This window comes from Xylanibacillus composti (assembly GCF_018403685.1).
GTDB classification, from domain to species: Bacteria; Bacillota; Bacilli; order Paenibacillales; family K13; genus Xylanibacillus; species Xylanibacillus composti.
The window spans coordinates 1-40,955 of record NZ_BOVK01000055.1; the positions used below are offsets into that span (position 1 = coordinate 1).

Here is a 40,955-nt window from a genome sequence, read left to right on the forward strand (position 1 = left end):
AGCACAACGGCTATTTCGAGGCCTCTTTTTAGACGGCCTCGATCCACACTGAAAGTGACATTTTCTTAGAAAAGTTAAGGTGACATTTTCACAGACTATTGACATTGCTTCACAGTCTTCCGCGAATGGAAACATGCAATTCGACGTATCCTAATGGCTGCAATCATGGAAACAGGTCAGGAGGCATGCCATAATGGTCGAATATCAACAACATCAAAGCCGGCTTATTCGCGCTTGGGAAGAAGCGAATCAGCGAATCACAGAAGCCCATGAAGCCGTTAGCGAATGGGAATTCGCCAAGCAAAGCGCCGATCCCGAGCAGATGCGCCAAGCGGCAGCGCGCATGCGCCATCTGCGCCAATCCATTGAGGATAATATGCATGCTGTGGAAGCCGAGTCCAATGAATCGCAAGTCCAGCAAGTGAAGCAAACCGTGCATCAGCTGGAGCAATCCATTCAGTCGATCGAGCAGGCCCTGGATGAGACTGAACAGCCGAGTCAAATCCGTTAATCCGGTGTCATCATAAAGGGAGGATCAAATGAGACAAGACGAGAAGCCAACGGCCGCACCGAAGGCAACGAAAGATGGAAGACCGCTTAACCCCCGTGAGTCTGAACGGGCGGCAAGCGAGTTCGCCGAAGAAATCACCGCGCATAACGTCCAGCACACCGCTCAAAATTCACTTGATCATCAGGCGGAGCCGCATAACTATAAAAATTAAAATCGATTGAAGGAAGCAAACGTCGTCCAAATACGGGGAATCGAGCTGTTCTTTCTACGCTAATCAGCATGGAAAGAACAGCTTTTTCATCATGGCTGCAGGGAAAGGGTTGACGCTTGCCAGTACGGATGAGTACGATAAACACAAATAATGGATAAGGTTGGTGAACGCATGAAGAAAATATTGCCTGTAGGCCATCCCCTTGTCATGACCTACAAAAATTACGGGATTCCCTTGGCCATTATGGCCAATGCGCCGGAGAGCCGTATCTGGATAATCAACCGCTTCTTGCAGCTGTATACGCGAAGCGAGATCAACAACGATTACCACTGGTTGCAATTTTACCTGATACACGACAGTTTAACCGATAATTACTCGCATAATCCGTGGTTGAAGATTCAAAAATTCGACCTGTCCTGGCTAACCGATGATCAATCCGCCGCCGCCTTCATCCGAGCTCGTATTGACGACGGCTGCTACATTGAATTGAATGGCGACCAGTATTATTTGTCTCATACTTTTGCATACGAGAAAAGGCACCGCTTCAGCAACCTGCTGATCCATGGCTACGATCATGAGGAGCAGGTCTACCACGTACTGGACTTCACGTTCACCACCACGAGGCAATTCCAATCCATGACGATTCCTTACAGCAATCTCGTCCTACATATTGAAGGCATGCCGACAAAGCCTCTCAAGATTATACAGCTCTGTGAAGACGCCGCTGCCGAACTGAATGTATCCCTGATTCACCAGCTGCTTGGCGACTATTTGCATAGCCGAAGCACGCCCGCCAGATTGGAAATGCTGCCGAAGTCCAATGACAAGGCTGTATATGGGCTGGGCGTATACGCGAAGTTTGAGGAATACCTCCATGCCCTTATTGCCCATACATCCTATGCGAGCATCTTGCCTTTTCAACTGCTGTATGAGCACAAGAGGTGCGTCAAAGAACTCGTCCACTACCTGCATCAAACAAATCGCTTTCAGAATCGCGCCGCCGGAGACAACATGACGAAAGACGCCGAGTCCTTGCTGAACACAACGCTAGCTTTCCGCAATGCCAAGCTGAAGTTCCTCAGGAGGCAAGACAAAGCTATTTTCAACGAAATGCTGAACATGATTCCGCAGATGAAGGAGCGGGACAAGCAGCTTTGTGAAGCGATATTGTCCGAGCTTCGCCAGGAAACATAAGACCAGTTTTTTTCTGCTGATGAGACAAGCTGATGCCTGTGAGCGTGTGTTTCACAGGTTCGGCTTGGGGCTATAGTACGATTTTCATCTCAATCACATCGTCCAATGTAATCCATTCATATGTATGCTCAAAGCCAATCTTCAGCTGCCTGGAGTCAGTGGCGACCTTATCGATCAAGCCGATCAATTCCACATCCTCTTCATTGCGGAAAAGCTTGATCTTCACTGGCTTCTCCGTGAACATGGACACCCCGATAACCCTCACAAATTCCGCCAGTCTTTTCTCATCCAACACTGGCTTCTCTCGGTTTCTAACCCCCTCATGCTGTCCGGAAAACCCGGGCCTATTACTGGCTCTATGGTGATGCTGTCTGTCTGCCATTCTTCTCACTATCATGTCATCAACCCCACTTCGATGATTTGGATAGTACTATTATATACGAACATACGTTTGTGTTCAAGCTGATAATGATATAAAAAAATGGTTGCTGCTACTTTGCTCCCTACTAGCCTCGGATTGACGCCCAGTCACTGGCGATCCGACCTTGCCGGATCATAAAGCTGCTGCTCACTCAGCCATTTGAAAGTGCAACTCTTACAGACATAGATGACCGTTACAGGCGCATGGGGGCATTTTTTGACTTTGTAACGGATACGGATGACCGTAAGCGCGGAATTGACCAGGTAAAACAACGATTTGGGACTTCTAATGGACATTGGCGACTGTTAGAAAATCGAATCAACGTTTTTTTCTCTCTAACGGACATCGATGACTGTTACAGATCCAAGCTGGTATGGTCATCCCTTTCGTCCGCTTCCGCTCTCTTTCTGCCCAAGCCCCCCCTGCCATATTACCGACCCGACGGGATTTTCCTCGCAAGCTTTCGACCAGTACAGTACAACATAAAATCGTCCAGCTGAAATTCAAAAAAAAATACCACTCCCTCATTGAGTTTGGCAACCCAATAAAGCAGCGGTATTTATTCGAGTGGCTAAGGGAAATTTATCGCCTTAATTTAGCTGCTATGAAAAAGACATTTTCGCTAATTGGCCCGGCTTTCATAACCCCCCTTATGTTATGGTTCTCAGCTCACCTTGTGCTCAATCCGCAGCTTATCCGCCACCATCGCGATGAACTCGCTGTTGGTTGGCTTGGATTTGCTGATATTGATCGTATAGCCGAACAATTGCGAAATCGAGTCGATGTTGCCGCGCGTCCAGGCTACTTCAATGGCATGGCGAATGGCCCGCTCGACGCGCGAAGGCGTCGTTTTGAACTTTTCGGCAATAGCCGGATACAGCGTCTTCGTGATTGCGCCGAGAATTTCAATATTGCCGTACACCATTGAGATAGCCTCTCGCAAATACTGATATCCCTTGATATGCGCCGGGACGCCGATCTCGTGAATAATATTCGTAATGCTGGCGTCCAAGTTTTTCCCTTTATTAATCGGAACGACGTTTACCTTGGCCGGGGCTGTTGGGGCCACCGCAGCGGTATTGCTGACGAGTTGACGAATCCGATTAATCAAAACCTCCATATCGAACGGCTTCAGTATATAATATGAGGCACCTAATTGCACGGCCTTCTGTGTAATGTTCTCCTGGCCAAATGCGGTTAACATGATGATCTTGGGCTGAGGCTGCAAATCCATCTGACGCAGCTTCTCCAGCACGCCCAAGCCGTCCAGATGCGGCATAATGATATCCAGGATCAAGACATCCGGCACGCGGCCATTCTGAATGTGATGAAGGACTTCTTCTCCGTTGTAAGCTGCACCGATTACCGACATATCCTCCTGCTCCTCAATGTATTCCGAGAGAAGAGAAGTGAATTCTCTATTGTCATCTGCCAAGAGTACCTCAATGTTCTGCAACGTAAAAATCCTCCTTCAATGATATATGTAGTTTTTTTTCCTCTTTGCATACTATTCGACATGGACGATCTTTTTCCTTCTGTCGAATAATTTTTTTTGCGATTTTTTCTTTATTTTTTTTGCCGCATCTATTATAATAAATAGTTTATTCCATTTTCCTACATAATGCTTCAAAGTTCGACGCCCGCTCGACATAATCTCCGTTCCGGCATCAAGCACAGCATGGCGAATAAAAAAAAGAACTACGGCTAACCAGCCTGTAGTTCTTCTTCCTGTGGTTTGATCATAACGCCGGCATCCTGCAGCATCCATTCAATAAAGCAGCCATAGCCGGACGACGGATCGTTAACAAATACATGGGTAACCGCTCCGATCAACTTTCCGTCTTGAAGGATGGGGCTCCCGCTCATGCCTTGGACGATTCCCCCAGTCTTGTCCAACAGGCGCTGGTCGGTTATCTTGATAACCAGTCCCTTGGTCGCAGGAGCCGATTGGGGAGCCGTATGCACGACTTCAATGTCAAACGCCTCTACCTTGTGGCCTTCCACTACGGTCAAAATCTTCGCCGGCCCTTTTTTTACTTCCTCAGCGAAGGCGACCGGCACCGGTTCTTGCGTATAGCCGTAATGCGGCTGCTCCGCCATTTTTCCAAATATGCCGAAATCGGTATTGCGTTCAATATTGCCCAAAATTTTATTTTCCTTGAAGAAGTGTGCTCGTTTTTCGCCCGGCACGCCGTTGTGGCTCTTGGAGATTGACGTGACATTGGAATGGACGATCTTACCTTCTCCGACCGGAATCGGCGTCTGCGTGTCCATATCGGTGATCACATGTCCGAGCGCGCCATAAACGCCTTGATCGGGGGCATAAAAGGTTAGGGTACCGACGCCCGCGGCAGAATCACGAATGTACAAGCCGAGCCGATAAGCCTGATCTTCTGCATCCAATGCCGGAGTCAGCTGCTTGACCAGCTCTTTGCCATTGCGAACAATCGTTAACTTGATAGGCTTTCCAGCCTTTCCAGCCTCCTCCACGATGGCGCCCACTTCCGACACACCGTTTAACGGCTTGTTATTGATTTTGGTAATAATATCGCCAAGCATGATTTGCGCTTCTTCACCTGGCGATACCTTCGTGTTGCTGTCCACGGTAACCAGGTGATGGCCCACTACGAGGATACCGTCGGATTTGATCTTCACGCCGATGGTCTGGCCGCCAGGAATGACCTGCAGGTCTGGAACAACATTAACCTTCCACTTCTTGACCGGAATTGAACCGAACAGCTTGAGCTCCATCTCTGTCTGACCGATAGAGGCAGACTCGAAGGAAATCGGCTCATTCAGCTCCAGCTTGAAGCTGTCGTCGACCTTCCCGTTCACCTTGACTACACCGGGATCATTCACAGTGACTTTGCCGCTTACTGGCAAGGCGAAATTCCATTGCTTGTCTTGGCCACTGAACATTCGCCATTCATCGGGGAGTGTTGCAAAAGACTGAAACGGGGCGGATAAACTCATAAGGTACATGAAGAAAACGAGGACAAGACCGAGGCCTTTCCGCTTGCGGTTGAACAAATTCACCACGCTCCCTTTTCTTCGTTATGCGACGAGAAAGGTGTTCGTCACTGATGTACTTTTAAGTTAACCTCCCCTGTTTTGATTTATTTACTGCAAATGATGCCACCCTCGCTTTTTTTGTGCCGCCAATTCCAGCATTTCATGCGCATGACTGCGTGTTGTCTCTGTTATGGTAACGCCCCCCAGCATGCGGGCCAGTTCGTCTGTCCGATCCCATCCGTCCAGACTGCGGACTTCTGTGTATGTACGGTCCTTGCTCACCGATTTCTGTATTAGGAAATGGCTGTCCGCCATACAAGCGACCTGGGGCAAATGCGTGATAGCGAACACTTGGCAGTTCTCTGCGAGCCGAGCCATCTTTTCGGCAATGGCTTGCGCGGCGCGGCCGCTCACGCCGGTATCGACCTCGTCAAAAATAAGGACAGGGATATGGTCCATTCCCGCAAATATCGATTTGAGCGCCAGCATGATGCGGGACAATTCGCCGCCCGATGCAATTTTGCTCAGCGGCTTGAGCGGTTCGCCCGGGTTCGGGGAAATCATGAACTCGATCAAATCTGCGCCGTCCTTCGCTGGCTCGTCCAGCGGTTTTACACTGACTTCAAACCGGGTGCGTTCCATCTGCAAGTCGTGCAAATGCGCTGTGACGCCCTTGGCCAGACGGTCGGCCTGCTTCCTCCGAACAGCGCTTAATGCCGCCCCCTGCTGATGAAGCTCTGCCTTGACTTGCTCCAACTGGGCGCGCAGTTCCTCAAGATGCTGGTCACGGTTCTCGATTTTTTCCACATCCTGCTTGATCGTCTGCAAATACTGCAACATTTTCTCAACAGAATCCCCATATTTGCGTTTCAGCGACTGGATCATGGCCAGACGGTCTTCCAGCGCATCAAGCCTTTCCGGATTGAACTCGATGCCTTCCCGATAATCCCGAAGCTGGAAGGAGGCGTCCTCCACCTGATAGTACGCAGAACGAAGCTGATCAAGCAGCGGTCCCAATGCCGCAGGGTCCACCTTGGCTGCATCCTCCAGCTCCTCAACCGCCTTGCCGAGCTGCTCCAGCGCCATGTTAGAGCCATAAATCGCTTCATATCCCTCTGTAACAGCTTGGGCCAGCTTCTCCGCATGTGCCAGCTTGCGGCGCTCTTCCTCCAGCTCCTTCTCTTCGCCTGGCTTCAGAGCGGCTTTTTCGATTTCTTCAATCTGATACTTATACAAATCGAGCATTTGCAGATTTTGCATCCCGGCCTGTTCCAGCTCGCTCCACTGTTTGCGAAGGGCTGTATAGGCGGAATACGTTGCCCGATACTTCTTGAGCAGCGGCGCAATGTCCCGTTCGCCAAAGCTGTCCAACAGGGACAAATGTCGTTCTACCTTCAACAAGGATTGATGGTCATGCTGGCCGTGCAGGTTGATCAAGGTGTCGCCCAACGCCTTCAGCATGGACAAATTCAGCAGTTGTCCATTCACCCTTGCCGAGCTCTTCCCCTGTGCGCTGATATCCCGCCGTATCAGCAGCGCCTCATCGGGTGATGCGGTTATGCCCCAGTCCTCCAGCTGACGCCAGGCAGGATGGTCAGGCTCAAGTTCAAATACACATTCAATCTCGCATGCTTTGGCCCCGTGCCGGACGAAATCAGCCGAGCCGCGAGCGCCCGCAATCAAGCTCAGCGCGTCAATCAAGATTGATTTCCCTGCCCCTGTCTCCCCTGTCATAACGAGAAACCCAGGGGAGAACCGAACATGCGCGGATTCAATCACTGCCAAGTTGCGAATTGTGCATTCCACCAGCATGAAATGCCCCTCCTTTATTGAAGCATACCCAAAATTTGCGATACTACTCGCTCGCTTTGCTCCCTTGACCGGCAAATGAGCAATAGCGTGTCATCCCCGGAGATCGTTCCCATAATTTCCGGCCATTCGAGGTTATCGATCAAGGCGCCAATTGCATTGGCGGTGCCCGGCAGCGATTTGAGTACAACCATCTGCTCCGCAAAATCGATCTGAACAAAATTGTCGGCTAACGATCGCTTCAGCTTATGGATCGGATTGAACCGCTGATCCGACGGCATGGAATACTTATAACGGCCGTCATCCAGCGGCACCTTGATAAGATGCAGCTCTTTCATATCCCTGGATACGGTTGCCTGCGTTACATTGTATCCGGCCTCCCGCAATGCATTAACCAATTCGTCTTGTGTTTCGATCTCACGGCTGTTAATGATCTCTCTGATCTTGATATGCCGTTGCCCCTTCATCCCGATGCGCCTCCTAGTCCCATTCAACCTTTATTTTTTTTGCCGTCTTCAATTCTGTATCCACATAAATAAGTCCGTCAATTCCCTGGTAAATGCCGATGTAAGGCAATAGCCGATCGCGAATGGCGCTGCCCGTCCATTCCATGGGCAGCTTCGGCTTCGATGCTTTGACCACGTACACGCCCTCACGATCTGCAGCAAAGCCGTCAACATAATAACGACTCTGGTACACGCTGTCGCCTGCTTCGATGCGCAAGGGCTGACGGTATTTCCCGCCGACTACCTTGTAGCCGTGCTCCTCCAGAATTCGCCGAACGGCCGCCGTCGGCTTGTCCGCCAACGCTTCCTTGGGTATCGGCGGCTTGCGGGATGCATTGCCCAGCCAACGCCTGGCACGCCATAGCAGCCACCCGCCGCAGAGTGCGACTAGCAGCAGAAGGATCAGCAGATCGCTCATTCCGTTCATAACAAATTCACCCCGAATATGTATTCGAGGTGAGGACAATCAATCCTTTTTTTCTTTGCGTTTTAATTCGGCAGATTGTGCAGCCACTTCATCTACAAGACGCATCCGTTCTTCTGGAGATGATGGTGCCTGGGCCGATTCCGGCGACTCTGCATCCGCAACCTGCCAGCATGCCAAAAATTCGATATTTCCCTCGCCGCCTGTTATGGGAGAATAGGTCAAGCCTTTTAGATGCAAGCCGAGCTCATCGGCAAAATTCAATACGTCGAGCAGCACTGCGCGATGCACAGCTGGATCGCGTACAACCCCCGATTTGCCAACCTGATCTCTCCCCGCTTCAAACTGCGGCTTGATCAGGGCGACTGCCTCCCCGCCGCGGACAAGCAGCGCCTTCATCGGAGGCAGGATCAGCTTCAACGATATAAAGGATACGTCCGTTGCCGCGAAATCAGGCAAAGGGCCATTCAGGTCTTCAGGCTGCATGTAGCGAAAATTGGTACGCTCCATGACGCGAACCTGCGGATGATTGCGCAGCGACCAATCCAGTTGGTTGTAGCCGACATCAATCGCGTAGACCAGACCGACTCCGTGCTGAAGCGCGCAATCGGTAAACCCCCCCGTAGAAGCACCGATATCCATCATGGTTCTTCCGGCAAGCGCGAGGCCGAAATGACGAATGGCCTTCTCCAGCTTCAATCCGCCGCGGCTCACATAAGGATGGACAGCTCCCTTCACCGCGAGCGGGGAAGCAATGCTAATCTTCATGCCTGCCTTCTCCAGCCGTTCTGTCCCGGAGTAAACCAGGCCGGCCATAATCGCGGCTTTCGCTTTTTCCCGGCTTTCGATCAAGCCGCGTTCCACCAATAGCACGTCAACCCGTTCTTTCTCTTCCTTCATCCCTACGCCCTTTTCTGCTTGAGCGGTACGATTGCCTGCACCTGCTCTACCACGTTCTCCAAGGTCAGTCCGACTTCCTTCCGCTGCTCAGAAATGCTGCCGTGCTCGATGAAGCAATCCGGAACACCCATCATCCGGAGCGACGGCACAGGCAGTTGATGCTTCACGAAAAATTCCAGGACGGCACTGCCGAACCCTCCGTCCAAGGCGCTTTCCTCCAAGGTCAGGACAGGTCTTCCATCCTTGGCTATTTTCCGCAGCATCACGTCGTCCAGCGGCTTGATGAAGCGGGCATTGACGACGCGCACATTCATGTCTTGATTCTGGAGCAGATCCGCAGCTTGCATGGCAAGCTGCACCATGGGGCCGACTGCCAGAATAACCGCATCCGAGCCGTCCCGCAGCACTTCCCATTCGCCGATCGGAATCGCCTTGAGCTCCTGATCGAGCGTCACGCCGGTGCCGTTGATTCGCGGGTACCGGTAGGCAATCGGTCCGTCATCGTAATCGAGCGCCGTCTTCATCATATGACGAAGCTCGTTCTCGTCCTTCGGCATCATGATTACGATGTTCGGTACGTGCCGCAAGAAAGGAATATCGTATACCCCTTGATGCGTTTCGCCGTCCGCTCCAACAAAGCCAGCACGGTCAATCGCAAAGGCCACGTTCAAATTTTGCCTGCATATATCGTGCACGACCTGGTCGTAGGCACGCTGCAGAAAGGTGGAATAGACGGCAAAGACCGGTTTCATGCCCTCGATGGCGAGGGCTCCGCTCATCGTGGCGGCATGCTGCTCAGCGATGCCGACATCGATCATTCTGCCCGGGAACCGCTCAGCGAACTCCAGCAGCCCCGATCCGCCCGGCATTGCCGGCGTCACCGCAATAATGCGGTCGTCCTGCTCGGCCAGCTCGATGAGCGTCTTGCCGAACACCTCGGTGTACATCGGCGGAGCGCCGACCGATTTCAAGACTTTGCCCGATTCAATCTTATAAGGACTGATCCCGTGCCACTTGAAGGAATCCGCTTCGGCCGGGGTATAGCCCTTTCCCTTGGTCGTCAGGACGTGAACCAGCACCGGTCCCTGCACATTGTCCGCTTGCTTCAGCACTTCCAACAGATTCGGCAGGCTGTGACCATCTACAGGACCGAGATAAGTCAGCCCGAGTTCCTCGAACAACACGCCCTGCACGAGCATATACTTCAGACTGTCCTTCAGTTTCTCTGCTGTCTTGGCGAGCGTCCCTCCGATAGCCGGGATTTTCTTCAATAGATGCTCCACGTCTTCCTTCGCCTTCACGTAGTGGCGGTCGGAGCGAATCTTGCCGAGATAATTGTGCAAAGCGCCGACGTTCGGCGCGATCGACATTTCATTGTCGTTCAGGACAACCATCAGGTTCTTCTTCTCGTGGCCGATATGGTTCAGCGCTTCCAGGGCCATGCCGCCTGTAAGTGCGCCATCGCCTACTATAGCGATCACCCGATTGCGCTCGCCCTTGGCATCCCGGGCCAGCGCCATCCCCATCGCTGCCGAAAGCGACGTGCTGCTGTGCCCGGCTTCCCAGACGTCGTGCTCGCTCTCCGAGCGCTTGATGAAGCCGCATAGCCCTCTGTACTTGCGGAGCGTATCGAAGCGGTCCTTCCTGCCGGTCAAAATCTTATGCACATAGGCCTGGTGGCCCACATCGAAAATCATCTTGTCAACCGGACTGTCGAACAAATAATGAAGCGCCAGCGTCAGTTCCACAACACCAAGGTTCGGTGCCAGATGACCGCCCGTTGCGGCCAGCTTCTCAATCAGGAATTGCCGAATTTCCGCAGCCAGCATATCTAGTTGTTCGATGGACAGCCCTTTCAAGTCAGCGGGTTGATTCACGTTTTCCAGCAGCATGCGTTTTCCCTCGCCTTCCGTTGCCCGATTTGGCCTTTCTCACTTGAAAGATGCGGATTTTCAGCCGCTCCTCGAGAAAGTAGAAACATTTGCCGACGATCAATACGATTCGATTGCTGTAGTGAATCGCCATCGACTTGCCCATCGCTTTGCCGCCAACAGTCAGCGCGGAGACAAATGCCGTAAAACCGACCGTGACCACTGTAGTAACGACAGCGCCATTCTGGTCGATCGACGCCAAAAATTTAATCACGACAAGCGTACTGGCGGCCCCGCTAATAATGCCGGCGACGTCACCGACGACATCATTGCAAATGCTGGAGAAACGGTCTGCATTCCGCACGATGTGTATCGCATGCCGCGCGCCCTTGACCCGTTCCGCCGCCATGGCATGATAAGGTTTTTCCTGCGCAGCAGCCGAGGCGATCCCCATCATATCGAATAGGATGCCAACCAGCACCAAAAAGAATACGATCAAGACCCCGATTCCCCAGCCCACACCTTCCAGAACAGTTGTAGATGAAACTGAGAATACGCAAGCTAGAATAAAGGTGAAAATAAATATAAAAACACTCCATCGAATGGAGTTGCGCAAGGAAAATTTCATGTAATTGGCAGTTCCCTTTCCCATGTAATAATGAAAGAGTGGCAGCATCCCGAGTAAACACTGTGGCTTAGGTCCAGTAGGTTTTCCCAAGCGGACGCCATCCCGTCACCAGCATGGCGGTTTCCCATTATGCCCGCCTTGACGCCGTCTCCGAACGTCAGACTGAATTACCACTTAGTCCACACTATAATCCTCGGGAGGCCACACGTACGTGAACAGTCTAGGAGTTTTCCTCAACAGCCTTTAACCGAATCTTAGCCTCTTTTGCAGGACAGATTTCATATAGCATCCAGCAATCGGTTCTTTGGCCTAAGAACGCGAACGCCTACCATCTATAATCCCCTCTGCCCCGCTCAAGGCAGGCTACGCTGCATACAGACCGTTTTAGCATAGGCGCGAACCCGTGCAAGTGAGGCCTGCTACTGCAGGTTCATACCCCAAGCCGTAATGCGGAGCTCGGTGACTCCGTACCACGCACTTGGGCCTCCGCGGAAGGAGGGTCTACGCCCGCATGCCATTGCGGATCGCCCTCCAACCTTAACTCCCAGCATCAACCCCCGACTGGGCGTCGAAAGCCAACACCAGGAACTTCATCGATGTGCCCTTTGGCGAATTTTTAGGCCCGCCTTCAGAAACGGTAGACTGACTAGAATACTGCGCCACTCTCCATTGTTGATTGTATTATATCACAAGAGAAGCATACTGCTCAATGGAATCGATGTTTTCGATTTTACCGATCCCGCTGCATCAAATAATCCGCAAGCTGCAAAAGCCGCTGCGGATCGGGAAGACCCGCCTGCTGCACGGCCTGCTTCGCCGATTCTGTCAATTCATGCATTTTCCTCCGGCTTTCGTCCATTCCCAGAAAGTAGGGGTACGTCACTTTCCCGGCCCGCTCATCGCTGTTCGCGGCCTTGCCCGTCTTCGCCGGATCGCCGGTGATGTCCAATATATCATCTTGAATCTGAAAGGCTAGTCCAATGCCGTAGCCGTAGCTTTCCAACGCCTTAAGCTGTGCCTCCGATGCGCCGGACAACCGCCCTCCCGCACGCAGCGCGAATACGATCAGATCCCCCGTCTTGCGAAGATGAATCGACTCCAGCTGTTCCAGGCTTGTGATGCCCTGCTCTCCTTCCATGTCGGCCGCTTGTCCGGCTACCATGCCGGCAATGCCTGCCAAAGCGGCCATCTCCCGAATGACCAGCATAAGACGTTGCAGGGATACAGCGTCTGAACCGGCGGCAAGAGTGGCCATATAGAACGCATGAGTCAGCAGCCCGTCTCCCGCCAATATCGCCATCGCTTCTCCGTATACCTTATGGTTGGTCAGCTTTCCGCGCCGATAATCGTCATCGTCCATTGCCGGCAAGTCGTCATGAACCAGCGAATACGAATGGATCATCTCCACAGCGCAGGCAACCGGCATTATGCGCTCCAGTTCCGCGCCAAGCGATTCCGCAGCGGCAATCATGAGGATCGGCCGCAGCCGTTTGCCGCCGGCCATGAGCGAATACTCCATCGCCTCGAGCAGCTTCGGATGCGCGTTGGAGCTTGCGAGAGCCTGCTTCAGAGAAATGTCTATACACTGCGCGTAATGCCGGATGTACGATTCAATAGATGCGTCTGGCGCGCAAGCGCTGATTGCATGATTCGCCATCAAGTCGATTCACCTTTCATTTCGTCTGGATTAAAAGCTTGGTGCTCCAAGCCGCTTTCCGTCTCCATAACCATTTCGATTTTACGCTCCACCTGTTCCAGCTTGCCGGCGCAAAGCTGAGACAGACGAGTGCCTTCCTGGTAAAGGCCGATCGCCTGCTCCAGCGGCAGTTCGCCGGACTCCAGCTTGGCCACGATCCTCTCAAGCTTCTCCATAGCCTGCTCGAAGGTAAGCGTTTCCTGCAATTGCTCCTGCTCTCCCACCATTCTTTCCTCCTTCTCGCTACATACCGCTGTCGATCTCTCTTATCGTCTTGACCTCGCACTGCAGCTCCCCGTCATGCAGCCGAATGCGGACATCGTCGCCAGACGCTGCCTGCCGCACCGATTTCATAAGAGCTCCGTCCGACACCCTGTAGGCAAGGCTGTAGCCGCGCGCCATCACTTTCAGCGGACTGAGTGCATCCAGTTGGCGAATCGTTCCGACAAATCGCAGCTTCTGCTGATGAAGCAGCCCCTGCATCGCGCCCGCTAGCTGCTTAGAATGACTCTCCAGCCGTTGGCGCAGGCTCCGCACCTGCTCGCTCGGCTGAAACGCTGACAGCCTGCGCTCTGCGCGCTGATAGCGCACCTCAGCCTGCCGCAATCGCTGCGCCATGCCGTAGCGCAAACGCTGGGCCAGCCGATCCAGACGCTGGGCCGGCTCATAATAATGAGCGGTCAAGGCCCGATCCAGCCTGCTTGAGAGATGATGAAGACTCTGACGCAGCTCTTCCAAGTGCGGGACGGCCAGTTCAGCTGCGGCTGTAGGCGTAGCGGCACGAATGTCTGCAACGAAATCCGCAATCGTATAGTCTGTCTCATGACCGACTGCCGAAATAACCGGAATAGCTGACGCGGCAATGCTGCGGGCAACAGGCTCCTCATTGAACGCCCACAGCTCCTCGAGCGATCCCCCGCCTCGGCCTACAATGAGAAGATCCGCCTTCCCGTGCGCATTAACGGCCTCAATTGCCCTCGCGATTGAGCGGGCAGCCTGCTTCCCCTGGACTTGTACGGGAAAGAGCAAAATAGCGGCCAGAGGATAGCGCCGCTGCAAGGTCGTAATCATGTCGCGCACCGCCGCCCCCGTCGGCGATGTAACGAGGCCGACCGTTTGCGGAAACTTCGGCAGCCGGCGTTTCCGCTCCTCTGCGAACAACCCTTCTGCTTCCAGCTTGCGCTTTAGCGCCTCAAAGGCCAGATACAGGCTGCCGATGCCGTCCGGCTGCATCTTTGTGACATAAAACTGATATTGGCCGTCTCGTTCATAGACTGAAATCGAACCTCGCGCAAGTACATGATCGCCGTTCTTCGGGATGAACCCCAAGGATGCATTATAAGAGCTGAACATGACACACTTCACGCGGCTGTCCTTATCCTTCAAGGTAAAATACATATGGCCGCTGGAATGATGCGTAAAATTAGAAATTTCCCCCTGTACCCAGATTTGCTGAAGACGTTCATCCCCTTCCAGCCTCATCTTGATATAGCGGGTCAGTGCCTTGACACTGAGGATGTTCTTGTCCATGTCCCTATCCGCCGTTATTTCGCCTGAGCTTGGGCTGCAATCTGCTTGGCGGCTTTCACCGTATTGCTCATCAGCATCGCAATCGTCATCGGACCGACTCCGCCCGGTACCGGAGTAATGGCGCTGGCCGTTTGCGAAGCGTCTTCGAACTGCACATCGCCGACTGGCGTGCCTACGTCGATGACAATCGCTCCCGGCTTGATGTAATCGCCTGGAATAAGGCCTGGGCGGCCTGCTGCAACAACAAGGATATCCGCTTGGCGCGTCATTTCCTTCATATCGGCCGTCTTGGAATGGCAGATCGAGACCGTCGCATTTTCTCTCAGCAATAGCAGCGCTACCGGCTTGCCTACAATGTTGCTGCGGCCCACGACAACTGCGTGTTTGCCGGCGATTGCCGTTCCGGTCCGCTTAATCAGCTCGATGATGCCGGCTGGCGTACAGGGCAGCAGACAGTCGTCTCCGATCACCATATTGCCCACGCTTACAGGATGGAAGCCGTCCACATCCTTCTCCACGCGAATCGCATCAATAACCGCCTTTTCGTCGATATGCGGCGGCAGCGGCAGCTGTACCAGAATGCCGTGAATCTTATCCGACTCATTCAACTGGCCAATAAGTGTCAGCAATTCCTCCTGGCTTGTCGTTGAAGGCAGAGCATGGACTTCCGAATACATGCCGATCTCCTTGCTCTTCTTCGCCTTCATGCCGACATACTGCTTGGATGCCGGATCATCTCCAACCAGAACGACCGCCAATCCAGGCTGGACGCCCTGCTGTTTAAGCGTTTCGATATCCTGCTGCAATCCCGCCAATATTTCGTCGCGCACGGCTCTGCCGTTAATGATTTGTGCTGTCATTTGCCTGCCCCTCTCCCATTTTCTGTTTGACTTGCTCATATTCCCTCGCTACTTTGCCCAATACACCGTTCACGAATTTGCCAGACTCTTCTGTGCCGAAATGCTTGGCCAGCTCAATCGCCTCGTTGATAATAACTTTAACCGGTGCGGCCTGTGCCGCAAACATCTCGTACATCGCCAACCGCAGCACCTGTCGGTCCACCTTGGACAAGCGCTCCAGCGTCCAGCCCGTCAAATAGTCTGACAGCACGCGATCAATGCTATCCTTGCGCGCGTACGTGCCTTCAACCATGCCCGCAATGTAAGCCATGGTCTCCAAATCTCTGCCGGCACGCACGGCTTCGTCTTCTCCGTCGTCCAGCCCTGCACGGACCGCTTCCTCGACGGTAACTTGATTCATATCCATATGGTATAAACTCTTAACTGCGATTTCTCGCGCTTCTCTTCGCTTCATGCCTGTTCGCTTGCCTCCGATACCGTAGTTCATCACTTATCGCATTTATATATTTAAGGGTTCCCGTAAAAAAGCGCCGCAAACCAACAAGCGGCACTTGGACTAGCATTGTTCACTTGAACGGTCTCCAGCGTTCATTCAGCCATGCCAGCAACGGCTCCCAGTTCACAATCGGCTGCCCGCTGTCGACCCGCCTGCCGACGGTATACCCGATCAGAAGCAGCAGGCCAAAAAACAGCATGTCCCAAAATCCGACGATCAAATAAAGGAATCCATGCAAAAGCCCTGCGCATACGCCGATCAGCTTGCCTCTGTGACCTGTCCAAAGTTCCCGCCACATGGTTCGCATCTCCTATTCCACCCGGCTTTTGAAGGTTTGGGATTGGATAATGTTCGCCACATACACCGAGACGAACGAGACCGGGATGCCCGTAATTTCCTCCAGATGGCCCTTGACTTCGCGCTGAACCTCTTCCGTGAGCTGCGGAATCGATGTGTCGCCGTCAACCACCGCGCGGATTTCGATTTGCAAGCCGGCGTCGTCAACGGATACGCGGGCTTTCAGGTCCTTGACGCCCTTGATTCGCGAAGCCGCTTTCAGCGTCAAATTCTCCACCGTTTCCATGGAGATACGAATATCTCCGAAATCCGTTCGCTGATCGATAGAAGGCGGCGCTCCTGTTCCAACGCGGAGCGTTATGTAGAGGAGCCTGAGACTAATCAGAATGATGGCAATACCGAGGGTCCAGATCGTTGCCTGCCCGGTTACGGAATCCGCCATTTCTTCGAACCATTCCGCAGCGACGGGCACGGCTCCTGTGCTCAACAGGAGTCCGATAACCGTGAACGCCAGCACGATCAGACTGAATACAAAAAGCAGCAGCTTGTCCAAGACACGTGTCATCATGCTTGTCCCCTTTCCTTCTAAAGGAAATCCCCCTGCCTGAAGGGAGGGGGTTGTGTTTGCAATTGTCGCCCGCAGCACCGCGTTGCGAAGGAAGGGTGCCTTCCGGCGACAGCTTTATTTAACGCGGGTTGTAACCGCTGTTTCCTCTTCTTCCACTTCTGCCGTACGGAAATGCACATCATGGATATGAACGTTCACTTCTACGACATGAAGTCCCGTCATCGAGTGAATGGCGTGCTTCACATTGCGCTGAATCTCACTGGCGATCTCCGGAATCTTATTGCCATATTCAATCACGATGGAAACATCAATGGCCGCTTCCCGCTCGCCCACTTCCACCTTAACGCCCTTGGACAAGTTCTTGCGTCCAAGAAATTCTGCAATACCATTGGCCAAGCCGCCGCTCATCCCGGCTACACCAGGCACTTCCACCGTTGCCAGTCCTGCGATCACTTCCACAACCTCAGGCGCAATCTGGATATTGCCCAGGTCAGTCTTCACATAGTCGGGAGCTATGGTTGTCAAGAAAGACACCTCCTCATTCGTTCTTGATGTTAGCTTGTTACGTTCATCTCACTTCTATAAATATAGCATCGAAGCGGAATTATGACAAACTTGGCTAAATTTTAGGGTCGAGCACATCATGCTCTTCGAGGAACTTGATGTCGAAATTACCGTCCAGGAACAGCGGGTGCTCAAGCAGACGCAGATGGAACGGGATCGTAGTGTGCACGCCTTCCACCGCAAATTCATTCAATGCGCGCTTCATGCGCTGGATCGCTTCTTCCCGTGTAGCCCCCCATACGATGAGCTTCGCAATCATCGAATCATAATGCGGCGGTATCGTGTAGCCCGGATACGCTGCGCTGTCGACGCGAACCCCCAGTCCGCCCGGCGGCAAATAAAATTGAATCTGCCCGGCAGACGGCATGAAATTGCGCGCAGGGTCCTCTGCGTTGATGCGGCATTCGATCGACCAGCCGTTAATCTGCACGTCCGACTGCCGGATCGAAAGCGGGTTGCCCGCTGCAACCGAAATCATCTCCTTGATAATATCGACATTCGTCACCATCTCGGTAACAGGATGCTCGACTTGTATCCGCGTATTCATTTCCATGAAATAAAATTGCCCGTCCGGCCCAAGCAGAAATTCCAGCGTGCCGGCACCGGAATATTGTACCGCCTTGGCCGCTCTTACAGCCGCTTCACCCATCAGGACACGGGTTTCTTCCGTAATCACCGGACACGGCGCCTCTTCGACAAGCTTCTGCCGCCGTCGCTGCACCGAGCAATCCCGCTCGCCCAGATGCACGACATTGCCATGCTTGTCGGCAATAATCTGGATCTCCACATGCTTCATCCCGGTCAAATATTTCTCCAGGTAGACCCCTGCATTTCCGAAGTTGCTTTCGGCTTCCTGCTGCGCGGCAGTAATCTGGCGGATGAGCATCTCCTCGTTGTCGGCGATCCGGATACCCTTCCCGCCGCCCCCGGCAGTTGCCTTGATGACGATCGGATACCCGATCTCCCTGCCAAGACGAACGGCTTCATCCATATCTGCGAGCAGTCCGTCCGAGCCCGGGATGACCGGAACGTCCGCCTGCTTCATGGTCAGCTTCGCTTCCGATTTGTCACCCATTCTGCTGATCGCCTCTGGTGAAGGACCGATGAAGGTAATATTGCAGGATTCGCATATTTCGGCGAAGTCAGCGTTCTCGGCAAGGAAGCCGTAGCCCGGATGAATCGCGTCAACGCCAGTAAGCGTCGCCACGCTCATAATATTCGTGAAGTTCAAATAGCTGTCCTTGCTCGCCTTAGGACCGATGCAATAGGCTTCATCGGCCAGGCGCACATGCAAAGCATCGCGGTCCGGCTCCGAATAAACGGCGACCGTTGCGATTCCCATCTCGCGGCAAGCACGAATGATTCTTACAGCAATTTCGCCGCGGTTGGCAACCAGTATTTTTTGAAATGTCATGACGATCCCCCTGCTTACTCAGGCTTTACCAGGAACAATGGCTGTCCGAATTCGACGAGCTGGCCGTTCTCCACGAGCACGTCCACGATCTCGCCCTTTACTTCCGCTTCAATCTCGTTCATGAGCTTCATCGCTTCGACGATGCAAACGATCGATTTCGGCGTTACTTTGTCGCCCTTGTCCACGAACGGCGGCGATGTCGGGGAAGGCGCCGCATAGAACGTTCCGACCATCGGTGAAGTTATCTTATGTAAAGAAGCATCATCATTGATCTGTACCGCAGGCTGTTCTGCCGGTTGGGCGGGCGCTGCTTGCGGCGCCGCTGCCGGCTGTGCGGCTTGCATGGCTGCGAATGCTGGCTGAGGCACTGCTTGTACCACATGCTGCTCGGGGATTCCCGGCTTGCGAATGGATAAGCGTGCACCTTCGTTTTCGATTTCCAGCTCCTCGATCGAGCTTTGGTCTACCAGCTTGACCAGTTCTTTGATTTCGCTCAACTTAAACATTCCGTCACACCTCTCTTGTTTTTCAACGAATGTATTATAACACAAGAACCCGCATCACAACATAGGCACCTCTGTACTAGCCTATGTGGATTTTCGGCGAAATAGTCGATTTTTCAGCCGCGATGCCCGCTGGAACAGCCGAATGCGAAAGCAAAAAAGTGTTTTTTTATGCAGCGAAAAAAATACCCCAGGTTTCCCTGAGGCATGGAGGCGGCTATGTTATTGAACCATTTCAATACTGATATCGTGCGGCTCCACTTCGAGCTCCTTCATCACATGCTCTGCAATCGAGACAACCTCGCCTTTCTGCAGGTCATTCGCCTGTACGGAGACCTTCCACTTGTTGCCGTCCTCGGAAATGAGCACATTCTCGTATTCCGCCTGCAGTTCAGCCTCAAGCTGCTGAATCTTGGTCATCTGATCCTCCAGGGCGTACAGCTCGGTTACAGCCTGGTCGAGCGCGTCGCCGGAAGCGGATTCTACCAGCTTAGTCAGCTTTTCCAGCTTTTCGTACATAGCGCCGTCCCGCTCCATCTGCTCAGCCAGGAAATAGGCTTGCCCGGAGACGGCTTGCGCTTGCATCTCGAACAAAATTTCTTCGTCGCTCTTCAATCCTTCCGCATCGTTGGCCGCCGCTGTTTCCTCGCCGTGTTCGCTCCAGTCGAACTCTTCATCCAGCCATCCCGCCTCGCCGGACTGCTCGATAACCAGTTCATTCATGACATCATTCGTTGCGGTGTTCAAGTCATCCACATCTTCGGTGAACAAATAATAAGCGGACAACACCACCATCAAGCTGAGCATGGAGACGAGCCATACAGTTTGTCTTTTAGTATTCATGCCTTCATTCCTCCCACGTAAATTCCCCCAAGGGTTTATTCCAGTTAGCGCCGCATGGAAGCGTCGTTACTGCTGCTTTCTCGGCAAAATCGATACTTCCTGCGGCTTCACGCCAAGTCCTTTTTGCACCGCGTCCAGCAGCAGCGCTTTGACCTGCACATTTTCCGCACCTTCCGCAATCACCACCACACCGCGAATGTCAGGCCGGAGCGTCTTGAGCACAATCGGCCGCTCGCCGCCGGATACTTCATGCAGCACGATTTGCCCGCTGCGCGTAACCTGGGTAATATGCCTGGTTGCGCTGCCGTCTTCCTCGTTCGTCACCTGATGCGATTCCTGTGAGTCGCGATAGACGATCAGCTCTTCAGTCGACTCCACGGTGACCATCACATCCACCTTTCCGACGCCGACCAAGTTTTCCAGCAAGTCTTTCAGGCGCGATTCATATTCATATTCAATATTCTCGAACAAAGACGATGCCCGTTCCGTCTGGCCGCTGTTCAGAAATACCTCCTGTCCCCCGCCCTGGCCCTGCAGGCTTGCCGCCGGTGACTGTTTCTCTATCAAGTCCCCCTGCTCAACGGATAAAAAGGAGCTGACCAGCAAAAGCAGCACGCCGACCAATCCGACAAGCAGGAGCAGCCGAAAGGTGGTTATCCGCTTGCGACCGTTCGGGCCGCCTCCCAATCGTTCTTCCAGCCATTGCAGCCATCGCTGCATAGGAGCCTCACCTCCTTGCATCCACCGAGATCCGCACTTTGTCGCGCGGAATGTCATATTGTTCTTCGACTAAGGCAAGCGCCGCTTGCTGCAGCGCCTCATTATCGATTGCTTGTGTGTCTGCTGCCACATCTTCAGCAGCTGGCTGCGGCTCCCCGGGCTTGACAGATGCCCAGGCGGAAGGCTCCTCTCGTATGGCAACGACAACGGGAGCTACAGGCTCAATCGGCGCAATCGCCGCCGGCTTGCTGCTATCCTGGCGGACCGCCGCCGCCGCCGCTTCCTCCGCATCCGGGCGAAGCCATAGGCGAATGGCCATACCTTTGAGCAGCACTTCCTCGGGATTTGCCCCCGGACGAAGCTCTGCAGATACGTCTGCCTTGCGGATCGCCAAGGATTCCTCCAGCGTGCGCGCCACCGCGCTTTCCAGCCGGAGCTGCGCGAGCTCCAAGGCTTGACGGTTTCGCTCCGCGGTCATTTGTTCCGCTTCTCTGGAGATGGCAGCCAGCGAAGCCATCTCCCCGGCCCCTGCCAAGGGCTGGCCAATCCTCTCGCCGGCGCCTGGCTGGAGCCAGACGTCCCACTGCTCCCCGGAACGGAGAAGCTCGACCAGAGGGGATAAAATGGCGAGCAGGATCAACAGACTGAGCACCACCTTGACATACCGCTGCATGGAACGGTTGGGCAGCACCAAATCCACGAATACCGCCAGCAGCACAATGACGACGATTTCCTTCAACCATTCGCTTAACCATGCAATCATCCACCTCCCCCCAAGACTTTGGACTAAACCAAGTTTTATTCGGGCCCCGCAAAAGTACCTGAATCTGCTTCGGAGCTTCTCTTCACTTTTGTTGTGGGTATTCTAGCGCATCATCACGGTTACGTTGCCTGCGGCAATCATGATCGTGATCGCTAGGAAGAACATTAAACCGACCGATGCCAGCGCCGCGAAGACGTAGATCATGCTTTGTCCGATTGTCTTCAACCCCTGCATGATCGGACTGTCCCCAAGCGGCTGCAGAATCGCTGCCGACAAATTGTAGATGAGGGCGAGCGCCAAAATTTTCAGGGCCGGAAAGATGCACAGCAGCACGATCACGATGACGCCGAACAGGCCGATTGCATTTTTGACCAGCAGCGAAGCGCCGATCACCGTATCGGATGCATCCGAGAGCATGCGGCCTACGACTGGCACGAAATTGCCGGTGACGTACTTGGCCGTCCGCAGCGTGACCCCATCGGTCGTTCCGGCGGAAATTCCTTGAACGGACACCACGCCGAGGAAGACAGTGAGGCATACGCCCAAGATGCCCACGCTGATATTCCGCAGCAGCGTTGCCAATTGGGTAACCTTGTACTTATCTGACAGCGAGCTGACAATATGCAGGACTGCCGAGAAAAACAGCAAGGGAAACACGACCGAGTAGATCAAAGTGCCGATCGTATGGATCATGAATACGATCAGCGGATGCATGACAGAAACGGTTACGATATTGCCCATCGAGGCCAATACCGTCAGCAGCAAGGGGATCATCGCAATCATGAAGTGCACCATGCCGCCAATCGCCTCCTTCGCGTAGCCGATGGCGACACTGAAGCTGTTCACGGCTATGATCATCAGCACGATATAAGTGATGGCGTAAGCGATCTTGCTGACATTCGGCTTCTCGAAAGCGCCCTGCAGCGTCTCCATCAACATGCTGAATATGGTCAGAATGACAATCGTTACGAGCAGCTTGCCGTTGTATACAATTTCGAACAGGAGCATGTGCGCCAAGCCCTGCAGCACTTCCTTCGCGCTCAACCCATTTCCGCCGGGCACAATCATCTCCATCAATGTCGGCGGTTCCTTGCCTGGCAGGTGCTCGCCGTATTCGTTCATCAACTTCTCCCAATAAGCTTCCACTTTATCGGTGGGCAGCTGCTTGGCCTGCTGTTCGATCAGCTTCGCCCGGATGCCGTTCTCTGCTTCTTCCGGCTCGGCCAGTGCAGCTTCAGCCGCCAAGGCCGACAGCCCCAGCAGCGCCAGCAGCACCAGCACGGCCAATCTCCATCGTCGCTTCATCGTCGGCCTCCTACTTTCCTCACCCGGGCATCAGCTTCATGACCGTTTCCATAATGACCGTAATAATCGGAATGGCCATAAACAAAATCAGCACTTTGCCGGCAAGCTCAATCTTCGCAGCTACGGATTCCTGTCCGGCATCCCGCACGATCTGTGCCCCGAATTCTGCAATGTACGCGATTCCGATAATTTTCAGAATGGTGCGGAAGAAGATCATGTCCACACCCGATTGCGCTGCCATATTCTCCAGCACATCGATGACGGCGGAAATTTTGCCGATCAGGAACAAGAAGATGATCATTCCGGCGAACAGGGCCAGCAGGAAGGCGAATACCGGCTTTTGTTCCTTCAGAATCAGCGCCAGCACCGTGGTAATCAGGCCGATTCCCACAATTTGAATCATTTCCAAGGCCGTCACCTACTGAAACAAAAAAATCGTTTTAATCTCCTGAAACAAATCCTCCAGCATCCTTAGCACCATGAAGAGCACCAGCACAAACCCGATTACCGTTGCCCAATGAGCAATGTCCTCCTTGCCCATTTGCTTCAAGACCGTATGCAGCATCGCTACGACAATGCCGATGCCGGCGATTTGGAAGATCGAGCTAATTTCCACATCCATCTCGCATCCGCACCTCTCTAGCCTAGTACATGAGAATCACGATCAGCGCCGCGCCCAATAGCCCCAAGCTCCTCCACATTCGCTCGTATCTCGCTTGCTCTTCCTTGGCCGTCTCTTCTTCGGCCTGCAGCTGCCGCATCGCCAGGTGCAGGTGCTTCATCTGATCTTCCCGATCCGAAACGCCCAGCGTTCTGCCGAGCTGCAGCAGAACTTCTCTGTCCGTGGCCCGCAGTGCGGTATATTCCCAAGCCCGGCTCCATTCGCGTTCCCAGCAGTCCGCCGCCGATCCGCTCCCCGATTGCCGCAGCGACGCCGACATCCGCTCGAACAAGGAAGCGAAGGGCGGAGCAGCATGAATGGCCAGCCGGGCGAACGCTTCGGACAGCGGGGTATAGCCGTACACGATTTCCGTCTCCAATCGCTGAAGCGCGTGGCGGAGCTGCCGCAGCTGTTTTGGACGATTCGCATACCGCGAGGCCATGTGCAGGCCAGCCCATAGACCTGCTATCAGCACTAGCAGCGCCCCGATCAGTTGCATACGCGATACCCGCCAATCTGTGCACGAATCTCTTCCAGCGGCCGACCATCGGAGTCAAAGTATGCAAAGACCGGATCACCGCCGCCATCCCTCTCCAGCCAGACCAGCCGCTCGAACACGCCGGTGCGAAAAATTCTTTGTAGCGCTGGCCTGGCGAGCGCCTCCTCGAGGCTGCCCGCGTGGGCGGTGGCAACGACCCGAACGCCTGCCCGCATCGCTTCTTCCAACGCGTGGGCATCTTCCGGTCCGCCAATTTCATCCACTACCAGCACCTCGGGGGACATGGACCGAATCATCATCATCATCCCTTCCGCTTTTGGACAGCCATCCAGCACATCCGTCCGCGGCCCTACATCAAACACGGGGACTCCCCGGTAACAGGCTGCAATCTCGGAGCGTTCGTCGATGATCGCCACTTTCTTCGCAGGCGTGCGCGTGCTCGGCGAGCCTGAGCTGATCATGCGCGCCAAATCCCGAATCACAGTCGTCTTTCCTTTTTGCGGGGAGGAGAGCAGCAGCATATGCGGCAGCAAGCCCGTATGACGATTGGCCAGCTTGCGCCACAGTGGTTGCGCGCAGCCTGGCACCTGCCGGGCAAGCCGAATGTTGACCCCGCCGACATCGCGAATTTGCTTCACTCTCCCTTGCTCCAGCACAGTTCTTCCGGCCAGGCCAACGCGGTGCCCACCCCGCACGGTAATAAAGCCTCGGCGCAGCTCTTCTTCCAATGCGTACAAGGAGTGATTCGTCAAGAGCTCAACAAGGCGGATGCACTCCTCTCTGCCAGGCCTGTAAGCCGCTTCGGGATTGTCCACCACCTGGCCGTCCGGCTGGATGAATCCATACCGTCCCGCGCCGGAAAGCTCCATCGGCCGATTCTCTCGAATGCGGAGCTCCTCCGCAGCATTCAGCGTTGCAGCTGGCACACGGCCCATGACCGCCCGTATGGAATCCGGCAGCATATGGCCGATCTCACCTATCATGGCCATCCCTCCAAGTTGTCCGAGGTTTAAGACATGTATATGCCAGTCCGTCATTTAATAGACTTGCCGCTGTCATTTTTTCAGCACGCCGACAAAAATGCAGCCGATCCCAAGCAAAATCCAGGCGAGCTTGTTCCACGACAATTTGTCCGCCAGCCCCACCAGACCAAGCGTTGTCGTCGCAAGCAAAATCATGGGACCGACGAATGCCAGCCCGGCATTGACGAGCAGCGCCTTGTCCACTTGGTTCAGCCTCGCCATAATCAATGCCGCAATAATCTCGATCGTACCGGAGATCAACCGCAGCGCGACCATGCCCATCACGATCTTGTTCAACATCCGCTAATCACTCCCGAATTCTTGTCTCCAAAATTGGCCGGTCAGGCCTCCCCTTATCATCCTTATGCAGGCTTGTTTCCTTTTAGGCTTTTTCCTCACCCACTAATAACGCCTTGCATATATTGCCTAAAGATCACATAGAATTCTTACACAGTTAGGAGACTTGTATGATGGAATCTCTTTCTCAAGTTGTCTGGGACAGTCGCTTGTCGGATCCGTCGGGCTCCCGCCTGTCCAAACCGCGCACAAGAGGATTAACCATGGTCATCGACAAGGGACTGGGGCTTTCGGCGTTTGCAGATTTGATGGAAACGGCAGGGAGCTTTATAGATGTAGTAAAGCTTGGATTTGGCACATCTGCCTTGTATCCGATCGAAATGATCGCTAAAAAAATCGAGCTTGCCCATCAACACCAGATCACCATCATGCCGGGCGGAACCTTTCTCGAAGTGGCCGTGGCGCAAAAGCGGGTCGATCCTTTCTTCTCTGTTGTGGCGGCGCTCGGATTTTCCGGACTGGAAGTATCGGACGGCACCATTGAGCTGAATCGCGAGCAGCGAAGCACTCTGATCAAGCAAGCTCTGAAAGAGGGGTTGACCGTCTTCACGGAATATGGAAAAAAAGCATGGGGTTCGGTGATCGATCAGGAAGGGCTGCTTCGCACAGTCTATTCGGATCTGGAGTGCGGAGCCGAGCTGGTCACTGTGGAAGGAAGGGAATCCGGCCGCGGAGCGGGACTTTACGACGAAAGCGGATCTTGCAGGGACCCGGAGCTGCTGCAGGTCGTCGAACGATTGCCGGACCCCTATAAGCTGATGTGGGAGACACCGTTGAAATCCCAACAGGTATGGATGATGCAGACGTTGGGCCGCCATGTCAATCTCGGCAATATCGCGCCGGAGGATATTCTGTCTGTGGAAGCGTTAAGACGCGGTCTGCGTTCGGATACGTTCGTCGAATCTTAAGGGGGGGGATGGTCATGCGGGTGGACGTCATTGCAACGGTCAATGAGGCGCGCTCCGACGACTTTCTGCATAAAACCGCCATCGTCATTGACGTGCTGCGAGCCACCAGCACGATTGTTACTGCACTCGAATTCGGCTCTGACGGGGTGATCCCTGTCGAAACCGTCGGTCAGGCGAAGGCGCTCAAGTCTGGCCGGGAAGAGGAGCTGCTCGGCGGAGAGCGATATGGGCGCAAAATTGCCGGGTTTGATCTCGGCAACTCTCCCTTCGAGTATATGAAGGAACAAGTAAAGGGCAAAAAAATCATTCTGACCACAACCAACGGAACGCGTGCGATTCAAAAATCGCACAAGGCTCAGCATATTCTTGTCGGCTCCCTGCTGAACGCTGCCAGCTGCGCCAGAGCCGCTGCCAGCTTCAAGCGGGATATCGTGATCGTGTGCGCCGGCACCCAGGATCAGTTCAGCTTGGAGGACGGCTTGTGCGCAGGCAGTCTGCTGGAGGAGCTGCTGGCTCATGAAAGCAGCTTGGAGATGGGCGATTTCGCCAGGGCGATGCTGCTTGCCTTCAAGCAATGCAAAGGGCGCTTGCCGGAAGCCATCCTGTCTGCCGCAAACGCCAAACGAATGGTTCGCCAAGGCTGGAAGGCCGATGTGCTGTACTGTGCCAAGCGAAATATTTACGATATCGCGCCCCTCTTGACCAATCATGTTCTGGAAAGCTACCGTCCCCCACAAATGCGACAGGCTTGTTCTAAATAGCGGATTCATTCATAAACATAAACAAGCAATGATTCTACTACAAGCTCTCATCCTGCCATATGCCGGTCTATTGATAACGATAGGGTGACAACTGCTTGCCAAGCGCTGCCTGACGGCAGGATGAGAACGCTGGACAGGAGACGTTGAAGTGAACGGGGAATTTTTATTGCTGGTGCTGATTGTTGTGGGGATGATCGGACGCTCGCATATCATCACTACGGCAGCTTGTATTTTGCTCGTAGTCAAATTGATTCATCTGGAGCGTTATTTGCCTGCGATAGAGAGAAGAGGGCTGGAGCTTGGCTTGCTCTTTCTGACCATGGCAGTGCTTGTCCCTTTTGCCAGCGGAAAAATCACTTTCAAGGATGTCACCTCCGTCCTGACGACTTGGCCAGGCGTGCTGGCATTGGCTGGCGGCGCTGCAGCGACCTATTTGAACGGCAAGGGACTCGACTTGCTCAAACTCGACCCGCAAATGATCGTCGGTCTCGTCATCGGGTCGATCTTCGGTATCTTGTTTCTTCGCGGCATACCGGTTGGGCCGCTTATGGCTGCAGGCATCACCGTTGTCTTCATGAAGGTGTTTCAATTTATATTCAGTCAATTTCATTAAGAGTAAGCCAAGCAGCTGCCTGCATGAATATGTGGTTTTTAGCGCATGAAAAACTCCCTCCTCAGACCGTTTCTTCGAGCGGTCTTAAGGAGGGAGCTGTTTTTTTGTGTCAATACGGCTTTTAGCGGCGGTCTTTCGGACCTCCGACAAAGGCGGTTTGGTTCGTATCCAGGCCGTAAGCAGAGTGCAGCGCCAGGATCACTTCTGTCAGCTTCTCTTGGTCGATGACACAGGAGCACTTGATTTCCGATGTGCTGACCATCTTGATGCTGATGCCTTGCTGCGAAATCACATCGAACATTTTCGCTGCCACACCCGGATTGCTCACCATGCCGGCCCCTACGATCGAGACCTTCACCAGATTCGTCTCGGAACTGACCTCATCGTAAGGAACCGCATCCTTGATCGAAGCCACGACAGCCAGGGCTTTCTCCAGATCCGTCAGCGAAACCGTAAAGGAGAAGTTCGTCTTCTCGCTAGTAATGCCGCTTTGGACGATGATGTCTACGTCTATACTCTGCTCAGCCAATGAGCCGAACACCTTCGCCAGCACGCCAGGCTGGTCCGGCACTCCAATCAGGCTGATTCTGGCGACGTTCTTGTCATAAGCGATGCCGCGCACCGCAATTCCCTGCTCCATAACTGCGTCCTCCTTCACAAGTGTTCCCTCATTATAAGTAAAGCTAGAGCGCACTACCAATGGCACTTGATAATGCTTGGCATATTCCACGGCTCTCGGGTGAAGCACCGCTGCGCCGAGGTTGGCCAGCTCAAGCATCTCGTCATACGAAATTTCCACAAGCTTGCGCGCAACCTTGACAATACGCGGATCTGTCGAGTACACGCCGTCCACATCCGTATAAATTTCGCAAGCATCCGCTTTGATCGCCGCCGCGATGGCCACAGCGGTAGTGTCCGATCCCCCGCGTCCGAGCGTTGTAATTTCTCCGTCCTTCGAAATGCCCTGGAAGCCGGCCACCACTACGATCTTGCCTGCCTCCAGCGAGTCCAGCACCCGTTGCGGCTGAATATCGGTAATCTTGGCCTTGGCATGTGTCGCATCTGTGGTCATGCCTGCCTGCCAGCCTGTATACGAGACAGCCTCATGGCCCTTGGCATGCAGGGCAATCGACAAGAGCGAAATGGACATTTGCTCGCCTGTCGTCAGCAGCATATCCATTTCACGTGCAGGCGGCTGATCGCTCAGCTGCCGGGAGAGATCGATCAATTCGTCTGTCGTATCGCCCATGGCGGACACAACGACCACGCATTGATGCCCTTCTTCCTTCTTCTCAATAATGCGTTCCGCCACCCGCATGATCCGCTCTGCCGAGCCGACGGAACTGCCTCCGAATTTCATCACAAACAATGACAACTACTCTCACTCCCTGCCGTGCGGTTTATGTTTTTACAATATGCAATTATAGCACACCCCGACGCATTGAACCACGAAAAATCATTGGCGCCTCAAGCGATATAGCCGCCTTGGCACATCGTCCAGATGCCGCAGCGGCCTCACGCGGTATTTCCCCCCTCACAGTCCTTCCTCGCTTGCATCAGAAAGCGACGCGACGCAAAAAAAATCGCTCTTACCGAATGGGATGATCGGGAGCACCCATTCCGTAGGAGCGATTTCTTCGGCAGCGCGCATGCCTGGAGGCATGCTGTCTCCCTGGAGCGTTCCACAAGCATGCCCCAGCCGAGTCGGCTTGCAGCATAGAAGCTTGCGGACAGCAAATTCCGCTTTCAAGCTATGCGCGGGATACGTACTTGCCCTCAGTGGTGTTGATGATCAGTACGTCGCCTTCGTTAATGAAGAGCGGCACCTGTACAGTCAAGCCTGTCTCCAATGTAGCGGCCTTCGTCGCTCCCTGCGCCGTGTTCCCCTTGACACCGGGTTCGGTTTCGGTCACTTTAAGCTCCACCGAGTTCGGCAGCGTAATGCCGATAATCTCGCCTTCATAGCTGGCGATATTGACGTTCATGTTTTCTTTGATGAATTTCAGCTCCCATTCGAGCTTGCTCGACGGAAGGGTAATTTGGTCGTACGTTTCGTTATCCATGAACACATGGTCATCGCCACTGGCGTACAAATACTGCATCTCGCGGTTTTCCACATGTGCGCGGCCTACCATTTCACCGGCGCGGAAGGTGCGCTCTACAATGTTGCCGTTGCGCAGATTTTTGATTTTGGCGCGGACGAACGCTGCGCCTTTTCCCGGCTTGACATGCTGGAAATCCTGCACGGTGAAGATATCGCCCTCCACTTCAATGGTCAAGCCTGTGCGAAAATCGTTTACTGAAATCACTGGTTTTCCCTCCTGAATCGATTCACTGGATCGTCTATGTAAAATAGCTGATCACGATAATAGGCATTCTCCGGCCTGCCGTTCTCCGCTACCCGATCATCCTCAATTCCTTGGATGATTGGGTCAGACGTCTGCAGCCTGTCTCCGTGATGACGATATCATCCTCAATGCGAACCCCGCCGAATTCCGGCAAGTAAATCCCCGGTTCTACAGTGACCGTCATTCCCGGCTTGAGTACCGTATCGGACCCAACCGAAAGCCGCGGCGCTTCGTGAATGTCCAGTCCCAGTCCATGGCCTGTTCCGTGACCGAAATAATCACTATAACCATACCGCTTAATGATATCTCTCGTCAAGGCATCCGCCTCCCGGCCCGTCATCCCCGGTTTGATCTCTTCCAACGCATGCAGCTGCGCTTCGAGCACAATCGCATAAATCTCGCGGTGCCGCTCGCCGGGCTGCCCCAGCGCGACCGTCCGGGTTATATCGGAGCAGTAGCCTTGATAGTAGGCGCCGAAGTCCATTTTTACGAACTCGCCGTTCTTCAAGACTCTGTCCGAGGCCACGCCGTGCGGCAGCGCAGACCGTTCGCCGGACGCGACGATCGTCTCAAAGGAAGCGGAGGATGCTCCGCCTTTGCGCATGAACAGCTCCAGCTCAAGCGCCACTTCCTGCTCAGTCAATCCCGGCCTCAAATAAGTGCAGATGTGCTCGAAGGCGCGGTCGGCCAAATCGGCGGCCTCCTGCATGACCTTGAGCTCGGCTTCATCCTTGATCATGCGCAGCTCTTCTACTATGCCGCCGGCAGGCACCCACTGGACTGATCCCAATGTTTCTTCATATTGACGGTGCTGCGCCACCGTCATGTGTTCATGCTCGAATCCGATCCGATCCAGCTTCTGCTCTGCTGCCACTTGCGCCAACGTATCGGTTATGCGCGGTCCGTGCTCGATAAAAGCGAAATCCGGCGCTTGCTCGGGCGCCTGTGTGCGGTAGCGGAAATCCGAGAATAAGAGTGCCTGGTCCATCGTCACCAACACGTAGCCGGAAGACCCCGTGAAGCCGGTCAAATATCGGCGGTTGGTCGGGCTGGTAATCCACAGGGCGGCGAGTCCTCGTTCATCCAATTGCTTTCTCAGCGCTTGCACGCGATGTGCCGTGGTCATGCTTTTGCCTCCTTCACTGGCTAAAGATCTTCAACCTTCGGACTGCCCGGCCAAATGCTGCGCCAGCGCTAGCAAGCCCAATTCGTAGCTGTAAGCGCCGAAGCCCGATATCTGTCCCAAGGATACGGGAGCCGTCACCGATACATGGCGAAAGGCCTCACGCTTATGTATGTTCGACAAATGCACTTCCACAACAGGCAACGCAACAGCACTGATAGCATCCCGGATCGCATAGCTGTAATGGGTAAATGCCCCCGGATTCATCAAAATGCCGTCTGCTTTTCCGTACGCTTCGTGGATGCGGTTAATCAGCTCGCCTTCCACATTCGATTGAACATGCTGGACTTGCAGCCCCAGCTCCCGACCAAGCTCAACAAGCCTCATGTTGATCTGCTCCAGAGTCTCGGCGCCATATATGCCGGGTTCCCGCACGCCCAGCATGTTCAAGTTCGGCCCGTGCAGCACAAGTATTTGCTTCATGCTCCTCTTTTCCCCCTCGGGGCAGCAACTGCACTCCCGCCCGTATAAGTAAGCAGCCCTGCTGCTATATTTTACAGGCGTATTTTATCATATTGCATGCCGATTGTTAACAGCGTAAAGAGCGAATTCGATGTTCCGGGCGCAGCGAATGCCTGGATCAGCCGGCTTGTTCCACCGGTTCGCGGAAACGTTCATCCGTAAATTCAAACGCCGTGCTGTACCCTATGAAGAGGCCCCAGACAAGAAACAAGCAGCTGTCCGTAATTAACGTATTCGGCGTTTGCTCGCTGAACGCCTTCATCATGCCTGTCCACGGGCCGATCAGCAGATAGAGAAGCAGCCACCACGCCGCTCCGTATAGAAGGCCGAACCACGGACCTTTGATCTTGCGAAAGAACGCTGCATATATGAACGCCGCAGCAATCGAAAACACCGTGAACACCCCCCAGCCGAACAGATGCCCGCTCCAGGAAGCGATGAAGGAATGCTTCATGAACGGCTCGGCCAAAAAACCCGGTATGACCTCCGTAAACTTGAAGTAATATTCTGCAATCCGGACGCCTCCCCAGATCAATCCGGCAAAAAAACCGATCTGCAAGGCGAACCGCCACGGGTTCGTGTGGTGTACGGTCTGCTTGTTCGCGTGCATGCGACAACACCCCTTTGCAAGTAGTAACAAGACGTATCCGATATTATGCGCAGCGAAGCGTCCGTTATCCCTGCGGTTGGCAAACCCGCCCTTGCGGTAGCAATTCATCGGCAAATTCGATACAATAGAGCAATAACCGTTTTTCCCAGTAAACATGGTAGATAGTTGAACTTATCATTAAGGAGAGTGTCGAGTTTGTCCGAATCGAAAAAATGCCCGGCCTACGGCGGCCAAGCTGTTATAGAAGGCGTTATGTTCGCAGGAACGACTGTGAATGTGACAGCTGTGCGCCGCAAGAGCACGAATGCGATAGAATTTTACGAGGCCCCTCGAAAGCCAAATAAAGTACTGAGCGGCCTGAAGAAAGTGCCCTTATTGCGAGGAATTGTCGCTATAATCGAATCAAGCGCCAAGGGGGCGCAGCACTTGAATTTCTCTGCGGAAATCTACGCGGAAGAGGAAGCGATCGCTAACGGGGAGGACGTCGAGAAAGCGAAGGAAGCGGCCAACTCGGGCTGGAGCCTTTCCATGATCCTCGGCGTTGCAGTAGTAGGCGTGCTTTCGTTCTTATTCGGGAAATTTGTCTTCACCCTGATTCCTCCCGCCATTGAGCAATTGCTGTTTGCCAAGGCCTTTGAGAATCAATTCGGCCATAATTTGCTGGAAGGCCTCATCAAGATGATTTTGCTCCTGCTCTACATTTACTTTATTTCCATGACTCCGATTATCAAGCGCTTGTTCCAATACCATGGCGCGGAGCATAAAGTCATCAGCGCTTTCGAAGCCGGGGACGAGCTTACGGTGGAGAATGTACAGAAGCATAGCCGACTGCACTATCGCTGCGGCAGCAGCTTTATCGTCTTCACTGTCATCGTCGGCGTGTTCATTTATTCCTTGATGACTTACGACAACATTTGGGATCGCCTCATTCAGCGCATTATTCTGCTGCCCGTTGTCATTGGCGTTTCCTTCGAGGTCTTGAAATTTACGAACATGCTTCGCGATATCCCCGTGCTGAAGTATTTGGGGTATCCCGGTCTTTGGCTGCAGAAGCTGACTACCAAGGAGCCGTTCGATGACCAGGTGGAAGTCTCTATCGCTTCTTTCAAGCGCATGCTGGAACTGGAAAAGGCAGGTGGAGCAAAATGAGGTTCAGACGGGACCGCCTCTTCTGGTATGTGATCATCGGACTGATTGTGATCGGTATTGTATCCCAGCTCAGGCAGCTGCTGATTCCCGTCGTCGTGCTGGGCACCATATTCCTGTTGTACAAATTCCCTCCCCATCGGTGGAAACGTTCGTCCGGACAATGGTCTTCCCGGAAACACCGGGCGAAAAAAGCCAAATTCCGCGTCATTGACGGATCCGGGCGAGAGGATAACGATAACGATACTCCGCGCTACCATTAATGTCCGGTGCTGCCAGTCGCAGCCCGACCGCAAGGGCCTTGCCAAAAAGAGCAAGGCCCTTTTCGCAGCTGGAACGCCTATGCGTATCGAATCGAGCGCGTGATGATCACCAAGAGAATGAATAGAACCAGAATCGATCCTGTCGTCGCGTACCCAGCCGATGCTGCCGGAGCTCCGTAGTGACCGGGATAGCCGCAAACCGATGGCGCACCGGCACCTACGCCGCCATGCGCATTCACATACAAATCCGTATCGAGTCCTGCATTAAGTCCGAATCCTGCTCCCAAACCTCCGCCAAGTCCTGCCATTTATGGGTCACTCCCTCTTTATGATTTCGTGCGTTTTGCACATTGACATCTTATGAGGGGAGGACGGATGTGGAAATGGCAAACACCTAGATAAGCTCACAATTGGACGAATGGCCCGTTTTTACGTATTGAGCACAAATTGGAATTCCGGATGCTTGTATACCGTAACCAGATACTCCCCTGATTGGGCGGCTGCAGCTATATCTTCCGGCGTAAAAAGAAAGAAATCGTTCGGCAAGGCAATGCCTGCACCATAGTAATAGCTCAGCCAGACGAGCTTGGAACAGTAAACGGAAGTCCATGGATCAGACAAAGCAATTGCCGGCGAGAAGGAGAATGGCGGAACAATCTTGCCCTGCTCATAATTTCGCGTCGCTTGTTCATAATACCATCTGGCAAATGCGGCCGCCGCCGCTCCCGCCCTGCTGTCGCGCGCCCGATAGACAGCCATCCTGCGATGGTCGGAGAAAAACTGGTCAATCGGCACCAGTCGAATGTAAGGAAAGGTCAGTACCGCTTCCACCATATATGTGCCATCCACAGCGATGGCGCTATGTCCCAAATACCCGGCCGGCACGTGCAGCGCATTGTCGCAGGCAACCAATATATCGCCTGCTTGAAACTCGGGTCTCACCACTTATCACCACCCCATTTACCCTATGCGGATTTGGGCGGATGTGTTACCTTGCGCCGTTGATGGCGATCCATGCACGGACCAACCCCTCAGCCATTCGTCTCACCACCGTTTTGTTCTCCCAATAATAATGATGCGCCAACGGCGTATAACGGCTGAACAAGCGGCCGACATCAATCTGTCTGTCCACATTGACTCTCCTGCGGTAGCGGTCGTTAATCGGCCTTAGCGGGAAGCCGAGGACATCATACTTGCTATAGAAGTTGATCCATTCCCCAACCAGGTTCGGATACATGCGCTGCAATCCAGGAGAAGGAATGTCTGGAGGAAAGCCGAAGTCTTTCTCCCGCAGCGCCCATATTGGCAGCGGGCTGCCCATTGTGTAGTACAAGGCCAGCGTGCGCCCGCTTGCCAGCGGGGAAGCCCCTGTGCTCGCCCGCGCTTGTTGGACGGACTTGAAATATTCGCTGCTGATCACCGTGCCAAGACTGTGCGAGATAATGCACAGCGGTGCGCAATCCCCGCATGTTGCCGCCAGTTTGGCCAGCTTATTCTTCATCTCAAGGTGGATCGAATCGACGAGAAACTGATTGCGCGCAAGCGGCATCTGATAGGCTATCGCGTCCCCCAAATAACCGATGACAAAGCTCCGCAGCCGCTTCCAGGCAAGGACGTCCAGCTCCAGTCTGATTTCCAATTCGTCTTGAATCCGATCCGCAATATGCGCCCAATAAATCGGGAGAATAACGAAATCGTCGGTTCTGGGCTTCATGCCGCGCTTTTTGAAGCAGCCGGCAACGGATTCATCCAGCCGGACTTTCAGCTCGGCAGCGAAATCTTCTTTCTGTCGCCCCATTCCGTGGATGATGGCAACCGCAATTTTTTGCTTTCGCTGATTCGGCCTCAATAGGCAACGGCCTCCCCTCCATGAAGGTTGTTTTCGCAGCCGATTTCGCAAGACAAGCACAGTTCGTCCCTTGCGGCAGTCTTGTCCCGGCAATGAAAAGTTCTCTCCTTGACTACTATGCTGCTGATGGTTGTCACCATTCCTCATCCGAATCCGTCTATGGCCGCGAGAAGGATGCCAGACAAAAAAAAGGCCGGCCCCAACCTGTTACGGTCGCAGTCCGCCCTTTGCTCGCATGAAGATTCCCTTTATTCCGTTTCCAGTTCCTTTCGTATCGCGTCCAGCTGTGCGCTTCGCGACGGATCTCTGCGGAAATATTCCACGAGCGCCTCCAGACAAGTAATGGAATCCCAGCTGAGGTGATGCTCGATGCCTTCAACATCCTTGTAGATCGTTTCCTCCGGCACGCCAATAAGTGTCAACAGTTCTTCCAGCATATGATGACGGTCCAATAAGCGCTTGCCCATCTTCTTGCCTTTGGAGGTCAAAATCAGCCCCCTGTAACGCTCATAGACCACGTAGTTGTCCTTATCCAGCTTTTGAATCATCTTGGTTACAGACGAAGGATGCACCTCAAGGCCTTCTGCAATATCGGAGACGCGGGCGTATCCCTTCTCATCAATGAGCTGATATATACGCTCCAAATAATCCTCCATACTCGGTGTGGCAGCCATTCGCGTGTCCTCCCTCTTTTTTCTACACGTAATCATACACGGTTTCCCCCTCCTTCGCAAGCCGTTGGCGAGCATTCCCGAGCGAGCAATTCCAACCAGCGATTCCCACAGGTTATGCAAACCTTCTCGCCTCCATACTACTGTAAGGCGGTAACATTATTTGAAGAGAGGAGAGTGCCAACACATGACGCCAACCTCCACGTTGGAGCGGCGCCCGGCTGCCGGGACGAAGCCTTTTCGGCCCGATTTGGTTTATTTCGAGCCAGCCGCGCTGGACTATGCAATGGGGAAGCGCATACATGAATGGGCGCAGGAACAGGGCATTCCGATTCGCATGACTTCCTCGCATAACCGGATCACGAATCTGCCGGGCGAATCCGAGCTGGAGAAATACAAAATCGCCAAGCGCACCTTAGTCGTCGGCATACGCAAGACATTGAAATTCGACACGTCCAAGCCTTCCGCCGAATACGCCATCCCGATCGGTACTGGCTGCATGGGTCACTGCCATTACTGCTACTTGCAGACGACGCTGGGCGCCAAGCCTTATGTCCGTATTTATGTCAACATCGATGAAATTTTGGAAGCGGCGCAAGGGTACATCGCCGAACGGGAGCCGGAAATTACGCGCTTCGAAGCAGCTTGTACGTCTGATCCTGTCGGTCTCGAGCCTATTACCGGTTCCTTGAAACGGCTGATCGAATTTATGGCCGATCAGCCGCTTGGGAGACTGCGGTTCGTCACCAAGTACCATCATGTCGACTCGCTGCTCGACGCCAGGCACAACGGTCACACCCGCATCCGATTCAGCGTCAATGCGGACTATGTCATACGCAACTTCGAGCCGGCCACATCCCGATTGGAGGAGCGCATCGAGGCCGCAGGCAAGGTTGCCGGGGCCGGATATCCGCTCGGGTTCATTATTGCACCTATTATTGGGTTTGATGGATGGGAAGAAGGGTACAGCGAGCTGCTCAGGAAACTGAGGGAGCAAGTACAGGTGACCCCGCAGAACGATTTGACGTTCGAGCTGATTCAGCACCGCTTCACAAAAACAGCGAAGCGGGTCATTGAACAACGCTATCCGAAAACCAAGCTGGAGATGGATGAGGCGAAGCGGAAGTACAAATGGGGGCGGTACGGCATTGGAAAATACGTTTATCCAAACGAGCAGGCGGAGGCGCTGAGGGAGTTCATTACCGAGCAAATTTTTGCCCACTTCCCCGAGGCGCGCATTGAGTATTTCACATAAGCGGACAGAAGACCGCTTGCTGAGCAGCATAGTCTGCCCTCGCCAAGCGTGCAAGCGGCCGGAATTCCCGTCTGGCTCAGCCCAAATTGCGCAGCCAATCCGGCGTTATTTCCTGAAGCTGGATGGTGATTTGGGTAAGCTGTCCCGTATATAGCAATATGCCCATTATAATCATGACCGCGCCGCCGATCTTCATGAGTGGCGCTGAAAACTTGATGAGCCATTTGGTAGAGCCGAGAAAAAAGGCTACGAGGAAAAACGGAATCGCAAAGCCCAACGTATAGGCGGTAATGAGCGGAAACCATGTACCCTTCTCGGTTGCGGCGAGCGCGCCGATTGCGCCAAGAATAGGCCCGATGCACGGCGACCAGCCAGCCGCAAAGCCGATGCCGATGAAGACCGAGCCAATGTAGCCGGTCTTCTTCAACTTGTCAGGCACCTGCCACTTCACGTCCCGCATCAGCAGCTGCGGCTTGAAGATGCCCAGCAGGATCAAGCCCATCACAATGATGAACACGGCGGCGAGCTTGCTGAACAAATCACGATACCGGCTGTCGAGGAACGTCTCCGCAAGCAGACCGGCTGTCAGGCCGAACGTGTAGAACACGATCGAGAATCCGATGATGAAACAAAGCGTATGCAGCAGCAGCTTCGTCCGAACCTGCGCTGATTTGTCTGTCTTCAGACTGCTGACGGACACACCCGTAATGTATGATAAGTATGAGGGATATAATGGCAGACAGCATGGAGAAATAAAGGAGAGCAGTCCTGCCCAAAACGCGACCCAAATGTTCAATTCCATGATGATTTCCCTTCCCCTTTCCGTTTACCTGTCCCTTAAACCATACACAACTGATAGCGGCAGGTCAAACCCGCAGGCTGCGCCTTGCCAGAAGCAAGAGCATCAGCATGACAATGAGCAGCATGACGATCGTTCCTCCCGGGGCAAGGTTCCATACGCCGGAAATGCTTAATCCGCCAATGACCGCAATTTCCGAAATCAATACAGATATGAGAACCGTGTGCTTAAAACCACGGCCAAATACTAAACTGCAAGCAACAGGTATCGTCAGAAGCGCCGAAATGAGCAGCGCGCCTACGATCTTGATGGCCACACTAACCACAAGGGCAGTAAGCACGATGGTCAGTATATTCAACAGCGAAAGCGGCAATCCGTTCACGCTCGCCGCATCCTCGTCCAGCGCCATCAAGAACAATTCCTTGAACAGCACGAGCACTGCAATTAGCACTGCAATGGTAACGACCGTGACCAGCACGAGATCAGACTTGCTGAGCGATAAGATATTGCCGAACAAATAGCTGTTCACGTTCATGTTGAAGCCTTTGCCCAACGTGAACAAGATCGAAGCGAGCGCGACTCCGCCGGACAGAAGGATGGCAATCGAAAGCTCAGCGTAACCCTTGTACGCTCTTCTGAGCTTCTCTATGGCGAAAGCGGCTACTACCGCAAAAACCAGTCCCATGCCGAGCGGATACACATCGATCAGAAACCCCAGCGCGACCCCGGCAATGGAGACGTGGGCAAGCGTATCGCCGATCATCGACAGGCGCCGCAGCACAACAAACGTGCCGATGAGCGGCGTCATCAGTCCAATCAGAATGCCGCCGATCAGCGCCCGCTGAAAGAAATCATATGCAAATATGTCCACTTTCCGTCATCTTCCTTTCTCCCAGGCGCAAGTCGTCCAGCTTTACGCTATACACTGCTCTCCGCCAATTGTTTATGATAATCGCGAAGGCCATGGGTCAAATCTTCTTGCGAGCAATCCTCCAGATCGTGGGAATGCCGCACATGGAAGCCGATCCGTCCATGCTTGTATGCCGGCTCATCGCCCAAGTATGCCTTCATCATATCCCTGTCATGGGATACGAGCAGGAAGGTAATGTTGTGCTTCTGATGCATATGCTTGATCATCTGAAAGAACCCTTCTTGGGTTTCTGCATCCACGCCAACTGTAGGCTCGTCAAGAATCAACAGCTGCGGGTTGTTGATAAGCGCGCGCGCCAGAAACGCTCGCTGCTGCTGCCCGCCGGACAGCTTGCCGATCAGCCGGTTGCCAAGATCCTCAATGCCTAATGCATTCAGAGCATCGTCCGCCTTAGCGTGATCTGCTTTGGTGACAAGCTTGAACATTTTTTTGCGATTATACAGCCCCGACAGTACTACCTCACGCACCGTGGCCGGGAACAGCGGGTTCAGCTGGTTTCGCTGAGGCACATAGCCGATTTTGTTCCATTCCCGAAACTGGCGGATCGGCTGGCCGAAAAGCCGAATCTCTCCGAGATCCGGCTTCAGCAGTCCGACTATCATCTTCAGCAGGGTCGTTTTGCCGGAGCCATTCGCTCCGATAAGTCCTACGAAATCACGCTGGTAGACAGAAAACGTCAAGTCGCGCAGGACGGGCTGCTGCCCGTACGCGAACGAAATATGCTCCAAGGTTACGATTGGTTCATGGCATGGCGAGCTGGATTGCATTGCAGTTCTCTCCTTCATCCTTACGCTCACTCCAAAGTGTGTCTGTACGCCTTCATGCTGCCGGTCTTCCTCGAATGCATGCCGCTTTAGGATGTTGCGCGTAATAATCTTATCTTATTGTAATGCTTTCTCTAATGATGTCAAATTCCGTTTCATGACAGTGAAGTAATCTTCGCCGGCCTTCTCCTGCTCCTCGGTCAATCCCTCCACCGGGTTGAACACTAAAGTTTCGACACCCGCCTCCTGGGCCAAGATTTCCGCGATTCTCGGGGAGGCAAGCTCCTCGAACAAAATATATTGCACCCCGTGCTCCTGAACATATTGAGTAATGTTCTTCATGTCTTGCGGAGTCGGCTCGCTTTCCGGGCTAATGCCCATTACAGCCAATTGCACCAATCCGTAATCCCGTTCCAAGTACCCGTATGCGTGATGGGAAACGACAATATCGGTGCGATTGCCCGCTGCAATGATTGCCCTGAGCTCTTCATCCAATTCGTCGAACTGGGCCGCAATCTGTTCATAGTTCGCCCGATAGTCCTCAGCATGATCGGGATCAACCTCAATCAACGCCTGCAATATTTGCTCAGCCATCTTCTTGGCAGACAGCGGGCTTACCCAGGCATGCGGATCATAACCTCCGTGATCGTGGTCATGACCATGGCTGTGTCCATGCGCATCTTCCTCATGTTCATGGCCGTGATCGTCCGCTTCGGCTCCTTCATGCTCATGGCCATGATCGTCCGCTTCGGCTCCTTCATGCGCATGGCCGTGGTCGTCCGCTTCGGCTCCCTCATGCCGAGCACG

At 53.7% G+C, this 40,955-nt stretch carries 50 protein-coding genes; 9 read left to right on the forward strand and 41 right to left on the reverse strand.

Annotation, left to right across the window (positions count from 1 at the left end):
* The first annotated feature begins 193 nt into the window (after nt 1–193).
* From XYCOK13_RS17215 to XYCOK13_RS17225, 3 genes are all read left to right on the forward strand, one after another.
* Nucleotides 194–511, forward strand: coding sequence for a hypothetical protein (locus XYCOK13_RS17215; RefSeq protein WP_213413481.1), 318 nt, complete (start codon nt 194–196; stop codon nt 509–511).
* Nucleotides 512–539: 28 nt separating this feature from the next.
* Nucleotides 540–722, forward strand: a complete 183-nt coding sequence (locus tag XYCOK13_RS17220) for a hypothetical protein (protein WP_213413482.1) — start codon at nt 540–542, stop codon at nt 720–722.
* 171 nt (nt 723–893) lie between these two features.
* On the forward strand, nt 894–1,916 hold the full coding sequence (locus tag XYCOK13_RS17225; RefSeq protein WP_213413483.1) for a cysteine peptidase family C39 domain-containing protein: 1,023 nt from the start codon (nt 894–896) through the stop codon (nt 1,914–1,916).
* A gap of 70 nt (nt 1,917–1,986) precedes the next feature.
* On the opposite strand, the gene XYCOK13_RS17230 is transcribed toward XYCOK13_RS17225, so the two are convergent.
* From XYCOK13_RS17230 to XYCOK13_RS17365, 28 genes are all read right to left on the reverse strand, one after another.
* Entirely contained in the window at nt 1,987–2,313 is a 327-nt protein-coding gene (locus XYCOK13_RS17230; protein WP_213413484.1) for a YolD-like family protein, read from the reverse strand.
* A gap of 688 nt (nt 2,314–3,001) precedes the next feature.
* Complete coding sequence (spo0A, locus tag XYCOK13_RS17235; protein ID WP_213413485.1) at nt 3,002–3,793, reverse strand: sporulation transcription factor Spo0A; 792 nt, start codon at nt 3,791–3,793, stop codon at nt 3,002–3,004.
* 248 nt (nt 3,794–4,041) lie between these two features.
* On the reverse strand, nt 4,042–5,367 hold the full coding sequence (gene spoIVB / locus XYCOK13_RS17240) for a SpoIVB peptidase (RefSeq protein ID WP_373314439.1): 1,326 nt from the start codon (nt 5,365–5,367) through the stop codon (nt 4,042–4,044).
* Nucleotides 5,368–5,457: 90 nt separating this feature from the next.
* Nucleotides 5,458–7,161 carry a DNA repair protein RecN gene (gene recN / locus XYCOK13_RS17245; RefSeq protein ID WP_213413487.1) on the reverse strand — a complete coding sequence of 568 codons (1,704 nt, stop codon included), beginning with the start codon at nt 7,159–7,161 and terminating at the stop codon, nt 5,458–5,460.
* Between the two features lie 14 nt (nt 7,162–7,175).
* Entirely contained in the window at nt 7,176–7,625 is a 450-nt protein-coding gene (gene ahrC / locus XYCOK13_RS17250) for a transcriptional regulator AhrC/ArgR (protein ID WP_213413488.1), read from the reverse strand.
* A 13-nt stretch (nt 7,626–7,638) separates the two neighbouring features.
* Nucleotides 7,639–8,091: a hypothetical protein gene (locus XYCOK13_RS17255; RefSeq protein WP_213413489.1), complete on the reverse strand. Its 453-nt coding sequence runs from the start codon at nt 8,089–8,091 to the stop codon at nt 7,639–7,641.
* A 39-nt stretch (nt 8,092–8,130) separates the two neighbouring features.
* Nucleotides 8,131–8,988 (reverse strand): TlyA family RNA methyltransferase, encoded by an 858-nt coding sequence (locus XYCOK13_RS17260; RefSeq protein ID WP_213413490.1) that lies wholly within the window; start codon nt 8,986–8,988, stop codon nt 8,131–8,133.
* A 2-nt stretch (nt 8,989–8,990) separates the two neighbouring features.
* Entirely contained in the window at nt 8,991–10,880 is a 1,890-nt protein-coding gene (dxs, locus tag XYCOK13_RS17265) for a 1-deoxy-D-xylulose-5-phosphate synthase (RefSeq protein WP_213413491.1), read from the reverse strand.
* The gene (locus tag XYCOK13_RS17270) at nt 10,849–11,358 is read right to left on the reverse strand and encodes a CNNM domain-containing protein (RefSeq protein WP_308443033.1); all 510 of its coding nucleotides are present in this window, start codon (nt 11,356–11,358) and stop codon (nt 10,849–10,851) included. The genes dxs and XYCOK13_RS17270 overlap by 32 nt, the downstream gene beginning before the upstream one ends.
* Before the next feature lie 859 nt (nt 11,359–12,217).
* Complete coding sequence (locus XYCOK13_RS17275) at nt 12,218–13,144, reverse strand: polyprenyl synthetase family protein (RefSeq protein WP_213413493.1); 927 nt, start codon at nt 13,142–13,144, stop codon at nt 12,218–12,220.
* Nucleotides 13,144–13,410: an exodeoxyribonuclease VII small subunit gene (gene xseB / locus XYCOK13_RS17280; RefSeq protein WP_213413494.1), complete on the reverse strand. Its 267-nt coding sequence runs from the start codon at nt 13,408–13,410 to the stop codon at nt 13,144–13,146. The genes XYCOK13_RS17275 and xseB overlap by 1 nt, the downstream gene beginning before the upstream one ends.
* Nucleotides 13,411–13,426: 16 nt before the next feature.
* On the reverse strand, nt 13,427–14,713 hold the full coding sequence (gene xseA / locus XYCOK13_RS17285; protein ID WP_213413495.1) for an exodeoxyribonuclease VII large subunit: 1,287 nt from the start codon (nt 14,711–14,713) through the stop codon (nt 13,427–13,429).
* 14 nt (nt 14,714–14,727) lie between these two features.
* The gene (locus tag XYCOK13_RS17290; RefSeq protein WP_213413496.1) at nt 14,728–15,573 is read right to left on the reverse strand and encodes a bifunctional 5,10-methylenetetrahydrofolate dehydrogenase/5,10-methenyltetrahydrofolate cyclohydrolase; all 846 of its coding nucleotides are present in this window, start codon (nt 15,571–15,573) and stop codon (nt 14,728–14,730) included.
* On the reverse strand, nt 15,554–16,027 hold the full coding sequence (gene nusB, locus XYCOK13_RS17295) for a transcription antitermination factor NusB (RefSeq protein ID WP_213413497.1): 474 nt from the start codon (nt 16,025–16,027) through the stop codon (nt 15,554–15,556). The genes XYCOK13_RS17290 and nusB overlap by 20 nt, the downstream gene beginning before the upstream one ends.
* Before the next feature lie 112 nt (nt 16,028–16,139).
* On the reverse strand, nt 16,140–16,367 hold the full coding sequence (locus tag XYCOK13_RS17300; protein ID WP_213413498.1) for a DUF2273 domain-containing protein: 228 nt from the start codon (nt 16,365–16,367) through the stop codon (nt 16,140–16,142).
* Nucleotides 16,368–16,379: 12 nt separating this feature from the next.
* Nucleotides 16,380–16,931: an alkaline shock response membrane anchor protein AmaP gene (gene amaP, locus XYCOK13_RS17305; protein WP_213413529.1), complete on the reverse strand. Its 552-nt coding sequence runs from the start codon at nt 16,929–16,931 to the stop codon at nt 16,380–16,382.
* A 117-nt stretch (nt 16,932–17,048) separates the two neighbouring features.
* On the reverse strand, nt 17,049–17,459 hold the full coding sequence (locus tag XYCOK13_RS17310; protein WP_213413499.1) for an Asp23/Gls24 family envelope stress response protein: 411 nt from the start codon (nt 17,457–17,459) through the stop codon (nt 17,049–17,051).
* A gap of 94 nt (nt 17,460–17,553) precedes the next feature.
* On the reverse strand, nt 17,554–18,912 hold the full coding sequence (gene accC / locus XYCOK13_RS17315; protein WP_213413500.1) for an acetyl-CoA carboxylase biotin carboxylase subunit: 1,359 nt from the start codon (nt 18,910–18,912) through the stop codon (nt 17,554–17,556).
* A 14-nt stretch (nt 18,913–18,926) separates the two neighbouring features.
* A complete protein-coding gene (accB, locus tag XYCOK13_RS17320) occupies nt 18,927–19,418 on the reverse strand; it encodes an acetyl-CoA carboxylase biotin carboxyl carrier protein (protein WP_213413501.1) in 492 nt (163 codons plus the stop codon).
* Nucleotides 19,419–19,637: 219 nt separating this feature from the next.
* Nucleotides 19,638–20,258 (reverse strand): SpoIIIAH-like family protein, encoded by a 621-nt coding sequence (locus XYCOK13_RS17325; RefSeq protein WP_213413502.1) that lies wholly within the window; start codon nt 20,256–20,258, stop codon nt 19,638–19,640.
* 66 nt (nt 20,259–20,324) lie between these two features.
* On the reverse strand, nt 20,325–20,978 hold the full coding sequence (locus XYCOK13_RS17330; protein WP_213413503.1) for a SpoIIIAG-related protein: 654 nt from the start codon (nt 20,976–20,978) through the stop codon (nt 20,325–20,327).
* 7 nt (nt 20,979–20,985) lie between these two features.
* On the reverse strand, nt 20,986–21,741 hold the full coding sequence (gene spoIIIAF, locus XYCOK13_RS17335) for a stage III sporulation protein AF (RefSeq protein ID WP_213413504.1): 756 nt from the start codon (nt 21,739–21,741) through the stop codon (nt 20,986–20,988).
* A gap of 102 nt (nt 21,742–21,843) precedes the next feature.
* A complete protein-coding gene (gene spoIIIAE / locus XYCOK13_RS17340) occupies nt 21,844–23,046 on the reverse strand; it encodes a stage III sporulation protein AE (RefSeq protein WP_213413505.1) in 1,203 nt (400 codons plus the stop codon).
* Nucleotides 23,047–23,065: 19 nt separating this feature from the next.
* Complete coding sequence (gene spoIIIAD / locus XYCOK13_RS17345) at nt 23,066–23,455, reverse strand: stage III sporulation protein AD (RefSeq protein WP_213413506.1); 390 nt, start codon at nt 23,453–23,455, stop codon at nt 23,066–23,068.
* Between the two features lie 9 nt (nt 23,456–23,464).
* Nucleotides 23,465–23,668, reverse strand: a complete 204-nt coding sequence (gene spoIIIAC, locus XYCOK13_RS17350) for a stage III sporulation protein AC (RefSeq protein WP_213413507.1) — start codon at nt 23,666–23,668, stop codon at nt 23,465–23,467.
* 22 nt (nt 23,669–23,690) lie between these two features.
* On the reverse strand, nt 23,691–24,206 hold the full coding sequence (gene spoIIIAB / locus XYCOK13_RS17355) for a stage III sporulation protein SpoIIIAB (protein ID WP_213413508.1): 516 nt from the start codon (nt 24,204–24,206) through the stop codon (nt 23,691–23,693).
* Nucleotides 24,197–25,189 (reverse strand): stage III sporulation protein AA, encoded by a 993-nt coding sequence (gene spoIIIAA, locus XYCOK13_RS17360; RefSeq protein ID WP_213413509.1) that lies wholly within the window; start codon nt 25,187–25,189, stop codon nt 24,197–24,199. Before spoIIIAA ends, spoIIIAB begins: the two co-directional genes overlap by 10 nt.
* Nucleotides 25,190–25,261: 72 nt before the next feature.
* Nucleotides 25,262–25,528 (reverse strand): YqhV family protein, encoded by a 267-nt coding sequence (locus XYCOK13_RS17365; RefSeq protein WP_213413510.1) that lies wholly within the window; start codon nt 25,526–25,528, stop codon nt 25,262–25,264.
* A 170-nt stretch (nt 25,529–25,698) separates the two neighbouring features.
* Between XYCOK13_RS17365 and comA the strand changes: the two genes are divergently transcribed.
* From comA to XYCOK13_RS17380, 3 genes are all read left to right on the forward strand, one after another.
* Nucleotides 25,699–26,493 (forward strand): phosphosulfolactate synthase, encoded by a 795-nt coding sequence (gene comA / locus XYCOK13_RS17370; RefSeq protein WP_213413511.1) that lies wholly within the window; start codon nt 25,699–25,701, stop codon nt 26,491–26,493.
* Between the two features lie 14 nt (nt 26,494–26,507).
* A complete protein-coding gene (locus XYCOK13_RS17375; RefSeq protein ID WP_213413512.1) occupies nt 26,508–27,254 on the forward strand; it encodes a 2-phosphosulfolactate phosphatase in 747 nt (248 codons plus the stop codon).
* A 148-nt stretch (nt 27,255–27,402) separates the two neighbouring features.
* A complete protein-coding gene (locus tag XYCOK13_RS17380) occupies nt 27,403–27,867 on the forward strand; it encodes a DUF441 domain-containing protein (RefSeq protein ID WP_213413513.1) in 465 nt (154 codons plus the stop codon).
* A gap of 121 nt (nt 27,868–27,988) precedes the next feature.
* Here XYCOK13_RS17380 and XYCOK13_RS17385 read toward each other — a convergent pair whose 3' ends face one another.
* The 5 genes from XYCOK13_RS17385 to XYCOK13_RS17405 form a co-directional block, all read right to left on the reverse strand.
* Nucleotides 27,989–29,242 carry an aspartate kinase gene (locus tag XYCOK13_RS17385; RefSeq protein WP_213413514.1) on the reverse strand — a complete coding sequence of 418 codons (1,254 nt, stop codon included), beginning with the start codon at nt 29,240–29,242 and terminating at the stop codon, nt 27,989–27,991.
* Nucleotides 29,243–29,618: 376 nt separating this feature from the next.
* Nucleotides 29,619–30,176 carry an elongation factor P gene (efp, locus tag XYCOK13_RS17390; protein ID WP_213413515.1) on the reverse strand — a complete coding sequence of 186 codons (558 nt, stop codon included), beginning with the start codon at nt 30,174–30,176 and terminating at the stop codon, nt 29,619–29,621.
* An 88-nt stretch (nt 30,177–30,264) separates the two neighbouring features.
* Nucleotides 30,265–31,341: a M24 family metallopeptidase gene (locus tag XYCOK13_RS17395; RefSeq protein WP_213413516.1), complete on the reverse strand. Its 1,077-nt coding sequence runs from the start codon at nt 31,339–31,341 to the stop codon at nt 30,265–30,267.
* Between the two features lie 30 nt (nt 31,342–31,371).
* The gene (gene aroQ, locus XYCOK13_RS17400; protein WP_213413517.1) at nt 31,372–31,821 is read right to left on the reverse strand and encodes a type II 3-dehydroquinate dehydratase; all 450 of its coding nucleotides are present in this window, start codon (nt 31,819–31,821) and stop codon (nt 31,372–31,374) included.
* Nucleotides 31,822–31,978: 157 nt separating this feature from the next.
* Entirely contained in the window at nt 31,979–32,470 is a 492-nt protein-coding gene (locus XYCOK13_RS17405) for a YqhR family membrane protein (RefSeq protein WP_213413518.1), read from the reverse strand.
* A 195-nt stretch (nt 32,471–32,665) separates the two neighbouring features.
* Between XYCOK13_RS17405 and XYCOK13_RS17410 the strand changes: the two genes are divergently transcribed.
* Both XYCOK13_RS17410 and XYCOK13_RS17415 read left to right on the forward strand, forming a co-directional pair.
* A complete protein-coding gene (locus XYCOK13_RS17410) occupies nt 32,666–33,619 on the forward strand; it encodes a DUF1385 domain-containing protein (protein WP_213413519.1) in 954 nt (317 codons plus the stop codon).
* Nucleotides 33,616–33,879: a hypothetical protein gene (locus XYCOK13_RS17415; RefSeq protein ID WP_213413520.1), complete on the forward strand. Its 264-nt coding sequence runs from the start codon at nt 33,616–33,618 to the stop codon at nt 33,877–33,879. The genes XYCOK13_RS17410 and XYCOK13_RS17415 overlap by 4 nt, the downstream gene beginning before the upstream one ends.
* A 77-nt stretch (nt 33,880–33,956) precedes the next feature.
* Here the strand turns inward: XYCOK13_RS17415 and XYCOK13_RS17420 are convergent, their stop codons facing one another.
* The 4 genes from XYCOK13_RS17420 to mntR form a co-directional block, all read right to left on the reverse strand.
* On the reverse strand, nt 33,957–34,187 hold the full coding sequence (locus XYCOK13_RS17420) for a hypothetical protein (protein ID WP_213413521.1): 231 nt from the start codon (nt 34,185–34,187) through the stop codon (nt 33,957–33,959).
* Between the two features lie 121 nt (nt 34,188–34,308).
* On the reverse strand, nt 34,309–34,821 hold the full coding sequence (locus XYCOK13_RS17425; protein WP_244865230.1) for a YiiX/YebB-like N1pC/P60 family cysteine hydrolase: 513 nt from the start codon (nt 34,819–34,821) through the stop codon (nt 34,309–34,311).
* A gap of 46 nt (nt 34,822–34,867) precedes the next feature.
* Nucleotides 34,868–35,728: a chemotaxis protein gene (locus XYCOK13_RS17430; RefSeq protein ID WP_213413523.1), complete on the reverse strand. Its 861-nt coding sequence runs from the start codon at nt 35,726–35,728 to the stop codon at nt 34,868–34,870.
* A gap of 248 nt (nt 35,729–35,976) precedes the next feature.
* Nucleotides 35,977–36,402 (reverse strand): transcriptional regulator MntR, encoded by a 426-nt coding sequence (gene mntR, locus XYCOK13_RS17435; RefSeq protein ID WP_213413524.1) that lies wholly within the window; start codon nt 36,400–36,402, stop codon nt 35,977–35,979.
* A 184-nt stretch (nt 36,403–36,586) separates the two neighbouring features.
* Here mntR and splB point away from each other — a divergent pair, with 184 nt between their 5' ends.
* Complete coding sequence (gene splB / locus XYCOK13_RS17440) at nt 36,587–37,654, forward strand: spore photoproduct lyase (RefSeq protein ID WP_213413525.1); 1,068 nt, start codon at nt 36,587–36,589, stop codon at nt 37,652–37,654.
* A 76-nt stretch (nt 37,655–37,730) separates the two neighbouring features.
* On the opposite strand, the gene XYCOK13_RS17445 is transcribed toward splB, so the two are convergent.
* The 4 genes from XYCOK13_RS17445 to XYCOK13_RS17460 all read right to left on the reverse strand — a co-directional run.
* A complete protein-coding gene (locus XYCOK13_RS17445) occupies nt 37,731–38,456 on the reverse strand; it encodes a cytochrome c biogenesis CcdA family protein (RefSeq protein ID WP_373314438.1) in 726 nt (241 codons plus the stop codon).
* Nucleotides 38,457–38,520: 64 nt separating this feature from the next.
* Complete coding sequence (locus tag XYCOK13_RS17450; RefSeq protein ID WP_213413526.1) at nt 38,521–39,324, reverse strand: metal ABC transporter permease; 804 nt, start codon at nt 39,322–39,324, stop codon at nt 38,521–38,523.
* A 47-nt stretch (nt 39,325–39,371) separates the two neighbouring features.
* Nucleotides 39,372–40,151 carry a metal ABC transporter ATP-binding protein gene (locus XYCOK13_RS17455; protein ID WP_213413527.1) on the reverse strand — a complete coding sequence of 260 codons (780 nt, stop codon included), beginning with the start codon at nt 40,149–40,151 and terminating at the stop codon, nt 39,372–39,374.
* Between the two features lie 114 nt (nt 40,152–40,265).
* The coding region (locus tag XYCOK13_RS17460; protein ID WP_213413528.1) for a metal ABC transporter solute-binding protein, Zn/Mn family at nt 40,266–40,955 on the reverse strand (690 nt) is incomplete at its 5' end.

Bases quoted from the DNA above. Each gene is read 5' to 3' on its own strand.
- XYCOK13_RS17230 (WP_213413484.1), bottom strand. From the start codon at position 2,313: ATGATAGTGAGAAGAATGGCAGACAGACAGCATCACCATAGAGCCAGT.
- XYCOK13_RS17405 (WP_213413518.1), bottom strand. From the start codon at position 32,470: ATGCACGCGAACAAGCAGACCGTACACCACACGAACCCGTGGCGGTTC.
- dxs (WP_213413491.1), bottom strand. From the start codon at position 10,880: ATGCTGCTGGAAAACGTGAATCAACCCGCTGACTTGAAAGGGCTGTCC.
- amaP (WP_213413529.1), bottom strand. From the start codon at position 16,931: ATGACACGTGTCTTGGACAAGCTGCTGCTTTTTGTATTCAGTCTGATC.
- XYCOK13_RS17415 (WP_213413520.1), top strand. From the start codon at position 33,616: ATGAGGTTCAGACGGGACCGCCTCTTCTGGTATGTGATCATCGGACTG.
- XYCOK13_RS17330 (WP_213413503.1), bottom strand. From the start codon at position 20,978: ATGCAGCGATGGCTGCAATGGCTGGAAGAACGATTGGGAGGCGGCCCG.
- comA (WP_213413511.1), top strand. From the start codon at position 25,699: ATGGAATCTCTTTCTCAAGTTGTCTGGGACAGTCGCTTGTCGGATCCG.
- splB (WP_213413525.1), top strand. From the start codon at position 36,587: ATGACGCCAACCTCCACGTTGGAGCGGCGCCCGGCTGCCGGGACGAAG.
- XYCOK13_RS17395 (WP_213413516.1), bottom strand. From the start codon at position 31,341: ATGACCACGGCACATCGCGTGCAAGCGCTGAGAAAGCAATTGGATGAA.
- XYCOK13_RS17365 (WP_213413510.1), bottom strand. From the start codon at position 25,528: ATGTTGAACAAGATCGTGATGGGCATGGTCGCGCTGCGGTTGATCTCC.
- spoIIIAB (WP_213413508.1), bottom strand. From the start codon at position 24,206: ATGCAACTGATCGGGGCGCTGCTAGTGCTGATAGCAGGTCTATGGGCT.
- recN (WP_213413487.1), bottom strand. From the start codon at position 7,161: ATGCTGGTGGAATGCACAATTCGCAACTTGGCAGTGATTGAATCCGCG.
- spoIIIAE (WP_213413505.1), bottom strand. From the start codon at position 23,046: ATGAAGCGACGATGGAGATTGGCCGTGCTGGTGCTGCTGGCGCTGCTG.
- nusB (WP_213413497.1), bottom strand. From the start codon at position 16,027: ATGAAGCGAAGAGAAGCGCGAGAAATCGCAGTTAAGAGTTTATACCAT.
- XYCOK13_RS17300 (WP_213413498.1), bottom strand. From the start codon at position 16,367: ATGTGGCGGGAACTTTGGACAGGTCACAGAGGCAAGCTGATCGGCGTA.
- XYCOK13_RS17255 (WP_213413489.1), bottom strand. From the start codon at position 8,091: ATGAACGGAATGAGCGATCTGCTGATCCTTCTGCTGCTAGTCGCACTC.
- mntR (WP_213413524.1), bottom strand. From the start codon at position 36,402: ATGGCTGCCACACCGAGTATGGAGGATTATTTGGAGCGTATATATCAG.
- aroQ (WP_213413517.1), bottom strand. From the start codon at position 31,821: ATGAAGCAAATACTTGTGCTGCACGGGCCGAACTTGAACATGCTGGGC.
- xseA (WP_213413495.1), bottom strand. From the start codon at position 14,713: ATGGACAAGAACATCCTCAGTGTCAAGGCACTGACCCGCTATATCAAG.
- accC (WP_213413500.1), bottom strand. From the start codon at position 18,912: ATGACATTTCAAAAAATACTGGTTGCCAACCGCGGCGAAATTGCTGTA.
- accB (WP_213413501.1), bottom strand. From the start codon at position 19,418: ATGTTTAAGTTGAGCGAAATCAAAGAACTGGTCAAGCTGGTAGACCAA.
- XYCOK13_RS17325 (WP_213413502.1), bottom strand. From the start codon at position 20,258: ATGAATACTAAAAGACAAACTGTATGGCTCGTCTCCATGCTCAGCTTG.
- XYCOK13_RS17455 (WP_213413527.1), bottom strand. From the start codon at position 40,151: ATGCAATCCAGCTCGCCATGCCATGAACCAATCGTAACCTTGGAGCAT.
- XYCOK13_RS17375 (WP_213413512.1), top strand. From the start codon at position 26,508: ATGCGGGTGGACGTCATTGCAACGGTCAATGAGGCGCGCTCCGACGAC.
- XYCOK13_RS17215 (WP_213413481.1), top strand. From the start codon at position 194: ATGGTCGAATATCAACAACATCAAAGCCGGCTTATTCGCGCTTGGGAA.
- spoIIIAA (WP_213413509.1), bottom strand. From the start codon at position 25,189: ATGATAGGTGAGATCGGCCATATGCTGCCGGATTCCATACGGGCGGTC.
- XYCOK13_RS17260 (WP_213413490.1), bottom strand. From the start codon at position 8,988: ATGAAGGAAGAGAAAGAACGGGTTGACGTGCTATTGGTGGAACGCGGC.
- XYCOK13_RS17220 (WP_213413482.1), top strand. From the start codon at position 540: ATGAGACAAGACGAGAAGCCAACGGCCGCACCGAAGGCAACGAAAGAT.
- XYCOK13_RS17225 (WP_213413483.1), top strand. From the start codon at position 894: ATGAAGAAAATATTGCCTGTAGGCCATCCCCTTGTCATGACCTACAAA.
- ahrC (WP_213413488.1), bottom strand. From the start codon at position 7,625: ATGAAGGGGCAACGGCATATCAAGATCAGAGAGATCATTAACAGCCGT.
- XYCOK13_RS17420 (WP_213413521.1), bottom strand. From the start codon at position 34,187: ATGGCAGGACTTGGCGGAGGTTTGGGAGCAGGATTCGGACTTAATGCA.
- xseB (WP_213413494.1), bottom strand. From the start codon at position 13,410: ATGGTGGGAGAGCAGGAGCAATTGCAGGAAACGCTTACCTTCGAGCAG.
- spoIIIAC (WP_213413507.1), bottom strand. From the start codon at position 23,668: ATGGATGTGGAAATTAGCTCGATCTTCCAAATCGCCGGCATCGGCATT.
- XYCOK13_RS17290 (WP_213413496.1), bottom strand. From the start codon at position 15,573: ATGACAGCACAAATCATTAACGGCAGAGCCGTGCGCGACGAAATATTG.
- spoIIIAF (WP_213413504.1), bottom strand. From the start codon at position 21,741: ATGATTGCATGGTTAAGCGAATGGTTGAAGGAAATCGTCGTCATTGTG.
- XYCOK13_RS17445 (WP_373314438.1), bottom strand. From the start codon at position 38,456: ATGGAATTGAACATTTGGGTCGCGTTTTGGGCAGGACTGCTCTCCTTT.
- XYCOK13_RS17275 (WP_213413493.1), bottom strand. From the start codon at position 13,144: ATGGCGAATCATGCAATCAGCGCTTGCGCGCCAGACGCATCTATTGAA.